The following is a 57671-nucleotide window of genomic DNA, read 5'->3' as shown; positions in this document are numbered from 1 at the left end:
ATAGCATATGAATCATTTACTTTTGGTGTTCCGCTAGCATCTGAATACGAATTGGTCTGGTCAACTGATTGGACTACATATGGTGGAGATTCCATTAAAGAACAGTATCAGAGTATTTCAGTAGAAAATGATTCGTTTCATGGCCAGGAAGGCAGTGTCACCATTAAATTACCTGCGTTTTCTGCCATAATAATAAAACCAAAATTCAAAGGGGGACTTAATGATGATTAATGGAAAGTGTATAGCAATGTTATTAGCAGGAGGAAAAGGAAGTAGACTTAGTGCACTTACAGCTCAACTGGCAAAACCAGCCGTCCCTTTCGGAGGAAAGTACCGTATTATTGATTTTCCATTAAGTAATTGCATTAACTCAGGTATTACAACCGTAGGAGTATTAACCCAATATCAACCCCTATTATTAAATTCCTACATTGGTATCGGAAGTGCTTGGGATTTAGATAGAAGAAATGGCGGTGTTTCTGTACTACCACCTTATGCAGAAATGTCAGAAGTTAAGTGGTATACAGGTACAGCTAGTGCTATCTATCAAAATATGAATTATATGAAACAACATGACCCTGATTATGTTTTGATTCTATCTGGAGATCACATATATAAGATGGACTATGAAAAGATGTTAGAGTATCACATTGAAAAACAATCAGACGTAACTATTTCTGTAATTGAAGTTCCTTGGGATGAAGCTAGTCGTTTTGGCATTATGAATACGACAGATGACTATGCAATTAGTGAATTTGAGGAAAAACCAGCTGCACCTAAAAATAACCTAGCATCTATGGGGATTTATATCTTTAATTGGTCTACTTTAAAACATTTCTTAGAGATGGATGAAAGAAATCCAGATTCTTCTCACGATTTTGGAAAAGACATTATACCTCTTCTATTAGATGAAAAGAAACGAGTATATGCATATCCTTTTAAAGGATATTGGAAAGATGTTGGAACAGTTAAAAGTCTTTGGGAAGCAAATATGGATTTGTTGAACAGTGAAAACGAATTAGATTTATTTGATCATGATTGGAGAATCTATTCAGTTAACCCTAATCAACCTCCACAGTTACTATCAGAAGATGCTTCGGTACAGAACTCTTTTATCAATGAAGGGTGTATGGTAGAAGGAGATATCCAAAATTCAGTTCTATTCCATAGGGTGCAAGTGAAAAAGGGAGCTTCTCTTCAACAGGTAGTGGCCATGCCAAATGCTGTGGTAGGAGAAGGGTGTACAATTGAGAGAGCAATATTAGCTGAAGGCGTAGTCATTCCGCCTATGATGACGATTATTCCATCAGTTACAGATGATGATGTGCTGCTTATTACACAAGAGTGGATTGAAGAAAAAGATAAAAGTTTACAAGAAGCGGGGGATGTACAATGAAGGGTGAACTATTAGGAGTTATAGATGCAACAACTGGAGAAAATTCGTTAGAAGAGCTTTTAACTCATCGCTCATTGGCAGCTTTACCGTTTGGAGGCCGTTATCGTCTTATCGATTTTATTTTATCTAGTATGACCAACTCAGGTATTGGAAGTGTTGCGATCTTTCCTAAATATCAATATCGTTCTCTAATGGACCATTTAGGGTCAGGAAAGAATTGGGATTTAGATAGAAAGAGAGACGGCTTATTTTTCTTTCCTTCTCCCAGTTTAGAATTAGATGATAACAAGATTGGTGCATTTGATCATTTTGCTCTTCATTTAGATTATTTTAAACGAAGCAAACAGCCATACGCTTTTATTAGTAACTGTTTTACCGTTTGCAATTTATCCATTCAACCAATTTTAAGACAACATCAAAAGTCAGCTTGCGATGTGACGGAAATTCGTAAAGATGGTCGGTCATTAGATATGTATATCGTAAAGACTTCTCTATTAATAGACTTGGTAGAGAACCGTCAAGAAACAGGTTATACATGTATGAGAGATGTAGTATTAGATTTACGTCATGACTATCATATATGTCCATATGAAACAACTAATTATGCGAAGCGAATTGATTCCATTCAAACATACTATGAAGCAAATAAGGAGTTATTAACTTCTACTCTTTATCCTCAATTATTTTCTGATAAACAACCAATTTTTACAAAAGTAAAAGATGAACCACCTACACAATATGGAGTAAATGCAGTTGTGAAGAATTCCTTAATTGCAAATGGTTGTGTAATTGAAGGTACTGTTGAGAATTCCATTATCTTTAGAGCTGTCAAGATTGGTAAAGGCGTAGTAGTAAAAGATTCTATAATCATGCAAAAAAGCCAATTACTAGAGGGTGCTAGAGTAGAGAATGCTATTTTGGACAAAGATGTAAAAATAGGAACTAACGAAAATCTATTGGGTCTTCCTGACGATCTAATTATAATTCCTAAAGGAGCTACACAAGGAGTGGTACCAGCGAGATGAACATATTATTTATCGTAGGGGAATGTGCACCGTTTATTAAGTCTGGAGGACTAGCTGATGTTGCTGGTTCTCTACCTAAGTCTTTAAACGAAATTGGTCACGATGTACGCGTTGTAATGCCAAAGTACGCGGACATTCATGAAAAATATACAAAAGAGATGAAACTTCTTACCAACTTCAAAGTATCATTAGGATGGCGTAATGCTTATTGCGGAGTAGAAATGTTAGTGCACGATGGTGTAACATACTACTTTATTGATAATGAACAGTACTTTAATAGGGAAGGTTTATACGGCTACGATGATGATGGAGAAAGGTTTTCTTTCTTTAATCGAGCGGTATTAGATATGTTGTCAAAGATATCATATAAACCAGAAGTGTTGCACTGTCATGATTGGCATACGGGGATGATTCCTTTCTTATATCGAACAGAGTATCAGTATTACGCTGGTATGGGCCAAATGAAGACGGTTTACACTATTCATAATTTAAAATATCAAGGGATTTTTCCTCAAAGTGTGATGAGTGATTTGCTGGGAATACCAGATGTATTTTATCATCCAGATTATTTAGAATTTCATGGAAACATTAGTTTTATGAAAGCAGCTTTAGTAGCTTCAGATAAAATTACAACGGTAAGCCCGACATATCGTGATGAAATTATGCATGAATATGCTGGAGAGAAATTAGAAGGACTGTTACGATTTAGAGCAAACGATGTAATAGGCATCGTGAATGGCATCGATGACAAGGAATATAATCCTGCTGACGACCCATCGATTCCCCTTTCCTATCATGCAGATAATTGGTCTGGGAAAGTAGCTGCAAAGACACTTGTTCAAGAAACATTTGGATTACCTGTTAACCCGTCTATTCCCTTAGTTGTGATGATAAGTAGGTTAACTGAACAAAAAGGGATTGATTTAATACAACATGTGTTTTCCGAGTTAGTGAATGAAAAAGCACAATGGATCTTTTTAGGTAGTGGAGAATGGCACTATGAACAATGGTGTAGGGACATGACTACTGCGTATCCAAATAAGGTCCGTTCTTGGATCGGCTTCCATGAGGAAATGGCTCATAGATTATACGCTGCATCTGATTTTTTCCTTATGCCTAGCAGGTTCGAGCCATGTGGACTAGGGCAATTAATAGCGATGCGATATGGTTCGGTGCCAATTGTAAGAGAAACAGGTGGATTAAACGATACAGTTCAGTCATACAATGAGAAGACGAAACAGGGCAATGGCTTTAGTTTTAGTAATTATAACGCTCATGACATGTTGCATACCATTCGACGTGCATTTTCTTTTTATGAGGATGAAGAGCGTTTCTCCCCAATTATTCGTCAAGCTATGGAGACAGATGTTAGTTGGACACATTCAGCGAAACAATACCGTGACCTATATCATGAGCTAATAACAGGGAGTGAAAGTCATGTTTTCTAATAAAGATGAGTTTAAACTAGCATTTTTAGAAAGACTTGAACGTATGCACGGAAAAAGTTTCGATCAAACTTCCAAACAAGATCAATTCCAGACTCTCGGCACCATGGTCCGAGAGTCTATTAGTGGTCAGTGGATTCAAACAAATGAGCAATACCGTATGAATCAAGAAAAGCAAGTTTATTACCTTTCCATTGAATTTTTATTAGGAAGGTTGTTAAAGCAGAATTTAATGAACCTAGGTTGTTTGGATATCGTAGAAGATGGATTAAAAGACTTAGGTATCCACATAGAAGATATTGATGATATGGAAGATGATGCTGGGCTTGGTAATGGTGGGTTAGGAAGATTAGCAGCTTGCTTCTTAGATTCTTTAGCATCTTTAGCGTATCCAGGACACGGTATGGGAATTAGGTATAGACACGGTTTATTTGAACAACGAATTGTAGATGGCTTTCAAGTCGAATTACCCGAACAATGGTTGAAAACGGGCTATGTTTGGGAAGTGAGAAAGTCAGATTTAGCGTGTAACGTCCCATTTTGGGGAACTGTTGAAGTAAAGTTGGAGATGGGAAAAGAAACTTATCGCCATGTGGATGCTGAGTACGTAAGTGCAGTTCCTCACGATATGCCAGTTGTAGGAGCTGGAAACGAAACAATTAATACATTAAGATTATGGAATGCTGAACCTACTACCCTTCGAATTCCAGGGAACGTTTTAAAATACAAAAGAGAAACAGAGCAAATTACCGAATTTTTATACCCCGACGATACGCATGATGAAGGAAAGATCTTACGATTAAAGCAACAATACTTTCTAGTCTCTGCTAGTCTACAAACCATCATTAAGCAATTTTTAACACAACATAAAGATATAAAATTACTACCTCGTTATGTTCATATCCAGATAAATGATACACACCCGTCACTTGCTGTTCCTGAGTTAATGAGATTGTTATTAGATGAGCACTCTTTATCTTGGGAAGAAGCTTATCAAATAACTCAGACAACGCTATCCTATACGAACCATACAACTCTATCTGAAGCCCTAGAAAAATGGCCTGAAGATTTATTTCAGAGGCTATTGCCGAGAATCTATATGATTGTGAAGGAATGCAATGAACGTTTTTGTCAAGAACTTTGGGAGAAGTATCCAGGAGATTGGTCTAGAATTGAAAGAATGGCAATTATTGCGCATAATCAAATTAAAATGGCACACTTAGCTATTTATGGAAGTTATCGAGTGAACGGAGTAGCACGACTCCACACAGAGATTCTTAAACATCGAGAAATGCGAGAGTTCTACGAATGGAGACCAGAAAAGTTTTGTAATCAAACAAATGGCATTACACACCGTAGATGGTTACTAAAAGCGAATCCTTCCTTAACCAAGTTACTGACAGAAAAAATTGGGAAAGACTTCATTAAAGAACCATCTGCCTTAGAAAAATTACATCATTTTAGAAATGATTCTGGGGTATTACAGTCACTATATGACATAAAAAAGAACAACAAAATTTCCCTTTCTAATTTCTATTTCAAAACAACAGGTCAATTGATCAATCCTGATTCCATTTATGACGTGCAAATTAAAAGATTACATGCTTATAAAAGACAATTGTTAAATGTCTTCCATATTTTTTATTTGTATCAACAGTTGGAAGAAAATAAAAGTTTAACGATTACTCCAAGGACATTTATCTTTGGTGCAAAAGCTTCTCCAGGTTATTATTTTGCGAAGAAAGTAATTAAACTTATTCACTCATTACAAAGGAAAATACAAGCGAATCCAAGAATTCGAGAGATGATCTCCATTGTGTTTATGGAGAATTACCGTGTTAGTTTAGCAGAAAGAATTATACCTGCTGCTGATGTTAGTGAACAGATCTCCACTGCTAGTAAAGAAGCTTCTGGTACTGGTAACATGAAGTTGATGATGAATGGTGCCTTAACCATTGGTACGCTAGATGGGGCTAATGTGGAGATTGCTGAAAGAGTGGGACCGGAGAATATTTATCTTTTTGGTTTAACGTCAGAAGAGGTTATGCGTTACGATCAGGAAGGTGGGTATGTATCTACTGATTATTATCATCATGACAGTCGAATCAAAAATGTGATGGAAGCACTCCAATCTGACTTTTTTGGTCACGAGAGAGAGCAATTTGATATGATTGTTGATGCTTTGATGTCGCATAATGATCAATATTTTGTTTTACGAGATTTTTCTTCCTATGTTGACACCCAAAAGCGATTAGCAGATGATTTTCAAAAAGACTCGCTTCAATGGCAGCAAAAATGCCTGGTAAATATTGCGGAGTCAGGATACTTTTCTTCTGATCGAACAATTGATTCTTATGCAAATGAAATCTGGGGATTAACAAGAGAGGTAAGGGTATAAAAAAGGCTGTCTAGAGGAGTTCTTTCCCTACTAGACAGCCTTTTTTTAGTTATTGTTATCTTCTCTTTTACCATCTAATCGATTAGTACCGTATTTGTCCACTTCTTCGACAAATCCTTCTTCTTCTCTATACAAGTCGCTATAGGACTCATTGTCTCCCATGCGGTCAGAAGGAGATTCGGAAGTGCCGAAACGTGCGACTTCTTGAAAGCTATCTTGCGTATCTCTTACTTCTGCTCTACTATGAGAAAATGAACCATTTCTCGGAGCTTCTAATATTTTTTCTTCTATTGGTCTGTAATCATTTACATCTTGTTCTGGAGAATGTTGTACACAATAAAGCGTTGTCGGAATAATCTCTAGACGTTCGTATGGAATTGGTTCGTTACATTTTTTACACACTCCATATGTGCCTTCTTCCATAGCTTTAAGTGCAAGTTCCACTTTTTCATAATCTTCTTCTGCATGTTCCTCTAAGGCAGCATCTTTTTCTCGCTCATAAAGTTCCGTTGCAACATCTCCAGGATGGTTGTCATACAATGATAGTTCCCCTGTAGTTTCTATAATTGAGGAATCGTGTTGGCCGTCATGGAAATTATGAAGAGATTGTTCAATTGTTTTCTTTTCTTCCAATAATTGATTCTTAAGATATGATTGTTGATCCTGTGTAAGCATGGTCATCTCCTCCTACGTATAGTATGTAAGAGGAGTAAATATTTAGTCATGGAAAAATAAAAGAGGCAGCTAAGAAGCTACCTCTTTTTGTCATTCACTCTTACAAAAAGGCTTGAAGTAAAAGTGCGATGGTTAGTAAAAGACCAAAAATCGTATTTGTTTGAGCTGTCGCCTTCATTGCTGGATACATTTCCAAGGGTACACTCTTACCAATAAACCCTTTTGTTGCCTTTACAGCAATAGGGATGCTCGCAAGTGGTAACAATACCCATAATGAGAAGGAATTAAATAAGATGAAAAAGATCAAACTCGCATAAGCTAAGCCAAAGAAAGCTGCTAACACACGGATGGCATTTGTTCGACCTACTAAAATCGCCAACGTTTTACGACCGTTTTCCTTGTCACCGTCTAAGTCTCTAATGTTATTAGCAAGTAGAATGTTTCCCACTAATATCGCTATTGGAATAGAGATAATAAAAGCCTCTGTTGAAACATTGCCAGTTTGGATAAAGAAAGATAAAACAATTATTACTGTTCCCATGAAAAATCCAGCTACAATTTCACCAAATGGAGTATAGGCTATAGGGATAGGTCCACCAGTATAGTAGTAACCCGCTAACATGCATATAACGCCAATTACAGCTACCCACCAACTTGATTGGATACAAATGTAGAGACCAAGTAAGGTTGCTATCCCAAAAAAGGAAAATGCAAGGTTTAATACAGTTTTTGGTTTTACGCCATTACGCACAATGGCACCACCTATGCCAACAGATCCTTCGTGATCAAGACCACGTTTAAAGTCAAAGTATTCATTAAACATATTTGTGGCAGCTTGAATAAGCATAGAAGCCACTAACATACTGATAAATACAAACCAATTTATGGATCCTTCCAAGTATGCTAACGCTGTTCCTAAACTTACAGGAACAAAAGCAGCAGTTAATGTGTGAGGTCTAGTTAATTGCCACCATATACGCCAGCCTTTATCGGCTTCAATTTTTGCTTGTACTACTGTCATACATCATTCTCCTATCAACTATGCTGTACCTTTATTATACCATTATTAAAAGAAAGGTAGATATAGGATTTCAAGGGTGAATTGTTGGAGAAATTTCGTTATAATAATAATTATTGTGTATTTAATATGTGAGACAATGCGCTTATACACTAATTTAGCGCTCCTGGAGGGATGAAGTTGATGGCTGTTCAACTTTCCAATTTAAAAGCAACGTTACTTGAAGCAGCACAAAAGGCAGCTAAACTAGAAGAAGGTGTTTTAGCTAGTCATACGGTTGCGATAGACTATATAAAACCTAGCCAATTCTTTCATAATGGGAAAGAATTGTTTCTAGGCAAAAGATTTTATTGGAAGAACGCAGATAATACAAAAGTAATGGTTGGACAAGGATTAGCACACACTTTCCAATCATCAGAGCCAAATGCGCTTTTCTCTATTGAAAAGGAGTGGAAGCGCTTAACTAAACAGGTAGTGATGAACGACAATCTTCCTGAATTTGGACCAACCTTATTCGGTGGTATTTCGTTTGATGAAAAGGTAGAGCCTGACAGCAATTGGTCTCCTTTTTCCAATGGACTTTTTTACGTTCCACAATTCATGTTAAGTATTATAGAAGATGAAAAAGTCTTTTTAACCATTAATTTATACGTTCAAGGTTTCGAAAATATTGATCAAATACTATCCAAGCTAACCGCTCAAGAAAATCAATTACTCTCCTGTGAAGAACATGTTAAAAACGAATCTTTTTCCACAACTTTTGAGGAAGTTAACCCAAGCAACTGGTACGCTCAGGTGGAGGAAGTAGTTGATCGTATTCAAAAAGGGGAAGCGGAGAAAGTGGTTCTTGCAAGACCAGTTAGAGCAGACTTCTCTAGTGCTATTGAGACTGCTACAGTCATCGAACGCTTAACAGAACAACAAACAAATAGTTATATCTTTGTCTTAGAAGCATTAGAACAATGTTTTATTGGTGCAACACCAGAAAGATTAATTGTAAAGAATAGGGAAGAAGTAAAATCAACTTGTTTAGCTGGAAGTATTTCTAGAGGGAAAACAGATAAAGAAGATGCACATCTTGGTAACCTTTTGTTGAATGATGAAAAAAATAGAAAAGAACATGAATATGTAGTGAAAAGAATTCAAAATGCATTTGTTTCGCTATGTGACGACGTTTATGTGCCAAACTATCCTACGCTTTTAAAGATGAAAGATATTCAGCACCTCTATACACCGGTTATTGGGAGGGTAGCTTTAAATCAATCTATTTTATCCTTTGTTCAACTTTTACATCCAACCCCTGCACTTGGTGGAGAACCTGTTGAAGAAGCTTTATCGATTATCCGACAAGTAGAGACATGGGACCGTGGATTTTACGGAGCTCCAATCGGCTTTGTCGATATGCATGGAGATGGAGAATTTGCAGTTGCAATCCGCTCAGCTCTTATTACAGATAGAGGAAAAAGGTCATACTTATTTGCAGGATGTGGGATTGTAGACTCCTCTAACCCACAAGCAGAGTGGGAAGAGACGGAACTTAAACTGAGACCAATGAAAAGAGCTTTTAGTGGAGATGACCTGTCATGAAAAATCCAATATTGACCACATATGTGGAATCTTTTACGAACGGACTTATACAAGCAGGACTAACCGATATAGTGGTTAGTCCTGGTTCTCGTTCTACTCCTTTAGCCTACTGGTTCGCTGAACATCCAAAGCTGAAGATACATATTCAAGTTGATGAGAGATCAGCTGGATTCTTCGCATTAGGATTAGCCAAAACAAAAGGAAGAGCAGTTGCGCTACTTTGTACTTCGGGAACTGCAGCAGCAAATTACTTTCCAGCTATTGTGGAAGCTAACATTAGTCGAGTTCCTCTGGTGGTCTTAACTGCTGATCGTCCTCATGAATTACGAGATGTAGGTGCACCTCAATCCATTCAACAAGTTAACTTGTTTGGTAATCATGTGAAATGGGCTACCGATTTACCTATAGCAGATGGGAGAGAAGAAACCAATAACATAGCATTGTTTACTGCATCTCGAGCGATGAACACGTCACAGGTTAGTCCGGCTGGTGCTGTTCATGTGAATATTCCATTTAGAGAACCCCTAATCCCTGATTTGGAGTATGTAACAAACAATATTCCTATAGTGAGAGATTTTGCAGATACTTCTATTCAATTGACTAGTTTAGACCAATCTTTACAAGAAGCATTGGAAGATAACAGCAAAGGTATTTTTGTGTGTGGAGAAAAAAATTACTCTGATGCAGAAATAGAATTACTTCTAGCATGTGCGGAAAAGTTTCATTTTGCAATTGTTGCAGATCCACTTTCTAACCTACGTTTTGTAAAGTGTCTAAAACCATATATAGTGGATCGCTATGACTGGTTTTTACGAGATGGTAGATCATTAGAACATTTACAAGTAGACTGCATTATTCGTTTTGGGGCTATGCCGGTTTCAAAGGTTTTAACACAATTTATCCAAAAAAGTACCGCTATGTACATCACGGTAGATGAAGGGCAAGAATACAGAGATCCAACTCTATCTACAAGTTTTGTACATGCATCTATGGAGAGTTTCCTTAAGGAGCTTTTAAAATTAGAAGGAAAAGCAAATGAGTCAAACCCTTGGTTAATATGGAACGAAGTAATTCATAGTGACATTCCTAATGAGGAATGGTCTGAAAGGAAGATCTATACTTTCTTAAATGAAACACTTCCTAACGCGTCGCATGTTTTTGTAGGTAACTCCATGCCAATTCGAGAAGTTGATTTGTTTTTCTCTAAAAATGGTAGTGAGAAACTCGTATTTGCTAATAGAGGAGCTAATGGAATAGATGGCGTTGTTTCTTCAGCAGTTGGTATGGCTACTTGCGTAAATCCAAGTTACCTTTTAATTGGAGATCTATCTTTCTACCATGATATGAATGGTTTATTATATGCCAAACAGCAACAAACACCTTTAACCATTATCGTTATCAACAACGATGGAGGTGGTATTTTCTCCTACTTACCTCAAGGAAAGATGGAGCAACATTATGAGACTCTGTTTGGAACTCCAACGGGTATTAAATTTAAACATACGGCTGCTATGTATGGGATTCCTTATGTGAAAGTGGAAAACTATCAAGAACTAGAAAAAGAAATTGTCCCAATAGATGGACCGAAAATTGTTGAAATTGTTGTGGATAGAGAAAATCATGTCGCACAACACCGAGAATTGTGGAAATATGTTTCCCGGGAAATTGATTATTTGTTGAGTGATGACGAATGTTGAAGTACGAAGTGTTTGGAGACGAAAATGCCGAACCATTAGTGGTTTGTCATGGGTTTACAGGAAGTTCTAGTAGCTTTGAAGAATTAGTTTTTCCAAACGTAACAACGTACGCAATTAATTGGCCTGGACATGATGGTAAGCACTATACATTATTTCCTACTTGGGAAGAACACATAGAGTTACTGCATTCTTTTATTTCAACTGTTATTAGTCAGGAAGTAACTTTACTTGGCTACTCAATGGGAGGGAGACTTGCAATTGGCTATGCAATGAAGTACCCACACATGGTTAAAAAGTTGGTGCTTGAGAGTACTTCTCCAGGACTTTTAGAAGGTAGGAATAATCGTAAGGAAGCGGATGAACAATTAGCTACGAAAATAGAAGAGAACGGTTTAGAATGGTTTCTATCATTTTGGGAAGACATACCTTTATTCTCATCCATAGAAGAGGTACATAGAGTGAAACTCCGTGCTGAACGGTCAAAACATACCGTAGATGGACTATCTCACAGTTTAAGAGCGGTGGGAACTGGAGTTCAGCCTTCTTACTGGGCCCGACTAAAAGATTTTCATCGCCCAGTTTTTATTATCGTTGGAGAGAAAGATAGTAAGTTTTTGGCGATTGGAGAAAAGATGAATACTTTTTTTCCACAAAGTAACTTAATAAAAGTTTCTTCCGCAGGTCATATTCCGCATGTGGAGGAATTCGAAAAATTTGGTACAATAGTAAAGAAGCTTATGAAGGAGGATTTTTAATGACGTATACTTGGGAAACATTACGTGAGTACGAAGATATTAAATATGAATTCTATAATGGTATTGCAAAAATTACTATTAATAGACCAGAAGTACGTAATGCATTTAGACCAAAGACAGTAATGGAGCTTATTGATGCGTTTTCTCGTGCAAGAGATGACTCTAACGTTGGGGTAATCGTTCTTACTGGGGAAGGCGAAAAAGCGTTCTGTTCTGGTGGAGATCAAAAAGTACGTGGACATGGTGGATACGTTGGAGAGGATGAAATTCCTCGTCTAAATGTATTGGATTTACAACGATTGATTCGTGTAATTCCTAAACCAGTTGTCGCAATGGTAGCAGGCTTTGCTATCGGTGGCGGTCACGTTCTTCATGTTGTTTGCGATTTAACTATCGCTGCTGATAACGCCATTTTTGGACAAACTGGTCCTAAAGTAGGGAGCTTTGATGCAGGGTATGGATCTGGCTACTTAGCACGTATTATTGGTCATAAGAAAGCAAGAGAAATTTGGTTCTTATGTCGCCAGTACAATGCACAAGAAGCACTAGATATGGGGCTAGTAAATACTGTTGTACCACTTGAACAGCTAGAAGAAGAAACAGTTAAATGGTGTGAGGAGATGTTAGAAAAATCTCCAACTGCTCTTCGTTTCTTAAAAGCAGCTTTCAATGCAGATACAGATGGTTTAGCAGGTATCCAGCAAATGGCTGGAGACGCAACACTTCTTTACTACACAACGGATGAAGCAAAAGAAGGTCGCGACGCATTTAAAGAGAAACGTAAACCAGACTTCGGTCAATTCCCTCGTTTCCCTTAATACTTAACGAATTGGGAGCTGTCCTGAAAGTAAAGCTATACTTTTGGGACGGCTTTTTTTGTTACGTGTATAGTAGTAACTCATCGACTACCAAAAGCAATGGTATGTCTTTAGTGAGAATCCTTGATTATATGTTGGGGTGAAGTTATGATTCCAAACTTGTTGAAAACTAGAGCGAGACTCTCTGGAGAAAAAGTAATGATGCATTTACCAAGGGGAGATTCTTTAAGCTTTAAAGAAGTAGATAAAAAAACGGAACAAGTAGCAAAAGTGTTAAATGGAGCAGGAATAAAGGAAGGGGACCGTGTTTCTGTTCACCTTTCTAATAAACCTGAGACAGTAATAATATTATTAGCCTTACAAGCAGTAAAAGCAATTGCTCATTGTGTAAACACTCGGCTATCACCAGAAGAAATTATTTATCAAGTAAAGGACTGCTCTGCTGCTCTATTTATTAGTGATTCCCTAGAATTAATGAACGAAGTACGATCTATAACAAAGACGTTAGAGGTAGGACATATTTTTAACAGTGAGAATCATATCTTCATGTCAGATAATGATCAAAGATCTTTCGAATGGGATGATACGTGTAGCATTATGTATACATCAGGTACTACTGGTAAACCAAAAGGAGTTATCCAAAGCTACGGAAATCACTACCACTCAGCTACTGCGTCTTCTATCCATCTATCTATAATTAATCAAGATTGTTGGTATTGTGCTGTCCCAATATTTCATGTGAGTGGGTTTTCCATAATAGTTAGAAGTCTTGTTACTGGTTGTTCCTTTTATTTAGCTGAGACGTATAATCAAGAAGAATTGTGTACATTGATTCAACAAGAACAGGTAACCATTGCTTCAGTAGTAACAGTTATGCTGTTACGTTTTCATGAACAATGGAACCTTACGACTATCCCAACTACGTTTAAGGGCTTCTTAGTTGGTGGAGGACCTGTTCCTAAGTGGTTGTTACAGGAGTTAACGGAAAAAGGCTTTAATCTTTTTCAGACTTACGGGATGACAGAGACTTGTTCGCAAGTGGTGACACTTTCTCCAGAAAAAGCAGCGACGAAAATAGGCTCTGTAGGTCTTCCGTTACTTCATACTGATATTAAAATTGATAAGTTAGATGGAAGTGGAGTAGGGGAAATTCTTGTCAAAGGCCCAACTGTTACAAAAGGATACTGGGGATTACCAGAAGTCACTTCCAATGCCTTCGTGAATGGGTGGTTTAAAACAGGAGATATAGGTTATTTAGATCAGGATGAATTTTTATATATAAAAGATAGACGATCAGATCTAATTATATCTGGGGGAGAAAACATATATCCTGCTGAAATTGAATCTGTTTTGTTAGCACATCCAAATGTTGAGCAAGTGGCAGTGATTGGTGTACAAAGTACAGAGTGGGGACAGTCACCATCTGCATGTATTGTATTAAGCGATCACGTTCTAGATATAAGGTCTGTCGAGTTAGATTTGATACATCTGTGTCATGAGAAATTGGCGAGCTATAAACACCCAGTGCACTTTCACTTCATGGAAAGCTTACCGATGACGAGTTCCATGAAGATAAAAAGACATGAACTAAAAGCACTTTTGGAGAGTGAACAGAGTTGATTGGGAAAATAATTAAAGCTACACTCAATGTGATAGAAATGCCTTTAAAGAGACCTTTTTCTACTCACTTACAATCTTTACATTCGCGAAAAGGTATATTACTAGAACTTCAAACGGAAGATGGAGTGATTGGCTTAGGGGAAGCTGTTGCATTTGAATCGCCCTGGTATACAGAAGAAACGGTGGAAACAGAAATCCACGCCCTCCAACAATGGCTATTACCAATTATTATTGATCAAACGTTTGATCAACCAATAGACGCTTATATAAAGATGTCTAATGTAAGACGAAATTATATGTCAAAAGCCGCTATAGATATGGCTTTGTGGGATATTTATGCGAAGGTCAAACAAATGAATTTAGCTGATCTAATTGGTAGTAAGAAGAAAGAGATGTATGTAGGTGCCGTTTTGGCAACGTCTTCCTTTGCCATGATGAAAAATAGGGCTGAAGAGCTTTATCGTGATGGGTATACTCGATTTAAGGTGAAAATAGACGGTAAAGAGACGTTTGAACAGATAAAGGAATTGAAAAGAAATTATCCTAATATTGCTTTTATGGTTGATGCAAATGGAGCTTTTACTCTAGATGATATGGACCTTCTAAAGGAAATAGATAAAGAAGGATTCTTATTAATTGAACAACCTTTTGCTGTAGATGACCTAGTGGAGCATTCCTTGTTACAAAGGACTATCTCTACACCAGTTTGTCTTGATGAGAGTATTACATCTATTCAAGAGTTAAAAACTGCTCATGCTTTAGGAGCGATAAAAGCTCTAAATGTAAAGGTTGGCAGAGTAGGTGGATTAACTCCTGCATTAGAAATGATAGAGTATTGTAGAGAGCACGGCATTGAAGTTTGGTGTGGTGGAATGATCGAATTTGGGGTGTCTAGGGCTGTTAATGTTGCTTTAGCATCAAGAGAAGAATTTGACATCCCAGGTGATATCGTTGCCTCTGATGTATATTGGGAGCATGATGTTGTGACTGATCCTGTAAAAGTAAAAGACGGCAAAGTTCATAGATATACTAAAGCAGGCATAGGCGTTGAATTAGATTATGACTTCGTAAAGACAGTGACAATCAAGACTATCACCATGTAAAAAGCTGTCGCAGGTGCGACAGCTTTTACTGATGTCTAGCTCTAGGTGCGCAACCGCTCGGGAAACTCCAAAAGTCCTGTGGTGGCTGAAGAGCTGCCTCCTCGGCCTTTCCAAGTTTCCTGCCGCGGCTGAACGCGCGCCTTTCGCTTTTCTTGATGTCTAGCTCCAGGTGCGCAACCGCTCGGGAAACTCCGCAAGTCCTGTGGTGGCTGAAGAACTGCCTCCTCGGCCTTCCGAAGTTTCCTGCCGCGGCTAAACGCGCGCCTTTCGCTTTTCTTGATGTCTAGCTCCAGGTGCGCAACCGCTCGGGAAACTCCGCAAGTCCTGTGGTGGCTGAAGAACTGCCTCCTCGGCCTTCCGAAGTTTCCTGCCGCGGCTAAACGCGCGCCTTTCGCTTTTCTTGATGTCTAGCTCCAGGTGCGCAACCGCTCGGGAAACTCCGCAAGTCCTGTGGTGGCTGAAGAGCTGCCTCCTCGGCCTTCCGAAGTTTCCTGCCGCGGCTGAACGCGCGCCTTATGCTTTTCTTAGTGTTTAGGTTTAAATGTATTACAGTCTGTTTCGTGCTGGTCGTCAGCGATTTTTCCACTGTGACTTACTACGTAGATTTGATCAGCCCCACAGTGGTTTCCGTTTTTCCAGTGGGTACAATTGCTAACTTCGCATAATACGTCTTGTGCCATCGTATCTCATCCCCTTTGTTCATAATAGATACAGCAGTAGTATTACCAGTTACCATGTGACTTATTCGGTTTGGGTATCTTCTCGAACGTGAGAATCTTTCATAAAAATTCTCCAAAAGTAGAAGAATCCAGGGAACAGAATTAAAAATCCTACAATGTACGTAATGAATACTGCTTGGAAGGAAGCAGAATCAGTAAATCCGTCCTCAATGGTGAAAGATGGATAAATAAAGTAAGGAAGATGTGCTCTTCCGTATACGTAACTTGCCAATAAATATTGAATGGTAACGGCAATAACAGCTATTCTAGGGACACCCTTCATGCCGTGACGATCTTTAAAGACAAAAATCGCTAAACCTCCAATAACGAAAAACGCCACTGATAATAATAATAGAGGCAGTTGTTCCATCATATTTGTGTACAACCAATTAGCTTCATTTCTCATGGTTAGCATAATTAGAACAGCCATGACTAAAGAAATAGGCCCTAGAATAATGGAATCTCTTCGATAAACTTTGTATGCATTAGGTTCACCAGCGGTTTTAGAATAATCAGCTAACAGTAATGATGATAAGAAAAGTGTTGAACTAATCGCAAAACCAATAAAAGAGTAAACATGTGGGCTTGTAAATAAAGCTTGTAAATCTAGGCTTGGTGCTGCTGACTCTAACTCGACAAATCCTCCGTGTGAAATTGGAAGAACTGCGATAAGAAATCCTGGAATTAATAGACCTGTAATTCCTGATATATACGTTAATGCAACACGATAATCATCTGCAACGTGACTGAATACCATAAAGCCACTTCGAATGGCTAATAAAAGTAGGATAATACTACCTGGGATAAGTAATATGGTTCCTAAGGTAAACGCCGCTCCAGGAAAAAAACTATAAATAGCAACAACAATCGCCACAATAAATGTGTTTGTCACTTCCCATGTAGGAGATAGATATCTATTGGCAATGTTAGTGGCTTTCGTTTGTTCTTTGTTCAAATAAATCATTGACCAAAATCCAGCTCCGAAATCCATCGTAGCCATAACTGCGTAGATAAACACAAATCCCCAAAGTATCGTGACGGCAATTAACTGCTCAGACATATGAACACTCCTTTCCTATCTTTTAATCGTTTAGTTATGCATTGAACTATTTCGTGGCTAGTACCAACTCATCGTTGGCCACAAAATGTGGCCTAAATGAAGATGAGTACTTTTTAATAAAGTGGCACTCCAGGTTCATCAGCACGATATAAATCTTCTTCGACTGGATGGCGTTTAAAGTAGTAAAGCATTACTAACACAACCGCAACCCCTAGTACCACATAAACTGCTGCAAACAAGACGAATAATGTTGTTAGGTTTGAAGCGGATGTTACGGAATCTGCAGTAGACAATACGCGATAAATCGTCCATGGTTGTCTACCTGTACAGGCAAATATCCAACCAAATTCAATGGCAAGAACTGCGAGCGGTCCAGCAGTAACAAATAATCCTAACATCCATTTAGGGAATTCGGGTTTCTTGAGGAACTTGTTCCAAAATAGTGCCATAAGTGCTAACAGAATTAGTAAGGATCCAATTCCAACCATCGCGTTGAACAGGGTATGAACAAATAAAGGTGGCCAATATTCTTCAGGAAAGTCATTCAATCCTTTTACGACCGTGTCGAAGCTATTTCCAGCTAAGAAACTCAATGCCCATGGGATTTCAATTCCATACTTTACTTCTCGTGTTTCTCGGTCAGTAAATCCTCCGATTGCAAGAGGAGCGTAGGCTTGTGTTTCGAATAAACCTTCTGCTGCTGCTAGTTTCTCTGGTTGGTATTCATGCAATTGCTGTGCTGTCTCGTGACCGTTTATTGATGAAAAGAACGAAAAGAATCCTCCAAGTAATAGCCCTAACATGAGAGCTTTACGGTGGAATTTATAAATACGACTGCCAAATTCAGCTCGTAACATCTTAAACGCAGCAACAGAAGCGATAACAAACGCACCTGTTGTATACGCAGTTAGAGCGACATGTCCAGCAGTTGCAAAAAACGATGGGTTAAAGAAAGCTGCCCAAGGGTCCACGTCCACAATTTCACCGTTAACGATCCGGAAACCAGTTGGAGTTCCTTCCCATGCATGCACATTGGTAATTAAAACAGCGGAAGCTAAACCGCCTAATGCTACAAGTGTTACGCTGACAATTCGCATCCATGGGCTTAGTCTGTGTGCAGCGTAAACGTAGATAGACATAAAAAGTGCTTCAACGAAGAAAGCATAAATTTCGATTTGAAAAGGTAGAGCCATCACTCGACCAACGAACTCCATGAATCCTGGCCAAAGTAGAGAAAGCTGAACACCAGCTATCGTTCCAGTAGGAATACCAACTCCTAGAAGGACGGCAAAAGCTTTGGTCCATCTTTTACCCATTACCGCATAGTCTTCATCTTTCGTTTTTTGATAAAGTAATTCTGCTGCCAAAATCATTAATGGAATTCCTACGCCAAGGGTAGCGAATATGATATGGAAACCCATGGTGGTACCAAATAATGACCGTGCAATGACTAAATCATCCATGTGTAAATCCTCCTCTACATGCTATCGCTTCCTTATTATCCACGGGCTTCCAGTAAATATGCATGATGGTGTGTAAGTGAAGTAGTTTATCGTTTGAATGGTGTGGAGAGAAGCGCTAAATTGTGTGCAAGTCGTAGAAGCCGCATGGAGAGGTGCGGCTAGAAGGCAACAAACGCCCAAAGCCGCCATGCGAGAAGAAGAAAGGAGGCGACAAACGCCCAAAGCCGCCATGCGAGAAGAAGAAAGAAGGCGACAAACGTCCAAAGTCGCCAGTCGTATCTTTAACAGGAAAAAACCTACCAAGTTAAAATCGAGGTAGGTTTCCAACAAACGTGTCATTAAGCTTTAACATCTACCGTCCCACCTTTAAATGGATGTGGAGCTGGCGTGGATGCTGTTAATTGTTCCATCATTACCGTTGCGTGAGCAGTTTGCGTGGCCATCTGACTTTTCATTAAGCTAAGCGAAACAGTCTGTTGTAATTCGGCTACTTGTTTACCCATTAATGCAGATACACTCAAAGCTTCAAACCTCCTTCCATTATCACCTTTTCTATCGGTTTCCATTTCTTTTTATAAAGTAAAAACCCAAAAAACTAATGTTTTTTGGGTGGGTAAAAATCATTTATTTAAGAAAGATTTTAGCATCCATACATGCTTTTCTAACTGTTGATGGATAGCTAGAAGCATATCACCAGTTGTCTCATCTCCAACTTCTGCAGCTAATTCCATGCCTTCTTTTAGCTCATTAATCATTGTGCCAAAGTCATTTGCTAATGAATCAACCATTTGTTCAGCAGTTTCCCCACCTTCTGCTTCTTGCACTGTTGCTAATTCCAATGATTCTTTCATGGTAGCAACAGGTTTTCCTTCTAATGCTAACAAACGCTCAGCAAGCTCGTCGATATGTGTAGCTGCCTCATTATAGAACTGTTCAAACTTTTCGTGTAGAACAAAGAAGTTTGATCCTTTTACAAACCAATGATAGTTATGTAACTTTGTAAATAATACTGTGAAGTTGGCAACTTGTTTGTTTACAGCGTTGTGTAATTTGACAGACATGCGTTTTTCCTCCTTAACATCTTTCTATCCTTTGTTTACCACTATTTATTTGTTTTAAACATACTACATTACGTTACCCGTATATGCTGTATTTATACATAGAGAAGGCGGAAGTGATACAATGAAAAAAAAGGAGTGATTGTATGCTAACGTTGGTGATGATTTTTTCTATTATTATTGTGTTTGTCATTATACTTGTAAGTGTACTTACTACTTCTAAGGCTTATTCTTATCGTCATACAGTTGATCCTGTCAAAACGCTAGATGAGGTAGAAGAAGAAAACAAAAAAGGGAACCACTAAGAGTGATTCCCTAACAGGTAATTATCCAAATACTTTTGATAAAGATTCTTTATCTTGTGATAACCAGAAGTTCATAAGTCGCTTAGCACCTTCTAGGTCATGTAGTTTTGCTTGACCACATTGCTTTTCGTTAGCTGCTGGAATCTCTTCGATTGTAACAGCATCTTTCATTGTATCTTCTAATACATCAATAATTTCTTCCACTGTTGGAGAACCGCTAACTACTAAGTAGAAACCAGTTTGACAACCCATTGGAGAAATATCGATAATATCAAAATGATCGTAACGCTCGGAATACTTTCGGATATTAAACGCTAATAGATGTTCAAGCGTGTGGATCGCATCTGGCTTCATCGCTTGTTTGTTTGGTTGAGAAAAACGGATATCAAATTTATTTACCACTCCGTCTGTTCCTACTTTGTGAACACCACAGTGGCGTACATAAGGTGCAACAACGGCATTATGATCTAGTTCAAAGCTTTCTACTGAAGGCATTTGATTCACTCCTTAAGTCATAGTGTTTATAGTATAACACGAATCTTATTTAATTCCTACTAAAATTGTATGGTTTAATTCTCGGTACGTTGCTTCGTATCACCATATGAAAAGGAGGCTTGACTGATGAAAAAAATAATTGTCTTTATTTTTCGTTTTTATCAAAAAGTACTATCTCCATTGAAGCCGCCCACTTGTCGCTTTTACCCAACATGTTCTCATTATGGAGTGGAAGCGGTACAAAGATTTGGCGCTTTGAAAGGTACATGGTTGACCATTAAGCGAATAGGAAAATGTCACCCTTTTCATCCTGGAGGCATTGATCCTGTTCCTGAAAAGAAAGAAAGTTAACCCCCTTTAAACTCACTAAAAAATAGCTAAATATACCTATAAGTAAGTACCTTTCCATCGAGTCCGAATACTATAGTTAGTAGGACAACATGTGGTAAGGAGTGATTCTGTTGAATCGATTAAATATGGGGGTAGGTTTCCTTTCTGTTGTTGGTGGTGTTGGCTATTCTCTTTTTGGTGAGTGGAGTATGTTACTAACTTTGCTTACTGTTTTAGTTGTTACAGATTATATTAGTGGTATTATCGCAGCCGCTCTTTCAGGAACTTTATCGAGCAAGGTAGGCTTAAGAGGGATTGCTAAGAAGATATTAATTTTTGCTTTTGTCGCTATAGCTTATTTATTAGATGGAATTATGGGTAATAACCAAATCATCCGGGATGTTACTATTGTGTTTTATATATGTAATGAGTTTATATCTTTAACAGAGAATGCAGGGAATATAGGTTTACCCGTTCCACCAATTGTAAAAGAGACCATTGCTTCCCTAAGGTCAAAAGAAAAGTCAGATAAGTAACATGTATAATTAAAGACAGATCCGTAAAGCTAGTAATAGAAAGGGGTCTGTGACATGACTAATGAAAAGCATACCTATTACGTTTGTTTAGCTAGAGGACAAATCATGCGAACAAAAGATGATTCTACTTGGGAGTATGAAATTCAAGCTACAGATGAAGAAATCGTTCGTTTAAGAGAAATATTTGATAGTAATTATTCATCTGATTGGCAAGGATTTTTTCGGGCGCATGTGCCGTATCTACAATATCATTATGATCGAGAGAATGATGCAAATGACGCCAACATGTACCGTATTTATGAAATACTGCATGAGCTTGGTACACCTGACGCGAAAAAGTTTATTGAGGAACAAGGGTTTCTCCAACATAAACCAGAGAGTTTGGAACACGATCCCAATCAAGAAGAAACCACTTAAAACGTGTCATCTTTTCCTCTGTTCGCTACAATAAACGTAGGAGGAGAGAACATGAAAACCTTTAAAGATGCTCACGGGCAACTAGTGGAATTTACAACAGGTGATTGCTTTGCTTCTGATAGTATAAAGCATGTCATTGTTATTCCCAAACTAACTCATGGTCTTTTGATGACTGATCATCCTAAGAGAGGCATTGAGTTTCCAGGTGGAAAAGTAGAAGAAGGAGAATCCCTAGAAGAGGCTGCAAAAAGAGAAGTGTTTGAGGAAACGGGAGCAAATATTCGTGATCTAGCTATACTTGGGCATTACCGAGTGTATGTAGATGATTCTCGATTTTTCACTAAAAGAATTTATGTTGCAAAAGTTTCTAACATTTGTTCCGATGTAGGTTATTTAGAGACAAGTGGACCTATATTTCATTCACTTTCCATCTCATTTGAGGATGATCGATACAGCTTTTTAATGCGCGATGGCGTGATGAAAGAAGCCATGAATTTCATAAAAATATCTAAAAAGTAGAACTCTTTTGTGGGAGTTCTACTTTTTCTTGCGTGACTGGCAATAACTTATCGATGACCGCATGAGGTGATCCATACTTAGATGAATCTCCTTCTTACTTACTTATTTTGCGTTCAAAATAAGCTACCAACTGGTACATGAACGTTGCCATGATGGCTATCATTAATAAGGCAAGCCATACTAGGGAAAAATTGAAGACTTGGAAACCGTAAATGATTAAATATCCCAAGCCTTGTTTGGATACTAAGAATTCTCCAACAATAACTCCTACCCAAGACAAACCTACATTTACTTTAATTGTTGAGATTAAAGTTGGTATTGTTGCAGGAAAGATGACATGACGATAAATGTGCTTCTTAGAGGCTCTAAATGTGTACATTACTTTTAAATAATTTTGATCGACATCTTTAAATGCAGTGAACATTACAATAGCAGTGATGATGATTGAAATAATGGCCCCCATGGCGATAATGGAGCTAAAAGAAGGACCGAGAATGACAATTAGTATAGGACCAAGAGCAACTTTGGGCATGGCATTTAAAACAACTAGGTAAGGGTCTGCCACTTTAGCAACGAGTGGACTCCACCACAAAGCCGTTGCGATAAATACTCCCAGTGCGGTACCTAGAATAAACCCTAAAATTGTTTCGAAAATCGTTGCTCCTGCATGTACTAGTAAACTGCCATCATTTACTTTATCCATCCCAAGTTTTATGACGGTAGATGGTGAACTAAAAATCAGGGGATCAATCCATAAATTTTTACTGGCAATCTCCCATATGGAGAAGAATAAAACAAATAATGCTAGTTGATAGCTTCGTACAATCCGATTCTCTTTTACGAGTTGCTTTTTATAGGCTGCGTACTTTTGGATTAATACCTTTTCTTCACTCAAGGTTCTCCAACTCCTTCCAAATCAGATGAAAGAATGCTGGATAACTAGAATGGTTTCTTGCTTCAAAAGGGGAGATAGCTACTAACTCTTTTGGGACTTCAAAGACACGATGTATTTTACCGGGATGTTTAGAGAATAGAATAATTCGGTCACTCATGGCGATTGCTTCTGAAATATCATGCGTGACTAATATGGCTGTTTTGTCATAAGACTTTAACGTGGAGAGGACAAGGTCTTCCATTTTTAGTTTTGTTTGAAAATCTAGTGCGGAAAACGGTTCATCTAAAAGGAGTAAGGTAGGATTCGTTACTAATGTCCTCACTAGAGATGCTCGTTGCCTCATTCCACCTGATAATTCATGAGGATAGGCATCAATGAATTTTGACAGTCCCATTTCTTCTAATAGCGCTAACACCATAATATCTGTTTCCTGCGAAGGTAGGTGGAGCAAGGAAGCACCTAATGAGGTGTTTTCTCTAATAGTTTTCCATGGGAAGAGGTAATCTTGTTGAAGCATATATCCAATAGTATTTTTTGTCTTCATTGGATTTTTGCCTTTTACTCTTACTTCTCCAAACGTAGGTTTTAGTAATCCTGCTATGATGGAAAGAAGGGTAGATTTCCCACAACCACTAGGTCCTAAAAAAGATACGAACTCACCTTGATTAATCTCTAACTGTACATCTTTTAGTGCTTCGACACGGGATTTTGGGGAAAAGTAAGAATGGCTGACATGATCTACTTTGACAAAAGACATAACATTCCCCACCTTTTTCATTTATTTTGCGGACTTCGCAAAATCTGTGTTTACTAAAGTTTCATGGTCGACTTGTTGTGGTAGCTCACCTGCTTGATCCATAATGGTTTGTAAGTTGTTCCACTCTGCTTCGTCTAAAATGGGATCTGTAGCAAATGAACCTTGCGCACGGTATCGATCAATAACAGTTTCCATTAAATCCAATTCGGTATCTTCAAAGTAAGGTTGAACTAGTACAGCTAGCTCTTCTAAACTTGCAGTATCTACAAACTTTTGTGCTTTTTGTAGAGCACGTGTGAATTTCTCCACGGTTTCTTTATTTTCTTTTAGATAGCTCTCTTTGGACATAAACGTTGTATATGGAAGTAAACCAGATTCTGTTCCGAAAGATGCAACAATATGACCAATGCCTTGCTCTTCAAATAAAGATGCTGTAGGTTCAAATAATTGTACATAATCCCCGGTTCCTGTAGAGAAGGCAGTAGCAATATTTGCAAAGTCAATATTTTGAATAAGCTCTAAATCAGCAAACGGATCTATCCCATTTTTACGAAGAACGAACTCTCCAGCCATCTGTGGCATCCCACCTTTACGTTGACCTAAAAATGTCGTTCCTTTTAAATCTTCCCATTTAAAATCATCGACTTTTTCTCTAGAAACTAAGAAGGTACCATCTGTTTGAGTTAGTTGTGCAAAGTTGATAACTGGATCTATTGGATTTTGTGCATACACGTAAATCGAAGTTTCAGAACCAACTAGTGCGATATCTGCTCCATCAGATAGAAGTGTGGTCATCGTTTTATCTCCACCCCAAGTGGTGGTTAGTTCGATATCTAGACCTTCTTCTTTAAAGAAACCTTTCTCAATAGCAACGTATTGAGGAGTATAGAAAAGGGAACGAGTAACTTCAGCAACACGGACTTTTTCGACTTTATCAGTCGTTTGACAACCTGCAATGAAAACGAGGGAAGTTAATAATAATCCCACTCTAGTGATAAGTTTACGCATACCATTTCGCTCCTTTAGTAGTAGGTTGATGTAACCTTCATTACCATCAAGATATGAAATTCATAAAAATGTGTGATAGCCTATGGAAAAGATACTATTTGACATGAGAAAGGAAGACGAGATGAAAGAGCTTATTTTACATAGAGAAAGATTTCCTTCCCCCAATCCGAATGTACAGTTAACAGAAATAACTTATCTCTCAGGTCCATTTAAGGTGAAAGGACTTTTAGCTGAACCAATTAAAGAAGGAAAATTCCCAGGGATTTTATACTTAAGAGGTGGAATAAAATCTGTTGGAATGGTACGACCGGCTCGAATTGCTCAGTTTGCTCATGAAGGTTGTGTGGTATTTGCTCCTTACTATCGTGGGAACAGGGGAGGACAGGGACAAGAGGACTTCTGTGGGGAAGATCGCATGGATGCATTTATGGGGTATAAGGTATTAGAGCTGCAGTCAAATGTTGATACAAATCAGCTGCATGTGTTTGGTTTTTCAAGAGGTGGGGTAATGGCATTATTCACAGCTTTAGAATTTTCGAATTGTCGTTCCCTTGTTACTTGGGGAGGTGTAAGTAATATGTATCAAACATATGAAGAGAGACTTGATTTAAGGAGAATGATGAAACGTGTAATGTCTGGTACGCCTCATCGGAATCCAAAACCATACGACTTTCGTACACCATTACATACAATTCATGGAATACATTGTCCAGTTTTAATTATTCACGGAGAAAAAGACAAGCACGTTGGATTTGAACATGCACAACAGTTAGAAACATCTTTGAAAGCAGCAGGAAAACACGTAGAGACGTGGTATTATTCTACCTATACGCACTATTTTCCTCCAGCAGTTAACCAACGAACGGTGACAGATATGATACAATGGATGAAAAAACAGTAGATGATTTGGGGGCGGAAATATGGGAATGCCTGTAGAGTTTCAAACAATGATTGTGACAAAAGGAAAAGAGGTTCGTCAAGAAGGAAATCTTTTTGAACTAACGAAAGATGGGTATCGTATTTACCCTCTAAATATCCCTATCGAAGTAAAACGTACGAAAGAGGGAGAAGTAGCTGGAGTAGGAGTTGTAGTCCGTCAAACATGGGAAGAGGATGCTACAACAATTCAATATGAGTTGAAAGCATTGAATTCTACTAATTGATTAAAAAAATCGCCAACAACTCCAAAAATAGGGTTGTTGGCGGTTTTTAGTTGTTACGTGACCAGTAACAATTCATCGTTAGCCAAGTGATATGGTTTGACCATACAAGAGTCCTTTATAGTTCGTCTACCGGTCCACCAAGTCTAGCTAAGTCTGGTAACTCATGAGAGAATTTCTTGAAATTTAGATGGAAAGACTTTGCTAATTGATGTGCTGCAATGTCATATTCCTCTCCATTTTCCCATGTTTTCTTTGGTTGAAGAACATGGTCTGGAACCCCTGGAACATGTGTAGGTACAGATACTTGGAAAATCGGATCCACCGTAGTTTCCACACCTTCTAATTCTCCTTCTATCACTGCACGAATCATCATTCGTGTATATTTTAGAGAGATACGATTTCCAACTCCATACGCTCCACCGGACCAACCAGTGTTAATTAAATATACTTTTACGTCGTGTTGGTCTAGTTTTTCTCCAAGTAATTTCGCATACTCTGTAGCTGGAAGCGGAAGGAATGGAGAACCGAAGCATGTAGAGAAAGTTGCTCTTGGCTGTGTTACTCCGCGTTCAGTGCCAGCTAATTTGGAAGTGTAGCCACTTAAGAAGTGGAACATTGCCTGCTCCTTTGTAAGACGACTGATTGGAGGTAACACACCAAAAGCATCTGCAGTTAAGAAAATAATTGTGTTTGGATGACCAGCATAGCTTGTTGGTACTCGGTTAGGAATTACGTCCAAACTGTACGCAGCACGAGTGTTTTCTGTATAAAAGTTACTACTGTAGTCAGGAACCTTTTGTTCATCCAAAGCAACATTTTCTAATACGGAACCAAAGCGGATTGCTTGGTAAATTTGTGGTTCTTTTTCTTCCGTTAAACCGATGCATTTAGCGTAGCATCCACCCTCCATATTAAACACACCGCTAGCTGACCAACCATGCTCATCATCACCAATTAACTTTCTAGTGGGGTCAGCAGATAAGGTGGTTTTTCCTGTACCGGAAAGTCCAAAGAATAAAGATACGTCGCCTTCTGCACCTACATTTGCCGAACAGTGCATAGGAAAGACATTCATAGAAGGATAAAAGAAATTTAGTGCAGAAAAAATGGATTTCTTGATTTCCCCTGCATATTCCGTTCCACCAATTAAGACAATTCTTTCTGATAAAGAAAGAATGATAAATGTTTCGGAATTTGTTCCGTGAACAGCAGGGTTTGCTTTAAAACCGCAAGCATTGATAACAGTTATTGGCTCTAATGCAGCATCTGGTGCTACTTCGTTGATAAATAGCTGATGAGAGAAAAGACTATGCCAAGCTTTTTCTGTTACAACGGAAATAGGACTTTGATAACTTACATGTGCGCCAGCAGCGCCATTAAAATGGTATAAATATGGTTTAGCATCTAAGTAAGTAAGAACATCGTTATAAAGTCGTTCAAATTTGTCTTCCGTTATGGGTTGATTTACCTTTCCCCAATCAACCGTTTTTTCGGAGAGTTTGTCTACAACGATAAACTTGTCTTCTGGTGAACGCCCAGTATACTCACCAGTTAAAGCTCTCACGGCACCTGTGCTTGTAAGAGTAGCTTCTCCGTTTTGTAAACAATGTTCTACTAAGTCTGCTACAGGCAATGAATGGTAGGTAGACTTCTTATTTAATAAGGAATTTAACGAAGCAAATGTAGATACCATATTTTATACTCAACCTTTCCGTTTTCAGTATTCTTAAATAGTATAACACAATTATATGATTAGTGTATACTATTTGTTCATGCTTTTTCTGATTTTAAAGTTCAAAACATTAAGCCTTTAATTGGTTCTAGTTCTTTCTTTAAAACTATTGACATCAAAAAGGTAAAAAGATATGATTTAGCATTGAACGGATACTCTTATCCTGAGTTGGTGGAGGGGCAGGCCCTATGAAACCCAGCAACCTGTTTCATACAACAGAATTATTTGTATAAAACAAAGGTGCTTAACCTGGCAAGGCTTGTGCAGAAGAACATCTTCGGCCCCTTGAACGATAAGAGTGAAAGGCTTCGGTAACCACCTTTCTCTCATGATAGAAGGGTTTTTTTTGTTACGGGATATAGCTCATGATTATCGAGTTTCCTTATATATGTAGCAAAGGTTTGCCAAAGTCCGGTAGTCGAATCAATTACAGATGCGTATATAGTTATTGCATCTTTCCCCATACTACTGAAGGACATGAGTACCGTGATTATTAACGTTTCCACACCTGGAAGCGAACTTTAGGAGGAAACCCCATGACAAAGAAACGTCACTTATTCACGTCTGAGTCAGTAACAGAAGGACATCCTGATAAAATCTGTGATCAAATCTCTGACTCAATTCTAGATGCTATCTTAGCGAAAGATGCTAACGCTCGTGTAGCATGTGAGACATCTGTAACAACTGGTTTAGTACTTGTATCTGGAGAGATTACAACTTCTACTTATGTTGATATTCCTAAAATTGTACGTGAAACAATTAAAGAAATTGGTTACACACGTGCGAAATATGGTTTCGATGCAGAAACTTGTGCAGTTTTAACTTCTATCGATGAGCAATCTGCTGACATCGCGATGGGTGTTGACCAAGCTTTAGAATCTCGTGAAGGACAAATGTCTGACGAAGAAATTGAAGCAATTGGAGCTGGAGACCAAGGGTTAATGTTTGGTTATGCTTGTAACGAAACAAAAGAGCTTATGCCTTTACCAATCTCTTTAGCGCACAAACTTGCTCGTCGCTTAACAGAAGTTCGTAAAGAGGATATTCTTCCTTACTTACGTCCAGATGGTAAAACACAAGTAACGGTTGAATATGATGAGAACAACAATCCTGTTCGTATTGATACAATCGTTATCTCAACTCAACATCATCCAGAAGTTACGCTTGATCAAATTCAACGTAACCTAAAGGAATTCGTTATTGAGCCAGTGGTACCTACTGAGCTAATTGATGAACAAACAAAATACTTCATTAACCCAACAGGTCGCTTCGTAATCGGTGGACCTCAAGGGGATGCTGGTCTAACAGGACGTAAAATCATCGTTGATACGTACGGTGGATATGCTCGTCACGGTGGTGGAGCATTCTCTGGTAAGGACGCAACGAAAGTTGACCGTTCTGCTGCATATGCTGCTCGTTATGTTGCGAAAAATATCGTTGCCGCTGGTCTTGCTGACAAATGTGAAGTTCAACTTGCATACGCAATTGGAGTAGCTCAACCAGTTTCTATCTCTATTGATACATTCGGTACTGGTACTGCTGATGAAGAGACACTAATTGATGCAGTTCGTGAGCACTTCGACCTTCGTCCAGCTGGAATCATCAAAATGTTAGACCTACGTCGTCCTATCTACAAGCAAACTGCTGCTTACGGACACTTTGGACGTAATGATCTGAACCTTCCTTGGGAGCGTACAGACAAAGCTGCATTAATTAAAGCATCTGTTGCAAACGCATAATGGAAAAGACACCCTTTGAGGTGTCTTTTTTTCATTGATTTGGTAAATAATACATACATCACAACTTTTATGTAACATTTCTGTAATATTTACGTCTTATTCAAAGAAGTAAGGATTACATTTATGTGTCGTTAAAAGAAGGATTTGGGGTGTATGGTATGTGTGGTTTCTTAGGATATATTCGAGACGACAAGTTTGATGATATGCATAAAGGATTTGCTGAATTTACTAAAAAAAACAAGTTGATAGAACATCGTGGACCAGACGATGAAGGGTACTTTCAAGATGAACACGTTCGATTTGGTTTTAGAAGACTAAGTATCATTGATGTGGAAGCAGGGCATCAACCTCTTTCATTTGAGGACCAGCGATACTGGATTATCTTTAATGGGGAGATTTACAACCACGTTGAACTTAGGGAACACTTACAAAGTGAAGGAACTTGCTTTGAGACTCAGTCTGATACAGAAGTAATTTTAGCATTATATCAAAAATATAGAAAAGATGTCGTTCACCACTTGCGTGGGATGTTTGCTTTTATCATATGGGATAAAGAAGAAAAAGTATTATTTGGCGCACGTGATCATTTTGGCATAAAGCCTATGTATTACGCTGAGCTAGAAGGTGAAACGTATTTTAGCAGTGAAAGAAAATCGTTGGATCAATTGTTCAAAGAGCCAGCGTTAGATGAAGTAGCACTTCAGCATTATTTGACTTTCCAGTATGTTCCTGAGCCATTTAGTAGCTTTAAGGAGATAAAGAGATTTCCGCCTGGACACTACTTTGAAAAGAAATTAGGTAAACGCTTAGAAGTTAATACTTATTGGAAACCGAGTTTTCAACCACTACAAGATTCATCTAAGGATTGGATAAATGAAATTCGATACGTTCTTCGTGATTCTGTTGAGAAACATATGAGAAGTGATGTACCAGTTGGTTCCTTTTTATCTGGGGGCATAGATTCCTCTTTTATCGTTTCTTTAGCAAAAGAAGTAAATCCGGAGATAAAAACCTTTTCTGTTGGTTTTTCTAGAGAAGGATTTAGCGAAATTGATGTGGCGAAAGAAACAGCTGAAGCCTTAGGTGTAGAGAATTATCATAAATATATATCAGCAGACGAATACATTGCTGCTCTACCACAAATTATGTGGTACCTAGATGAACCGTTAGCAGATCCTGCATGTGTACCGCTATATTTTGTTGCCAAGGAAGCTAGGAAACAAGTAACGGTAGTACTTTCAGGAGAAGGTGCAGATGAACTATTTGGGGGATATAATATTTATAGAGAACCTGTGTCTCTGAATATCTTTACTAAAATTCCAAAGATCGGACATAGCATTTTGCGTTCGTTAGCTAATGTCTTACCAGAAGGTATAAAAGGAAAGAGTTTCTTAGAGCGAGGTGTTACGCCACTTCAAGATCGATATATCGGAAACGCAAAAATGTTTTCGGAAAAAGAGAAGCAAGAGCTTTTATATACCTATCAAAGAAGCATACATTTTAAAGACATTACGAATCCAATCTATCAAGAAGCATCGGGGAATAGTCCGGTAGAAACAATGCAACTAATTGATCTTTATACTTGGATGCGAGGGGATATTTTACAAAAAGCAGATAAAATGACAATGGCGAATTCTCTGGAATTACGTGTTCCTTTCTTAGATAAGGAAGTAATGAAAGTGGCATCTACCATTCCAGCAGACTTGAAAATTGCAAATGGTACGACAAAACATATTCTTCGTTTAGCCGCTGAAGGAATTGTTCCCAATCATGTATTACATCGTAAAAAGTTAGGTTTTCCAGTGCCAATCAGACACTGGCTAAAGCACGAACTATATGACTGGGCAAATCAGTTAATAATTGATAGTCAAACAGAGCATTTAATAAATAAACAATTTGTAAGAAGATTATTAGAAGAGCATTGCAGGGGCCACGCAGATCATAGTAGAAAAATATGGACAGTGTTAGTGTTCATGACGTGGCACCAAGTTTATATAGAAGGGTCCCCTACATCAAAAGTTGCACTTCTAGGAGATTCTTTAGAGACTCTTCAATCTAAATAAGAAATCGCATGAGACCCCATTTGCACCCAGGAAGAGATAAAGTCTTTTATGGGTGCTTTTTCATGTTTTTTACCTGACAAAGGGTCATTAAAGTAGATAAATTTATCATCATAACCCGTTAATAGAACAGAGTGTTCCTTCATTGTAATCTTTGTGGAACTACCATCAGTATGATGCCAGGTGTGGAAATATCGATCACTTAATGGTGCAAAGGTTACATTCGATACAACCCAAACTGGCTTTCCAAGTGTTAAAGACAGTTGAAGCTCTTTAAAGGAACGATTGGACAGATTAACTATTTTCCCTGGCAAATATTTTTCTGCTAGGTCAGAAATCGGTTTACTATACACTCCGTATCCTGGTTTAGAGAAGGTGTACATATTTCCAACAAACCCTACTTGTGGGTTGCCAAAGTACGTTTTTCCATCTTTTACGAATTTAGGTGTTGGATCTTTCTGGATTTCCGCAGCAAGAGTTAGTTTGTTAACGGACACACCAGCGTGCTGAAGAAGCATAGCAAGGCTGGTTACCTCACAACCTCTAGGTAATTCAGGCATTTGTTTTATAAGTGGAGCATCTAACAATACATTTGGAGCTAATTTTATGACTTCATAATCTACATCTGAGAATGTTGGTTGGGGTAAGGGGGAAAAAGAGTTTTCTACAGTATAGTAGAATAAAAAGCTGCTAGTTGTGATTATACTTACTAGTAATAATGGCTTTTTCATTACTACACGCCCTTTCATACTATGTTGCGAAAAGGTATGGATTACTGCAACCAATGATAGAATCGATGCCAATGGAGAGCATTGGCATCGAAGGATACCTTTATGTACGACTTGCGTTTTTTTGGTGCAATTTATATACCTGTCCTTTTTCAGCATATTCACGGACAATGCGTTTCATATCTTTTTTATCATCTTCTGTAAGTTCACGAATGACTTTTGCAGGTCTTCCAAGGGCTAACGTATTCGGAGGGATGACTTTTCCAGGAGGAACCAAACTACCTGCTCCTATAAAAGCACCTTCCCCAATCTCTGCTCCATCAAGAATAATGGAGCCCATTCCTATTAAGGCACCTTCTTTAATGTGACAACTATGGAGCGTCACTTGATGTCCAACCGTTACTTCATCTTCAATGATTAATGGAAATTTTGGGCTTTGGTGTAAACAACACAAATCTTGAATATTTACTTTATTCCCTATAATGGTTGGAGAAACGTCTCCACGAATAACGGTTTGGAACCAAACAGTTGATTCTTCCCCGATTGTAACATCCCCTGAAATAGTAACGTAATCGGCGATAAAGGCGGATTCAGCGATTTGGGGATACTTATCTAGATAAGGATATAACATGAATTTCCCTCCTTTTTTATGTACTATAAGTATATCAGTTAAAGTTTGGCTATTTAAATTATTTACGTGTATGATAAGTTTTATTGTGGAAAGAGGAATGGTGATAAATATGTGGAAATGGGAAACGGAAGGAAATCCTAAAGGCGTTGTGGTGATTGTACACGGTGCAATGGAGCATCACGGTAGATATAGCTGGCTCATTGAAATGTGGCGTTCATCAGGTTATCACGTTGTCATGGGCGACTTGCCTGGTCAAGGTGCTAAGTCTAGGTCGGATCGTGGACACATTGACTCCTTTCAACAATATTTAGACGAAGTTGAACAGTGGTTGCAAGCAGCTTATCAGTTTGAAGTGCCAGTATTCTTGTTAGGTCATAGTATGGGGGGATTAGTTACTATTCGTTTGTTACAAACATCAAAGCTGAATGTAGCAGGTGTTATTTTATCATCTCCTTGCTTAGGCTTAATTCAACAACCACCAAACTTTCTAAAGCTTATGGCCAAAGGACTAAATGTTCTTTCTCCAACATTAAAGTTTAAAACAGGATTAACTTTAGACATGGCTACTAGAAATCAAATAGTAAAAGAACTCGAAGCAAATGATTCTTTATATATAACAAAAGTTTCCGTTAGATGGTATCAAGAATTAGTGAAGACAATAGGTATAGCTTTTGAACAGATTCAAGAAACACAGGATATCCCTATTTTTCTAATGCAGGCTGGGGATGATCAAGTTGTAAATAAAGATCTTGTGAAAGAGTGGTTTTACCAGCTAAGAGGTTCAGATCTTCATTTTAAAGAATGGCCGAACTTATATCATGAAATCTTTAATGAGCCAGAGCGGGAAGACGTATTTATGTATGCAGAACAATTTGTTCGTACACAGCTAAAATTATTAGGATACGTAGTAGATTAAGGAAAGGAGAACAAAGATGAAAACCCCTACACAGCCATTTACTTTAATGGCAAAGATTTATCGTCATGTATTGCCTTATGTACATCATGAGATTAGAACTTGGAAGAATAGAGCTCATCTAATTCCCGATAAAGAATTACGCTCCCAAGCATTAGCGAGTATTGAAGATAAAACATTTCACTGTGAAGGTGGGGGTATTTTAGCTTTAGTTTCCATACACGCAAAAGAACCAATAATATCGTTTATTGTTGCTTATCAAACAATCAGTGATTACTTAGATAATCTTTGTGATCGAAGTACCTCATTAGACCCAAAAGACTTTGCTGCGCTTCATCAATCGATGAAAGATGCATTGACACCGGGTGCTCCTATTCAACGGTATTATAGGTATCGTGCAGAGCAAGAAGATGGAGGATATTTAGCTGATTTGGTGAAAACTTGTCAAAATACGCTTGAACAACTTCCTAATTATCCAATAATAAAGGGTTACCTCCATACTTTGTGCAGTTATTATTGTGACTTACAAATACATAAACATGTTGCGCACGAGGAACGGGTGCCACGTTTGCAAAATTGGCATAACAAACATGTATCAGATCTTCCAGAAATGGGCTGGCATGAATTTTCGGCATGTAGTGGTTCCACGCTTGGTATTTTTTCATTGGTTGCACATGCTCATCAAACTGACTTTACGAGGGAAACAGCAAAGCGCATAATGAATGGGTATTTTCCGTACGTTCAAGGAGTCCACATTCTATTAGATTATGTTATTGATCAACAAGAGGACATCGAGGGCGGAGATTTAAATTTCTGTACGTATTACCCAGATCAAGAGACAATGTTTAAAAGAATAGTGCATTTTATGGAGGAAGCTGATATAGCGATTAATCAACTTCCAGAGGCGCGTTTCCATCAGATGATTCATAGAGGTATTGTCGGAATTTATCTATCAGATCAAAAAGTGGAACAACAGGCTCACGTCAAGAAATTGGCTAAGGCTGTGTTAAAAAAAGGTGGCTTTGAGAGTTACTTCTTCTATTGGAATGGTCTTGCTTACAGAAATGTATTTAAACGAATAATTAAGCCAATCATTCGCCCTTCCAAAGCAATTAGTTGATTGAGCAATTTACTAGACGTTACATACAAACACTTGTAGAGTAAAAGGCATGAATTGGAGGGGGAACGGATGAGTATAAAATTAAGTGTACTAGATCAGTCACCGATAGCCGAAGGAAAGTCTCCTGAAAAAGCATTGCAAGAAACAGTAGAATTAGCAAAACTAGTAGAAAAATTGGGGTATATGCGCTTCTGGGTTTCAGAACATCATGATACTTCCACTCTAGCTGGTTCTTCACCAGAAGTACTAATGAGTTTTCTAGCAGCTAACACTTCTAAGATTAGAGTAGGTTCTGGCGGAGTTATGCTACCTCACTATAGTTCTTATAAAGTAGCGGAAAATATGAATGTGTTAGCGACACTAGCGCATGGGAGAGTAGATGTTGGCGTTGGACGAGCACCAGGTGGAATGCCACGAGCAACACTTGCATTAAACAATGGCAATAGACCAATGACCCACCAGTTTAAAGATCAAGTAGAAGAATTGCGAGCATATTTACAGGATGATGTAGATATAAATCATCCTTATCATGGATTAAAGGCAACACCTATCCCTAAAAGTAAAGCGGATCTTTGGCTACTTGGATCCAGTCCATCAAGTGCGGAGTTGGCAGCGGAGCTTGGTTTGCCGTATACGTATGCTCAGTTTATCCAGGCAGAGTACACAGGTCATAACTTAACAACGTATAAACAGCAGTTTAAGCCATCTGCCAACCTTAAATATCCGTATAGCATGCTAGCTGTGTTTGTTTTATGTGGAGAGACAGAGGAAGAAGCAAACTATCTAGCTTCTAGCATTGATTTATCCTTGATACAGCTGGAACAAGGAATGCCTTCAAAGGGTACTCCTAATCCAGAGGTTGCGAGTACGTATCCATATTCGTTCTTTGAACAACAACGAGTAAGACAAAATAGAGAAAGAATGATTGTGGGAACAAAAGAGCAAGTAAGGGATAAATTACTTCATTTGCAAAAGCAGTATGACGTAGATGAGTTTATGTTAGTGACAATTATGTACGACTACGAAAAAAGAAAACGTTCCTATGAGCTTGTAGCAGAGGCTATGTTAAATCAATAATTTGTCAAAGAGGTACATTCAAAACGAATGTACCTCTTTGTTGATAATGTTTAAAGGTAATTTACTTTTTAAAACTGCAGAAATACTGCTTTCGTTAAATTAAACTTTGGGATTGGAGCGGAAGGGGGCGACTCCTACGGGAAAGGTGGGTTACTGAGACCCCACAGGAGTGAACTGCCCCCTGAAATTGGACACAGATTATTTAAGCAGCTTGCTCATAATTTCTTCTATAGGCAACTGGGCTTTTTCTATTTAGTTTCGATTTAATTCTTAAGTTATTGTAGTAAAAAATGTAATTTTCTAATTCATGTATGAAGTGCTCTACACTCTCAAATTGTTCTAACTGTATAAATTCTGATTTAAATATCCCAAAGAAGTTCTCTATAACTGCGTTATCGTAACAGTTTCCTTTTCTAGACATACTTTGGGTGATATTGTGATCTTTCAATAATCGACGATATTGGGGCATTCGATAATGCCACCCCTGATCTGAGTGAATTAATAAATCATCACTTGTTTTTTTACGAGTAAGGGCTTGGAGCATCATATCTTCTACTAGATCGTATGTCGGTCTTGTTTGAAGGGTATAGGAAATAATCTCACCATTAAATAAATCTAATATAGGTGAGAAATATAGTTTCTGTCCAAATAGTTTAAATTCCGTAATATCTGTCACCCATTTTTGATTGGGCTTTGAGGCATGGAAATTACGATTTAATATGTTTTCAGAAGCTTTTCCGAACCCACTGATGTACGATTGATATTTTTTCATTCTTACTATACAGCGTAACCCCAAATCACCCATGATACGATAGACTTTCTTTTTGTTTATACAGTGACCCTTTTCTTGGAGAATGTCTGTAATTCGTCTATATCCTAATCGACCTTTATGTTTTTTATAGATGAATTTAATGCGTCGTTTCCATTTTCGATCAGGATCTTTTCTTTGCCAACACTTCACAATGAAATAGTAAGTGCTTCTTGAAATTCTAGCTACTTTAACTAGGTCTTTAACGGGGAATTCATGCCTTAGTTCATATATTACCTTGGCTTTCATTTCTTTGGTGATTTTTCCTGAACTAAGGCTTTCAACTTTTTTAAATAAGCATTTTCCATTCTCAGATAATCCAGTTCTTTTTGAAGTTCTTCTATTGATGGATTTGATTGTTTATCTTGTTTGGTATTTTTTGATTTGGTCATGTCTACTAGCCTCACTTCTTCTTGAAAGGCTTGGGATCCTTGACTTTCCCACTTCCTAATCCATTTACGCACCATAGAAGGATCAGGAATTTGAAAAATAGCAGCTGCTTTCCTAATAGAATAGTCCAAGCCTTTAACGGATTTAATTACTTTTAGTTTAAAGGCTGAAGAATAGTTTGTATAGGGAAAGGAAAACGCAGTATCTCCATGATAGTGAACTAATGCCACCCAATGTCGAAGGACCGAAGGATCAATTCCTAGTTCTTTGGATAACGAGCGATAACTTACATTTTCAGTTTGATATCGATAAACAGCAAGTAACTTTTGTTCTTTAGAAAATTGGGACAAAAAAACACACCTCCAACTGTGGAATGTGTGTCCAACAATTGGGGTGCAGTTCAGAGCGCGATCTTACGCGACGAGGAGGCTCAGCAACCCGCCCCGTGGAACGCGTCCCCCTGGAGCGGAAATCCCTGTGCAGTCACTTTCGGTTTATTGTAATTTTTCTGAGTTTGAAAAGAGAGCAAAATAGTTTCTTCTATATGGATAAGAATATAAAAATCTTAGTATCTGCTAATAATGGCTAGTGATATGACATTTGTCATAAATATGATATGACAGTCATGACTGCACAAGGTTTTCTTTCCTAGATATACTTAAAAAAAAGATGTCACGGAAGGATGAACACTCAATGACACAAGTAGAACAACGACAACTTCGAAAACAAGTTGCTCCTTATGAAAAAGCAGAAATGATGAGAAGTGTACGACAATTGTGTAACACCTTACTTCCTTTTCTTGCAATTTGGGTAGTAGCCTATTGGAGTCTTTCTGTATCGTATTGGCTAACATTAGGATTAGCGGTTGTGAACGCAGGTTTATTAACTAGGATCTTTATCATTTTCCATGATTGCTGTCACTACTCGTTTTTTAAAAATCGTAAACTAAATAAATGGGTTGGCACTTTAACAGGAGTATTAACACTAGTACCTTATTCACAGTGGCAGCACGAACATGCTATGCACCATGCTACTAGTAGTAACTTAGACAAGCGTGGAGTCGGCGACATTTGGGTTCTAACGGTAAAAGAATATCAAGAAGCATCCATCTGGACGAAAATTGGTTATCGATTATACCGAAATCCTATAGTGATGTTTGGTTTAGGACCAACATATGTATTTCTTATCTCGTATCGTTTTAACCGTAAAGGTGCACGAAAAGAAGAAAGACTAAACACGTACCTAACAAATATATTAATTGTACTTATTGCGACTATTCTTAGCTTAACAATCGGTTGGCAAGCATTCTTATTGGTGCAAGCTCCAATCTTCCTAATCTCAGGAACCATCGGTGTTTGGTTGTTCTACGTTCAACATACGTTTGAAGACTCATACTTTGAGCCAGATGCGAACTGGCAATATGTTTCGGCAGCAGTGGAAGGTAGTTCGTATTACAAACTACCGAAAGTTCTTCAGTGGTTCACAGGTAACATTGGTTACCATCATGTGCATCACTTGAGTCCACGTGTACCAAACTATAAGCTAGAGGATGTGCACAACTCTTCAGAACCGTTACAAAACGTACCAACCATTACTCTTTGGTCATCCTTAAAGTCTTTAAAGTTTAGACTATATGATGAGAATCAGAAAAAGTTTGTCAGTTTTGGTGACCTACGAACATTGCAAAAATGATAGTATGAAGAGAAAGCAGGATATGCTTTCTTTTTTTATAGGAGTTGGACAATGGTCAGGAAAAAATTAAGTGACATTCAAGCGAAAACAGGAATATCTCCATACATTTGGATGATTTTATTTATCTTACCTTTTTATTTTATTTTTCAGTTGGAATCACCGGCTGCGATTGTAGCCGGTATCCTTTTAACCGTTTTATTCTTCCTTTTTTACCGCATTGCGTTGCGCGCAAAAAGATGGGGAATTTATGTTTGGGGAATTCTCTTGATGGGGATTTCTATTGCTTCAACAAGTTTATTTAGTTACATCTACTTTGCGTTTTTCTTGGCGCATTTTATTGGAAATATTAAAAATAGAGTTCCTTTTCTCACCTTATATTTTATTCATTTAGTCAGTACTTCCATTATCATAAATATCTCTATCGTTCAACAAGACGCTGTGTTTTTGCGTCAGTTTCCTTTTGTTGTCATCATCTGGATTGCTGTTATCCTTTTGCCGTTTAGTATTCATAACCGAAATGAGCGTGATGTGTTAACAGAGAAGCTAGAAGATGCGAATAAGCGTATTTCGGATTTAAGTAAGCTGGAAGAAAGACAACGGATTGCGAGAGATTTACATGATACGTTGGGGCAGAAACTTTCCTTAATTGGGATGAAAAGTGACTTAGCTCGCAAACTTGTGACGAAAAATCCAGAGCAAGCAAAACAAGAGTTAAAAGATGTTGGACAAACGGCCAGAACAGCTTTAAATGAAGTAAGGAAAATGGTTTCTTCTATGAGAGAAGTAAGGTTGCAAGATGAGTTGTTAAGGGTAGAACAATTGTTAACTGCAGCTAATATTACCCTAATTATTCACCAAACGGCAACGGAACATAAATTAAGTCCATTAACGGAAAACATTTTGAGTATGTGTTTGCGAGAAGCTGTAACGAATGTTGTAAAGCATAGCCTTGCTTCAAGATGTGAAGTTTCCATTGATCCAAGATTTAAAGATGTACAGTTAGTGATTCGTGATAACGGTATGTTTCAAAAACGAAAGCCAGATGAAGTGTTAGGAAGCGGGATTTTAGGAATGAAAGAACGCGTAGCATTCGTGAACGGATCTATTTCTATTGATACAGAAAATGGAACTGAGGTTACGATAGTCGTACCAAATGATGCAAAGCCGAAAAGTGAGGAGAAGTAAGATGATTAAAATAGTGATTGCAGAAGATCAACAATTGCTACTCGGAGCACTCGGATCATTGTTGAATTTAGAAGATGATATGGAAGTAGTTGGGAAAGCGACCAATGGAGAAGAAGCGTTAGAATTGGTGAGAACGTTACAACCGGATATTTGTTTGATGGATATTGAGATGCCAGGTGGAAGTGGATTAGACGCTGCAGAGCAATTAAAAGGTTCCGATTGTAAGGTCATCATTTTAACGACTTTCGCTCGATCCGGTTATTTTCAAAGAGCTTTAAAAGCAGGAGTGCAAGGATATTTGTTAAAGGATAGACCGTCAGAAGAGTTAGCGAATTCCATTAGAAATATCATGTCTGGGAGAAAAATTTATGCGCCAGAGTTAATGGAGGACGTCTATGCGCCGGAAAATCCATTAACGGAGAGAGAAATAGAAGTTTTAGAATTAGTTGCAAATGGGAAAAACACACAAGAAATTGCGGATAGTTTAAAGCTAAAGGCTGGGACAGTAAGGAATTATATCTCCACTATTCTAGACAAATTAGAAGTGAAAAATCGAATAGAGGCCATCACGCAGTCGAAGGAAAAAGGGTGGTTTAAATAACATAGAGGTTTGGACAAAACAAAAAAGGTACATTTCGAAAAAAACGAATGTACCTTTTTGACGTTGGATCTAAATTTATAATATTGCAGAATTATAAATTTACAGAATATAACTTTGGGATTGGAGCGGAAGGGGGCGACTCCTACGGGAAAGGTGGGTTACTGAGAGCCCGCAGGAGCGTTCTTCAGCGACGAGGAGGCTCAGCAACCCGCCCCGTGGAAAGCGTCCCCCTGCAGTGGAAATCCCATTGCAGTCACTTTCAGGATTTGTCCAAGACTCTATTTCATAATTATTTTTTAGAAATCAACAACAAAAACGGAGGATCATTTACTTGGTTGATGAATTCATACTTTGCTACGTCGAATTCTTTTTGATTTAGTTGCGATACATGAGACACTACTGCATCTCTCTCTATTTTGCCTTCTTCATGTCCATGATAAACAATAAGCGCTATAATGCCTTTTCTTTCTATTTTTTTACACAATACATTAATCGCAGTAATTGTAGTATCAGGCGTTGTAACAATTGATTTATCTCCGCCTGGCAAATAGCCTAGGTTAAACATTGCTGCACGTAGAGGTTTTTCTTCGTAAGCAGACAAATATGTTGCTACATTCTCATGTCCGTCTAAAATACAGTTGACTCGTTCTAGGAGACCTAATTCTTTCAAGCGAGTAGTGGTATTTTCCACTGCTTGATTCTGTACGTCAAACGCTAAAACTTTTCCATTATCTCCAACTAACCCTGCTAAGAACGCAGTGTCATGTCCGTTTCCCATCGTGCCATCAACTACACAATCTCCGGATATGACTCGTTCAGTCAATAGTTTTTTTGCAAATGTCATCACTCTATCTAACGTCATGTCTTTAACCTCGCACTTTCTTTCCTTGCCAACTATCACGATTGCGTAACTCTTGATTGATTCCATTTAATACACTCCATTTATCGGAGCTCCACATTGGGCCAACCATGAGAGAGAGCGGACCATCACCAGTAATACGATGTATGGTGACAGAAGAAGGTAATATTTCTAACTGATCACAGATTAATTCAATGTAGTCTTGTTGGGACATAAATTCGACTAATCCTTTTTCGTATTGCTTTACCATTGGTGTTCCTTTTAAAAGATGTAGCAAATGAAGTTTAACACCTTGAATATCTTGGTCGGCAACATATTGTGCTGTTTCCATCATCATATTGTAATTTTCGAGAGGTAATCCGTTAATTAAATGTGTGCAAACGCGAATGCCTCGTTTGCGTAGTGCTTGTACCCCTTTATCGTACGTCTTTAAATCATGAGCTCTATTTATTAAAAGTGCAGTTCTTTCATGAATGGTTTGAAGTCCTAATTCTACCCACAAATAAGTTCTGTGGTGAAGTTCCTCTAAATAATCTAACACATCATCTGGTAAACAATCAGGTCTTGTAGCAATAGAAATTCCTACAACACCATCTAATGTAAGTACAGATTCAAATCGTTCACGTAATACTCCTACAGGCGCATGCGTGTTAGTGAAAGCTTGGAAATAAGCAATATATTTACCAGATTTCCACTTAGAAGACATTTTTTCTACACCTTTTTGAAATTGCACGGGGGGTGGCTCTACTCGGTTGCCAGCAAAATCACCTGAACCTGCAGCTGAGCAAAACGTACAACCACCATGAGCCACAGTACCGTCTCTATTAGGACAGTCAAATCCGCCATCAAGGGAGACTTTAATAATTTTTTGACCGAAGTGTTCTTTTAATTGCGTGTTCCATGAGTAAAATCGTTGTTCTTTTATATCGAAGGGGAGGCTAATTTGGTTTGTCATGTTTAATGTCCTCTCTATAAGTGTTCCTAATGACCACCATTTTAGCATGGAAGGAAGAGTATTTCATGTACTTTCCAACATGAAAACTTGTCTTTTGGTTCAATCTAAAGGGGAGCAATTCCATTATTGGCTCAAGGGAGAGATGACGATGGCAACACGTAAATCAGTAGAAGAGTGTTTACAACATTGTGAAGATGCATTGAGATTAGCTCAAGAACAGTTTGTTGAAGCAAACAGACAAGAGCATTATCATGATTTGGAGTATGTAGAAGCTCAAGGTCTATTAGAGACTGCTGTCAATGAAGTGTTAAAGTTGACAGAAAGTGCAAACTGGCAACAAAAGGAACAACTTCATCGTATGCGTCTACAACTTCAAAGTCTTCAGAATGAAATGATCCTTTTAAATCATGATCGTCCAGAAAAGTTTACAGGAGGGTACTAAGATGGTAAAACCAAAATCAGATCAAGCTAATCCAGAGCAAAAGACAAGTAGTGGAAGAGAAGAATTTGCAAATCATCAATCTCCTGTGGATCAAGTGAAAAAAGCTAATCGTAAGAGAGCTCAGCAAGATTATTAAGTAACTAAGACCCAGCAATTATCATAATTGCTGGGTCTTTTGTCTAACTCTTTTTTCTGATATTTCTTTTATATATATTCCCACTTCAAGATGCGTTACAATGCTTAAGGGAAGTTATATAAAGGAGCGTATGTTCATGCCTAAATCACTTTGGCTTTTGGTAATTGGAATGATGATAAATGTCACGGGAGCTTCTTTTTTATGGCCATTAAATGCTATTTACATTCATCAAGAATTAGGTAAATCATTAACCGTTGCAGGATTGGTGTTAATGATTAATGCGGGAACAAGTGTAGTTGGTAACTTAGTGGGTGGTTGGCTATTTGATAAAATAGGCGGCTATCGATCCATTATTACTGGTGCAACCATTTCCGTCATTTCACTAGCTGGCTTATCACTTTGGCATGATTGGCCTTATTATGTCATCTTTTTAGCAACTGTTGGTTTTGGCTCAGGTATGGTTTTTCCATCAGTTTATGCAATGGCCGGCACTGTTTGGCCAGAAGGTGGTAGAAAACCATTTAATGCTATTTATGTAGCACAGAACGTAGGAGTTGCCTTAGGTGCAGCGTTAGGGGCTTTTGTTGCTAAATTCTCGTTTGACTGGATATTTATGGCCAACTTTGGGATGTATGTCATTTTCTTCTTCTTAGCCTTATTTGGATATAAAACGATTAAAGTAGAAGGAGCAATACAGACATCTGTTATTCAAGAAGCAAAGCCAATAAAAAATAAATCAAGAATTATAGCACTGGCGTTATTGTGTGCTGGATATATAATGTGTTGGATTGGATATGTCCAATGGCAATCCACGATTTCCACATACACACAAGAGCTAGGTATTTCTTTAAATCAGTACGGATTACTTTGGACTTTAAATGGTGGATTAATTGTACTTGGTCAACCTTTAATCAAGCCTATTATAAATAGAATGCAAAATCATATTAAGGCTCAAATGCTTGTTGGAATTGCCATATTCACTCTTTCTTTTTTCATTTTAATTTTTGCGCAAAACTTTACCATTTTTGCCGTTTCAATGATTATTTTGACAATAGGTGAAATGTTAGTTTGGCCAGCTGTCCCAACTATCGCGAGTTCCTTAGCTCCAGAAGGTAGAGAAGGGTTCTATCAAGGTATTGTGAATAGTACTGCTACAGGTGGAAGAATGATTGGACCGTTATTAGGTGGTATTATCGTGGATTCTTATGGAATGGCACCTTTATTTATGGTACTAATGGGTATTGGGTTTTTAGGTTTTGTCTTTACGGCTATATATGATAGAGGAATAAAGACAAAAGCCCAATCTTCCTCCATTGCTGCATAATACACTTGATTTTCCTTCAAACTAAGCATAGAATAATGTCATAATAGATTTGATCGGTGAAAAGGAGTAGTAGTACCTCTTCCTAATGCAGAGAGTTGACGGTTGGTGCAAGTCAACAGCGGAATGTATGAACTCGCCTTTGAGATGTTTACCTGAACTTACAGTAGGGTAGACCGTTTTCCGCGTTAAGGAGTAACGAAGCGAGTGCAGTTGTGCACTAATGTGGGTGGTACCGCGGGAGAAAACGCCTCTCGTCCCTATTTTATTTAGGGATGAGTGGCGTTTTTTGTTACGTGAAGTAACAACTCGGTGTTGGCCACGTGATGTGGCCTGTACTTAACCGAGTATCATTAATTTGAGGTAACTATGCAAACGAGCCAAGCAAATTCGGATGCACACAGTGATGTGGCCCGTACTTAACTGAGTCTCATTAATGAATGTTTACCTATAACAAATATCTCATCCCTAAACCTTACATCTTTATAACTAAATCACTAGGAGGAATAACAGTGAGTTTTCAACATTTAGAAGTAGAAAAAAAGTGGCAAAAACATTGGCTAGAAAACAAAACATTTAAAACAGCAGACGAAATCGGTAAACCGAAATTTTATGCATTAGACATGTTCCCATATCCTTCTGGAGCTGGACTTCATGTAGGACATCCAGAAGGGTATACTGCAACGGACATTCTTTCTCGTATGAAACGTATGCAAGGATACAATGTCTTACATCCAATGGGGTGGGATGCTTTTGGTCTTCCAGCAGAGCAGTATGCAATCGATACAGGAAATGATCCAGCAGAATTTACAGAAATCAACATCAATACGTTTAAAAGACAAATTCAAGCATTAGGTTTTTCTTATGATTGGGACAGAGAAGTAAATACAACCGATCCATCTTACTACAAGTGGACACAATGGATTTTCCTTAAGTTATATGAAAAAGGATTAGCGTATGTTGACGAGGTACCAGTAAACTGGTGTGAAGCACTTGGAACAGTTTTAGCAAATGAAGAAGTAATTGACGGTGTAAGTGAGCGTGGAGGACATCCAGTAGAGAGACGTCCAATGAAACAATGGATGTTAAAAATTACAGCATACGCAGACCGTTTACTTGAAGATTTAGAAGATCTAGACTGGCCAGAAAGCTTAAAAGATATGCAGCGTAACTGGATTGGTCGTTCGGAAGGTGCAGAAGTAACATTTAAGATTGATGGAACGGATGAAACATTTGACGTGTTTACCACTCGTCCGGACACGTTATTTGGTGCAACATATGCAGTACTAGCTCCGGAACATGCTCTTGTTGATGTAATTACAACAGATGAGCAAAAAGAAGCAGTTGATGCTTATGTAAATCAAGTAAAATTAAAAAGCGACTTAGAAAGAACGGATTTAGCAAAAACGAAAACTGGTGTCTTCACAGGTGCATTTGCTGTTAACCCAGTAAGTGGAAAGAGAATGCCGATTTGGATCGCAGATTACGTTTTAACGAGTTATGGAACTGGAGCGATTATGGCAGTCCCAGCGCATGATGAGCGTGATTATGAGTTTGCAAAAGTATTCGACTTACCAATTATCGAAGTGGTAGCTGGTGGAGATGTAGAAAGTGAAGCGTACACAGGTGACGGTGAACATGTTAACTCTGATTTCCTAAATGGACTTGGTAAAGAAGAAGCTATTACAAACATGATTACTTGGTTAGAAGAACAAGAAATCGGTAAAAAGAAAGTAACGTACCGCCTACGTGATTGGTTATTCTCCCGTCAACGTTATTGGGGAGAGCCAATTCCAGTCATTCATTGGGAAGATGGCACAATGAGTGCTGTGGAGGAAAGCGAACTTCCATTAATGCTTCCGAAAACAAAGAACATAAAACCATCCGGAACAGGAGAATCTCCACTTGCAAATATTGCAGATTGGGTAAACGTTGTCGATCCAGTTACAGGGAAAAAAGGTCGTCGCGAAACAAACACGATGCCACAATGGGCAGGGAGCTGCTGGTATTATCTACGTTATATCGACCCAACAAATGAAGAAGCATTAGCTTCACAAGAAAAGTTAAAACATTGGTTACCTGTAGATATTTACATCGGTGGAGCAGAACATGCTGTCCTTCACCTTCTATACGCTCGTTTCTGGCATAAATTCCTTTATGATATCGGAGTAGTACCGACAAAAGAACCGTTCCAAAAATTATTTAACCAAGGGATGATTCTTGGAGAGAATAATGAAAAGATGAGTAAATCTAAAGGGAATGTAGTAAATCCAGACTCTGTAGTAGAAAGTCACGGTGCAGATACGCTTCGTCTTTACGAAATGTTTATGGGACCACTAGAAGCTAGTGTGGCGTGGTCAACTAATGGATTGGATGGCGCAAGAAGATTCTTAGACCGCGTATGGCGTTTACTTGTTGATGAGGAAGGTAACCTTCAATCTAAAGTTCAATCTGGTGCTAATGATGGATTAGAGAAGTCCTATCATCAAACTGTGAAGAAAGTAACAGAAGATTATGAGGGATTACGTTTTAATACAGCTATTTCTCAAATGATGGTATTCATTAACGATGCATATAAAGCAGAGACAATTTCAAAAGAGCATGCAGAAGGTTTCGTGAAGTTACTATCACCTGTCGCTCCTCATCTTGCAGAAGAACTTTGGGAGAAGCTTGGTTATTCAGAAACGGTAACATATGAAGCTTGGCCAACGTTCGATGAGTCTAAATTAGTGGATAATGAAATAGAAATCGTAGTACAAGTAAATGGAAAAGTAAAAGCAAAACTTCTTATTCCTGCGACAGCTACTCGTGAAGAAATGCAAGAAATTGCATTAAATGATGCACGTGTAGTAGAATCCATGGAAGGTAAGACTGTTCGTAAAGTAATTGCTGTTCCACAAAAATTAGTAAACATTGTTGTTGGCTAAAGGAGGATTTCCATGATAAAAACTATTACGACAAAAGAACTTCAAGAAAAATTAGAGAACGGTGAAGAATTAACGTTAATCGATGTTCGTGAAGACGATGAGGTAGCGGAAGGGATTATTCCTGGAGCAAAACATATTCGTATGGGAGATATTCCTGCCTCACTAGAACAGCTAGATGCAGACAAAGAGACGATTTACATTTGTCGATCTGGAAGAAGAAGTGAGAATGTGTGTCTTTACCTTCAAGAACAAGGTCATGATGTTGTAAACATGGTTGGTGGCATGCTTGAATGGGAAGGCAAAACGACAACGAAGGAATAAATAGATAAAAAAGCGATGCCGCATTATATGTGGCCTCGCTTTTTTTGTATTTTTACCTAAAAGAGGTACAGACTATAAATAGTAACGCCCAGAAAGGAGGAGGTATATGTCCGAGAAGAAGATTCTAAGAGGGTTAGTTGGACTTGGTGTCATTCTATTAGTTGTTATTGCTAACATTCAAAAGAAATATTTTAAGAATTGGATCATCGTCTACTTCTTTGTGGCATTTACTTCTTCTGCTGTAGACGCACTCGCTGTTTCTAACAAAAGATTACGATATCCCGTACGACTTTTAGGGCGTGTATTTAAGATTAGTGTATTATTTGATGGACTTCTTTTTCCGATAACGTGTGTGTTATATAATCAGTGGACATTTAAAGATACATGGACACAGGCTTTCTATAAAGTATTTGCCTTTACAATTCCAATGACTATTGTCGAACATATAATAGAAAGAAAAACAAGGTTGATTGATTATAGAGGCTGGAATACCCCGATTACTTTCATTTCATTAACATGTTATTTCTGGTTTTCCCGAGCATTCTTAAATTTTGTAACAAGGTATCAAGAAAATTCTGAATAATTGACTAAATAGTGCACCTCCTGTCTATTCTGATAAGGAGGTGATTTGCATGATTCAGGTTAAATTATTCGATGAAGAAACAGAGCTAGAGCTAGAAGAAAAGATGAATGCATTTTTGAAGAAAGTACGAGCGGATAATGTAGTAGATATAAAATATCATGTGGCTGCATTTCCGGATGACCAAGATCGTGATCAAGTATATTGCTTTAGTTCAATGGTTTTGTATAAGAAATGATAGAAAATGGTAATGTAATTGAACTGTCAAAGTAACTGCACAGGGATTTTAGCATATGCATTCATTCTGCAGTGTCATAGTATCAGTTAAAATATTTAGCATATTAAAAAAGGGGTACATTCGTTTTTGAAATGTACCCCTTTAGCTCTGTATTAAGCTTTTTCTTATTAACTATACTCCAACTCATTATATCCAAGTGTGGCAAGTTGTCCCGCATTCATGCCGGCTAGTTTTCCTGTAATTAGTGCAGAAGTTATATTATAACCACCTGTGTATCCATGCAGGTCTAATACTTCTCCACAGAAATATAATCCTCTAACAAATTTGGAACCCATCGTTTTCGGGAATACTTCCTTCACTGACACACCCCCACCTGTCACGAAAGCTTTTTCAATAGATAAAGTACCGTCAACAAGGACAATCCATCCTTTGATAAAGCCGGCTAACGCCCGCATTCGTTCTTGACTTATCGTATTCATCGGTGCCTCAGCATCTACTTCTGCATGTTCTAATAAGAAGAGTAAATACCGTTCTGGAACTAATCCTTTTAACGCATTTTTGGCTGCTTTCTTTTCGTTATTAGACTGAATGGAGCGTATTTCTTGGAAAACTTGCTCTTCATTTTGAGAAGGCATGCTGTCTATTTTTATTGAGATTTCCTTTTCTTCTCGTTTCCATTGTTCTTTTACCACATATTGACTACAACGGAGAATAGCAGGGCCGGATAATCCAAAATGTGTAAATAACATGTCCATTTGGTGTGTTACGATAGGACGTCCTTTTTTATTCAATACACTAACCGCAACATCTCTTAGTGCTAGTCCTTGAAGAGATTTGTTGCGAATGTATGGTTCACTAGAGGTTAAAGGAACTTCGGTTGGGAAAAGTGTGGTAATCGTGTGTCCAGCGCGTTCTGCCCAAGGATACCCATCTCCAGTAGAACCTGTTTGAGGAACAGATTTACCCCCAACTGCAATCACAACGGAAGTAGCATGTAGTTCCTTTCCGTCTTGTAGAAGAATCCCAGAGATTTCTTTTTCTTCGTTAAATAACAAGTCTGCAACTTTTGTATTTACTCGTCGATCCACATTTAACTCGTCTAAGCGTCTTAGCATCGCGTCGACCACAGACTGAGCCTGGTTATTTACAGGAAACATTCTTCCGTGATCTTCTTCCTTTAAAGCAATGCCTAGTCCTTCGAAGAATTCAATAATATTTTCGTTGTTATATACCGAAAAAGCACTGTATAGAAAACGTCCGTTTCCTGGAATGTGCTGAATGATTTCATCAACTGGCTTTCTATTGGTTACGTTACATCTACCGCCACCTGAAATAGCCAATTTTCTTCCTAATTTAGACCCTTTATCAACAAGTAATACGCGAGCACCTTCTTCACCAGCAGCAATTGCCGCCATTAAACCAGAAGGACCTCCGCCTATAACGATTACATCATATGCCAAAATCTTCACCTAACTTTCTTAAATAAGAAAACATTTCTAGTTTCTCTTTTACTTTTCTTTTCATTAAACCATGGTATGATAAAATTTGTTTTAAATCTATAGAAACGATAGACTAAACTTATGAATTTAAAGATAGAGGATATTTTTCCTCCTTGGAAGGGATCACTATGTCATCAAAATTGTTACGTGGAACGTTCATTTTGACGTTAGGAACGTTCGTTTCAAAGTTTTTAGGTCTTTTTTATATCATTCCTTTTGTTATGATTATTGGTGCGGATTCTGAAGATTTCCTTCAATTATATAATTATGGATATGTCCCTTATACCATCTTTATCTCCATTGCTACTGGCGGATTACCACTTGCCGTTTCTAAATACATAGCAAAATATAATGCTGTAGAAGAGTATGCTATAGGTAGAAAGCTATTCAGGTCAAGCGTTAAGTTGATGCTGTTATCGGGTACTTTAGCTTTCCTCTTTCTATTTTTACTCGCACCATTATATGTTAAACTCGCGATTGGAGATTTAAATGGAGGGCCATTTACAGAGAAAGATGTAATCAATGTCATTCGTACAGTTAGCTTTGCTTTGATTTTGGTTCCATTTCTGAGTATTATTAGAGGTTTTTTTCAAGGGCATCAATCAATGGGTCCTTCATCAGTAAGCCAAGTTGTTGAGCAAATAGTTCGAATTGCATTCTTACTTACAGGAGCATTTTTAGTGGTAAAAGTTTTTGGGGTAGCAGAGTATTAGCTATCCAAGCAGCTACCTTTGCAGCATTTGTAGGTGCAATAGGCGGTTTATGTGTTTTATTTTGGTATTGGAAAAAAAGAAAACCCCATTTGGACAAACTTCTGGAACAAGATAAAGGAGAGCTTACAGTATCCTTACCTGAAATGTATAAAGAGATTGTTAAGTCAGCTTTTCCTTTTGTGATTGTTGGGATTGCTATTCCTCTATATCAAATGATAGATACATTATTGTTTACAAGAGCAATGGAGTTAGCTGGAGAAGCTAAAACGAGTGCGTTATCACTACTTGGGGCGATGAGTTTCTCTTCCCATAAACTTGTGATGATCCCAGTTTCGTTAGCTACAGCATTTTCGTTAACCCTTGTCCCACTTATTACAGCTTCATTTGTAAGAGAAGAACCGAAACAATTAAAGAAGCAAATTGATACAATTTTTCAGATTTTGTTGTTCTTAACGATCCCTGCTGCGCTAGGTATGAGCTTACTAGCGGAACCTTTATACACAGCATTTTTTGGGTACAGTGAAATCGGTGGCGATATTTTACGACAATACGCTCCGGTAGCAATCGGCTTTGCACTTTTTTCTGTATCTGCAGCGATCCTACAAGGAATAAACAAGCAAAAATTTACAGTGTTCAGTTTCTTGATAGGATTTGTGTGTAAACTAGCTTTAACGGTTCCGTTAGTGTATATGGTAGAAGAGACTGGATTAATTCTATCCTATATAGTTGGGTTTACAGTTTCAATCGTAATGAATGCTATCGTAATCAGAAGAAGTATCGATTATCAATTTACTTTAGTCTTTAGACGGGTGTTGTTAATGATTTTGATGAATCTCGTCATGTTAGGAGCAACGGCGATATTATATTTAGGCTTAAAAAATGTATTAGATGTGAGTGTGAGAATGGAAGCGATAGCCATTACAGCAGTGTGTGGATTAGTGGGGATGGTTTTATATTTTCTACTAGCACTTCGATTAAGACTGGCTGATAAGCTATTTGGGAGTCAGATGAAAAAAGTAAGGCGTAAACTTCGCTTAGAAGAAGCGTAAGAGAAATGAGGAGTTTTGAATGAGAGCAGATAAATTATTAGCTCATTTAGGCTATGGTAGTAGAAAGGAAGTAAAGCACCTGTTAAAAGCGGGTGCTCTTGTAGTAGATGGTGTTGCAATTAAAGATGCAAAAAAGCATGTAGACACGAAGAATGCCTCTATTGAAGTTCACGGTGAAAAAGTGGAATACAGGGAGTTCGTTTATTTAATGATGAATAAGCCACCTGGGGTAATTTCTGCGACAGAAGATCATCGTGATGAAACAGTAGTAGATTTATTGGAATTCGAAGATCGCATTATGGATCCACATCCTGTTGGTAGACTAGACAAAGACACAGTTGGTCTATTGCTTCTAACAAATGATGGGCAATTGACACACCAATTACTATCTCCAAAGAAGCATGTACCGAAGACATACTTTGCTAAAATTGACGGAAAAGTAACAGATTCAGATGTGGCAGCTTTTGCAGAAGGTGTTACGTTAGATGATGGCTACGTTACAAAGCCTGGAAAGTTAACTATTCTTCAAACAGGAGAGACATCAGAGATTGAACTGACCATAATGGAGGGAAAGTTCCATCAGGTAAAAAGGATGTTTGAATCTGTTGGGAAGAAAGTGACCTATCTAAAGAGGATTTCTATGGGGCCTCTAGCTTTAGATGAAGATTTACAAGAGGGAGAATATCGTGAGTTAGACGAAGAAGAAGTGCAATTACTGCGAGATGGATCTTCACTTTCTTGAGATAGATGCTTAAAATGAGAAAAGCGCACCTAATCAGATGCGCTTTTTTCATTTTACACGGTAATGTAGTATAAAATTATGGAATACCGCGTTTGGCGGATTTACTTTACTAGGAAGTCAGTTTCACTTTTTTTTCGGTTGCTGTCCATTTGCCACGGCAAGGACTCTCTACTAAGTTGTTGTAAGCTAAGACATTCAAGTCACGTTGAATTGTACGTGGTGTAATACCAAATTCATCAACAAGATCTTGTGTCGTGACAACCCCATGATCCTTGATAAACATATAAACAGATTTAATACGGGTTAACATGCGATTAGTTGAAGGTTTCAAAAAACCACTCCCTCATCTTTTTTTGATAGTCAAAGACTGCGGACGGCATTTTACATACTGCAACGCTCATGTGTGAACCAATTATATGTAGAATCTAGGATGGGCGGACAACTCCTTTTAGTAAAAAATTTACCTTGAATCGTCTGACAATTATATTGTACCCATTATTATTAAAGTTTTCTAGTTTTTTCGGAGAAATTTACAAAACTTTAAAATAATCGTTACGAAATTGTGAGGAATGTTAAATGGGTGAAATTTCATATTTCCTCTATTGTATTTTTCTGTATAATTAACCCAGTGATAAAAAGGAGTTGGAAAAATGAACAATACATTTTCGGATCGTCCAGTCGATCTCATCCATCCATCAGAATCTAGATGGTTTGGTATCGCATTAGTCTTCAGTATTCTATCGTATGTAATCTTTGCTTTAACAATTGTAGGAATACCCATTATTATAGGAATCATTCTATTTTTCTTATTTATTCATGGATTAAATATGGCAATGATTCGCCAAAATGCTGTGAAGCTATCTTCGGAACAATTTCCAGAGTTATATGAGAAATTAGAAACCCTTTCCAGTAACATGGGGTTAAAGTCTGTTCCAGATTGTTATGTGATGGAATCTCAAGGGATGTTAAATGCTTTCGCTACAAGATTTGTTCGTAGAAACATGGTAGTCGTCTATTCTACTATTTTCGAACTAATGGAAGAAGGTGCAGAAGAGGAAGTGTTATTTGTGTTTGCACATGAATTTGCTCATCTTAAGCGTAGACACATTGTATCTCAAGGATTAATTATTCCATTTATGCTAGTACCGTTCGTTGGAACAGCGTATTCAAGAGCTTGTGAGTTTACTTGTGATCGTATGGCTGCTTACTACACTACTCCTTCCGCTGGGGAAAATGGATTAGCTGTATTATCCATTGGTAAGCAACTTTATCGAAGAGTAAACATGAGCGCTTTTATTCAGCAACAAGAAGCAGAGCGAGGCTTCTTTGCTACATTAAGTGAGTGGCTATCTACTCACCCACCTTTACCAAAGCGTGTTCATGAACTAAAACGTCACTTTGATACTAGTTATGAAGGAAAACTAAAAGGGCCAAATGCTACTGTGTATATCTCTATCGCTTTGGTTGTCCTTTTCTACATCGGATCAATTGTATGGGTTACGTATGCAGTTATTTCTTCTCCATGGGAATTCAGTGAAGAAGAGTTCTCAACAGTAGATCTATCCCCAATGTTCTTGGCCGTAGAAAATAGTGATATAGAGGAAGTTGAGACTCTAGTTAACCAGGGGTCTAATCTAGAAGAAACAAATGAAATGGGGCAAACATTACTTCACCATGCAGTAGCTTACTCTGATGAAAAGACAATACTATATTTAATTGATCAAGGATTAGATATAAATGCAACAGATGATTATGGATATACCCCGCTAATGGATGCAATCTCCTTTAGCACAAAAGAAGTAGTAGAGTTATTATTAGAGAACGGTGCAGACCCGCTAGCTCCTGATATGTCTTATAATGCATATAATGTTGCAGAAGAAATGGGTAATGAAGAGTACTTAGAGACTTTTGAATAAATGATAACCATAAAAAAGGAGAATTCTTAAAAATTCTCCTTTTTTATTTGTGTCTATAAGTAAAGAAGGAACTTAATAAAAATCACCGCCTAGCAGACTTCTAGCTTAGAAAATACACATATTTGGGGTTGGAGCGGAAGGGGGCGACTCCTACGGGAAAGGTGGGTTACTGAGACCCCACAGGAGCGTCAACTTAGAGATGCCATGTCTAGCTGCAGGTGCGCAACCGCTCGGGAAACTCCGAAAGCCCTGTTGTGGCTGAAAAGCTGCCTCCTCGGTCTTCCAAAGTTTCCTGCCGCGGCTATACGCGTGCCTTCCGCTTTTCGAAGCCCCCTGCCGCGGAAATCCCTGTGCAGTCATTTTCGGGTTTTGGCCCGGCCTCTTTTGTTTGGCTATTTTACACAGTGAGTAACGCTTTCCTTCTTCCAAAAAAATCAGTACAATGTGTCTAACAAGATAAAGGGGTGTTTACATGGATTGGCAAAAAGAAGTAGAAAAACGAAAAGATCAGTTGATTGAAGATTTACGAGGATTGTTAGCAATCCGTAGTGTGCTAGACGAATCAACAGCCACAGAAGATGCACCATTCGGACCAGAAGTGAAAAAAGCTCTTACATATATGCTTGATTTAGGAAAACGAGATGGCTATGAAACAGAAGAAGTAGAAAATGTTGCTGGACACTTAGAGATGGGACAAGGAGAAGAAAGTGTTGGAATCCTCTGTCACGTAGATATTGTTCCAGAAGGAGAAGGTTGGTCTTATCCTCCGTTTGAAGGTGTCATAGACAATGAACGCATTTATGCTCGTGGTGCAATTGATGATAAAGGTCCAACGATGGCAGCATATTACGCAATGAACATTATCAAAGAACTAGGATTCACATTGAATAAACGAGTTCGAATGATTATTGGTACTGATGAGGAAAGTGAATGGCGTTGCGTGAATACATATTTTAAAGAAGAGGAAATGCCAACTATTGGTTTTGCTCCAGACGCTGACTTTCCAATCATACATGCGGAAAAAGGATTAGTTGACATGGTGGTAAATATTCCAGGTAGTGAAGTAAACAACGGTGAACTTGCTTTACTTTCCTTCCAATCAGGTCAACGATTTAATATGGTACCTGATCGTGCGAAGGCTATCCTAAGTGGAGAAGAGAGAACTACACATTGGTTACAAATGTTCCGTGATTATTTAGAAGAAAATAAATTAACGGGTGGTGTAGAAGTAGAAAATGGTCATATTGTTTTAACCGTAGAAGGAGTTTCTGCCCATGCAATGGAGCCAGAAAATGGGGTGAATGCAGGATTACATTTAGCGAACATTTTAGCTAAACTTCCATTAGATGAAGGTGGACAAAAATTTGTAGGGTTCCTATCATCTTCATTTTTCGGTCAAAGTAGAGGACAGGGAATAGGTTTCCGTTACTCAGATGATATTACTGGTGATCTAACTGTAAACATTGGTACGATGAGTTACAATAAAGAATCAGGTGGCAAGGTAGGAGTAAATATGCGCTACCCTGTTACATTTGAGTTTTTACCTCAGTTTGACCAATGGAAGAAGGAAGTAGAAGCGCTATCTTACACGTTGTCTTTAAAGACGCACATGACACCTCACCACGTAGCAAAGGACGATCCATTTATTCAAACGCTGTCTAAGGTGTATGAAGAGCAAACAGGTGAAAAAGCAGAGTTACTAACAATTGGTGGGGGAACATATGCACGTTCTCTGGAAACAGGAGTTGCTTTTGGTGCCATGTTCCCTGGTCGTCCAGATGTTGCTCATCAGAAAGATGAATATATGGAATTAGAAGATTTATGGAAAGCGACAGCCATTTATGCGCAAGCAATTTATGAATTAGCAGTAGAAAAATAAAGATTGTGAGGGGCTCACGATGACATTATATCTTTGGAATGACCAATTGGTAGATAAGAACCAAATTAAGATTGATATAGAGGACCGCGGGTATCAGTTTGGAGATGGGGTTTACGAAGTAGTAAAGGTGTATAATGGTGCCCTTTTTACCGCGAAAGAACATCTTACGAGACTTGGTCAAAGTATGCAAAAGATAGGGATGGAGACGCCCTTTGATTTAAGTAATTTACATCGCCTTTTAGAAGAACTAGTCGAGAAGAATGGTTTGCAGGATGGGATGATTTACTTGCAGGTAACTCGTGGAACACATGCGAGACAACACTGGTTCCCACCTGCTGATACGCCTGTTGTTGTAACGGGATATACGAAAGAGATGCCTAGACCGGCATCTTTAATGGAGAAAGGTGTAAAGGCACATATAACAGATGATATTCGATGGTTACGTTGTGATATTAAAAGCTTAAACCTTTTAGGGAATGTCCTTGCTAAGCAAGAAGCTACGAAGCATGACGCTTTCGAAGCGGTATTACATCGTGATGGTACTGTTACAGAAGGCTCGTCTTCTAATCTTTACATGGTGAAAAATGATGTAATTTATACGCATCCTGCTACAAATTTAATTTTAAACGGGATTACCAGACAAGTGTTGTTGGCAGTATGTAGGAAAGCTGGTCTAACAGTTGTGGAGAAGCCTTTCACTTTAGATGAGTTACGTTTAGCAGACGAGTGTTTCTTAACGAGTACGACATCTGAAGTAATGCCGATTGTACAAATTGATAACGACTTAGTTTCAAGTGGGGAAGTTGGTCCAATTACAAGAAAGTGCCAATCGTTATTCACTTCATTAATTGAGCAATCTTGTTTAGTTTAAAAACAAATTAGAGTTGTAGAGAAACACCATAGTGACTACAAGGGGATTTGCGCTACAGGGGGGACGCGTTCCGCGGGGCGGTGCCGAGCCTCCTCGTCGCTAAAGGGCGCGCTCCTGTGGGGTCTCGACTTACCGCTTCAATCCCGCTGGAGTCGCCCCCCTTCCGCTCCAATCCCAAAAGATTGACAGAGGAAAAGCATTAGAACTGCAATCTAATGTTTTATAAGAACTTAGATATATTATATTATCCAAAAACAGGTAGGTCCTCTAAAAGGCCCACCTGTT

Annotated in this window: 58 protein-coding genes, 1 riboswitch and 1 other annotated feature (1 of these 60 cut by a window edge); of the genes, 39 read left to right on the top strand and 19 right to left on the bottom strand. The window is 38.2% G+C overall.

Translation table 11 applies throughout. The features are described 5' to 3' along the window. The 5 genes in view from glgB to G8O30_RS10265 are tightly spaced (each overlapping or abutting the next) and all read left to right on the top strand, a layout consistent with a single transcriptional unit that may run on beyond the window. Positions 1-231, top strand: the final stretch of a protein-coding gene (gene glgB / locus G8O30_RS10285; protein WP_239671997.1) for a 1,4-alpha-glucan branching protein GlgB. The gene continues 1635 nt to the left of window position 1, outside the view; only the last 231 of its 1866 coding nucleotides appear in the window; the start codon falls outside the window, past its left edge; its stop codon occupies positions 229-231. After that, positions 224-1396 carry a glucose-1-phosphate adenylyltransferase gene (locus G8O30_RS10280; RefSeq protein ID WP_239674539.1) on the top strand — a complete coding sequence of 391 codons (1173 nt, stop codon included), beginning with the start codon at positions 224-226 and terminating at the stop codon, positions 1394-1396. The genes glgB and G8O30_RS10280 overlap by 8 nt, the downstream gene beginning before the upstream one ends. Next, the gene (locus G8O30_RS10275) at positions 1393-2421 is read left to right on the top strand and encodes a GlgC family sugar phosphate nucleotidyltransferase (protein WP_239671996.1); all 1029 of its coding nucleotides are present in this window, start codon (positions 1393-1395) and stop codon (positions 2419-2421) included. The genes G8O30_RS10280 and G8O30_RS10275 overlap by 4 nt, the downstream gene beginning before the upstream one ends. Continuing rightward, positions 2418-3869, top strand: coding sequence for a glycogen synthase GlgA (glgA, locus tag G8O30_RS10270; protein ID WP_239671995.1), 1452 nt, complete (start codon positions 2418-2420; stop codon positions 3867-3869). Before G8O30_RS10275 ends, glgA begins: the two co-directional genes overlap by 4 nt. Further along, positions 3859-6264 carry a glycogen/starch/alpha-glucan phosphorylase gene (locus G8O30_RS10265; RefSeq protein ID WP_239671994.1) on the top strand — a complete coding sequence of 802 codons (2406 nt, stop codon included), beginning with the start codon at positions 3859-3861 and terminating at the stop codon, positions 6262-6264. Before glgA ends, G8O30_RS10265 begins: the two co-directional genes overlap by 11 nt. 45 nt (positions 6265-6309) lie before the next feature. On the opposite strand, the gene G8O30_RS10260 is transcribed toward G8O30_RS10265, so the two are convergent. After that, a complete protein-coding gene (locus G8O30_RS10260; RefSeq protein ID WP_239671993.1) occupies positions 6310-6939 on the bottom strand; it encodes a TraR/DksA C4-type zinc finger protein in 630 nt (209 codons plus the stop codon). 100 nt (positions 6940-7039) lie between these two features. Continuing rightward, complete coding sequence (locus tag G8O30_RS10255; protein WP_239671992.1) at positions 7040-7960, bottom strand: 1,4-dihydroxy-2-naphthoate polyprenyltransferase; 921 nt, start codon at positions 7958-7960, stop codon at positions 7040-7042. A gap of 180 nt (positions 7961-8140) precedes the next feature. On the opposite strand from G8O30_RS10255, the gene G8O30_RS10250 reads away from it, so the two are divergent. The 6 genes from G8O30_RS10250 (at position 8141) to menC (ending at position 15537) form a co-directional block, all read left to right on the top strand. Beyond that, the gene (locus tag G8O30_RS10250) at positions 8141-9544 is read left to right on the top strand and encodes an isochorismate synthase (RefSeq protein WP_239671991.1); all 1404 of its coding nucleotides are present in this window, start codon (positions 8141-8143) and stop codon (positions 9542-9544) included. Then, positions 9541-11241 (top strand): 2-succinyl-5-enolpyruvyl-6-hydroxy-3-cyclohexene-1-carboxylic-acid synthase, encoded by a 1701-nt coding sequence (menD, locus tag G8O30_RS10245; protein ID WP_239671990.1) that lies wholly within the window; start codon positions 9541-9543, stop codon positions 11239-11241. Before G8O30_RS10250 ends, menD begins: the two co-directional genes overlap by 4 nt. Then, complete coding sequence (gene menH, locus G8O30_RS10240; RefSeq protein WP_239671989.1) at positions 11235-11996, top strand: 2-succinyl-6-hydroxy-2,4-cyclohexadiene-1-carboxylate synthase; 762 nt, start codon at positions 11235-11237, stop codon at positions 11994-11996. The genes menD and menH overlap by 7 nt, the downstream gene beginning before the upstream one ends. Next, positions 11996-12814: a 1,4-dihydroxy-2-naphthoyl-CoA synthase gene (gene menB / locus G8O30_RS10235; protein ID WP_239671988.1), complete on the top strand. Its 819-nt coding sequence runs from the start codon at positions 11996-11998 to the stop codon at positions 12812-12814. The genes menH and menB overlap by 1 nt, the downstream gene beginning before the upstream one ends. A gap of 147 nt (positions 12815-12961) precedes the next feature. After that, positions 12962-14434 carry an o-succinylbenzoate--CoA ligase gene (gene menE / locus G8O30_RS10230; RefSeq protein ID WP_275576481.1) on the top strand — a complete coding sequence of 491 codons (1473 nt, stop codon included), beginning with the start codon at positions 12962-12964 and terminating at the stop codon, positions 14432-14434. Beyond that, positions 14431-15537, top strand: a complete 1107-nt coding sequence (gene menC / locus G8O30_RS10225) for an o-succinylbenzoate synthase (protein ID WP_239671986.1) — start codon at positions 14431-14433, stop codon at positions 15535-15537. The genes menE and menC overlap by 4 nt, the downstream gene beginning before the upstream one ends. A 524-nt stretch (positions 15538-16061) precedes the next feature. Here menC and G8O30_RS10220 read toward each other — a convergent pair. From G8O30_RS10220 to G8O30_RS10200, 5 genes are all read right to left on the bottom strand, one after another. Beyond that, positions 16062-16217, bottom strand: coding sequence for a DUF1540 domain-containing protein (locus G8O30_RS10220; RefSeq protein ID WP_239671985.1), 156 nt, complete (start codon positions 16215-16217; stop codon positions 16062-16064). Positions 16218-16278: 61 nt separating this feature from the next. Beyond that, a complete protein-coding gene (locus tag G8O30_RS10215) occupies positions 16279-17316 on the bottom strand; it encodes a cytochrome d ubiquinol oxidase subunit II (RefSeq protein WP_239671984.1) in 1038 nt (345 codons plus the stop codon). A 113-nt stretch (positions 17317-17429) separates the two neighbouring features. Then, positions 17430-18779, bottom strand: coding sequence for a cytochrome ubiquinol oxidase subunit I (locus G8O30_RS10210; RefSeq protein ID WP_239671983.1), 1350 nt, complete (start codon positions 18777-18779; stop codon positions 17430-17432). Between the two features lie 338 nt (positions 18780-19117). After that, a complete protein-coding gene (locus tag G8O30_RS10205) occupies positions 19118-19300 on the bottom strand; it encodes a putative motility protein (RefSeq protein ID WP_239671982.1) in 183 nt (60 codons plus the stop codon). 99 nt (positions 19301-19399) lie between these two features. After that, on the bottom strand, positions 19400-19840 hold the full coding sequence (locus G8O30_RS10200) for a Dps family protein (RefSeq protein ID WP_239671981.1): 441 nt from the start codon (positions 19838-19840) through the stop codon (positions 19400-19402). Positions 19841-19983: 143 nt separating this feature from the next. On the opposite strand from G8O30_RS10200, the gene ytzI reads away from it, so the two are divergent. Continuing rightward, the gene (ytzI, locus tag G8O30_RS10195; RefSeq protein WP_239671980.1) at positions 19984-20142 is read left to right on the top strand and encodes a YtzI protein; all 159 of its coding nucleotides are present in this window, start codon (positions 19984-19986) and stop codon (positions 20140-20142) included. A gap of 21 nt (positions 20143-20163) precedes the next feature. Here ytzI and G8O30_RS10190 read toward each other — a convergent pair whose 3' ends face one another. Then, positions 20164-20637, bottom strand: a complete 474-nt coding sequence (locus G8O30_RS10190; protein WP_239671979.1) for an S-ribosylhomocysteine lyase — start codon at positions 20635-20637, stop codon at positions 20164-20166. A gap of 126 nt (positions 20638-20763) precedes the next feature. Between G8O30_RS10190 and yidD the strand changes: the two genes are divergently transcribed. The 4 genes from yidD (at position 20764) to G8O30_RS10170 (ending at position 22439) form a co-directional block, all read left to right on the top strand. Then, positions 20764-20988, top strand: coding sequence for a membrane protein insertion efficiency factor YidD (gene yidD, locus G8O30_RS10185; RefSeq protein ID WP_239671978.1), 225 nt, complete (start codon positions 20764-20766; stop codon positions 20986-20988). Between the two features lie 110 nt (positions 20989-21098). After that, on the top strand, positions 21099-21503 hold the full coding sequence (locus G8O30_RS10180) for a phage holin family protein (protein ID WP_239671977.1): 405 nt from the start codon (positions 21099-21101) through the stop codon (positions 21501-21503). A 54-nt stretch (positions 21504-21557) separates the two neighbouring features. Continuing rightward, positions 21558-21920, top strand: a complete 363-nt coding sequence (locus G8O30_RS10175) for a hydrolase (protein ID WP_239671976.1) — start codon at positions 21558-21560, stop codon at positions 21918-21920. A 51-nt stretch (positions 21921-21971) separates the two neighbouring features. After that, a complete protein-coding gene (locus G8O30_RS10170) occupies positions 21972-22439 on the top strand; it encodes an NUDIX domain-containing protein (protein WP_239671975.1) in 468 nt (155 codons plus the stop codon). A gap of 94 nt (positions 22440-22533) precedes the next feature. On the opposite strand, the gene G8O30_RS10165 is transcribed toward G8O30_RS10170, so the two are convergent. From G8O30_RS10165 to G8O30_RS10155, 3 genes are read right to left on the bottom strand one after another with little or no spacing between them, the layout of a single operon-like run. Beyond that, positions 22534-23334, bottom strand: coding sequence for an ABC transporter permease (locus G8O30_RS10165; RefSeq protein ID WP_239671974.1), 801 nt, complete (start codon positions 23332-23334; stop codon positions 22534-22536). Continuing rightward, positions 23327-24091 (bottom strand): ABC transporter ATP-binding protein, encoded by a 765-nt coding sequence (locus G8O30_RS10160; protein ID WP_239671973.1) that lies wholly within the window; start codon positions 24089-24091, stop codon positions 23327-23329. Before G8O30_RS10160 ends, G8O30_RS10165 begins: the two co-directional genes overlap by 8 nt. Before the next feature lie 21 nt (positions 24092-24112). Continuing rightward, the gene (locus G8O30_RS10155; RefSeq protein WP_239671972.1) at positions 24113-25099 is read right to left on the bottom strand and encodes an ABC transporter substrate-binding protein; all 987 of its coding nucleotides are present in this window, start codon (positions 25097-25099) and stop codon (positions 24113-24115) included. 82 nt (positions 25100-25181) lie between these two features. Between G8O30_RS10155 and G8O30_RS10150 the strand changes: the two genes are divergently transcribed. Next, positions 25182-26000, top strand: coding sequence for an alpha/beta hydrolase family protein (locus G8O30_RS10150; RefSeq protein WP_239671971.1), 819 nt, complete (start codon positions 25182-25184; stop codon positions 25998-26000). 19 nt (positions 26001-26019) lie between these two features. After that, positions 26020-26262, top strand: a complete 243-nt coding sequence (locus G8O30_RS10145) for a DUF2584 family protein (RefSeq protein ID WP_239671970.1) — start codon at positions 26020-26022, stop codon at positions 26260-26262. A 115-nt stretch (positions 26263-26377) separates the two neighbouring features. Here G8O30_RS10145 and pckA read toward each other — a convergent pair whose 3' ends face one another. After that, on the bottom strand, positions 26378-27955 hold the full coding sequence (pckA, locus tag G8O30_RS10140) for a phosphoenolpyruvate carboxykinase (ATP) (RefSeq protein ID WP_239671969.1): 1578 nt from the start codon (positions 27953-27955) through the stop codon (positions 26378-26380). Positions 27956-28149: 194 nt separating this feature from the next. Further along, positions 28150-28293, top strand: a riboswitch (SAM riboswitch). Between the two features lie 237 nt (positions 28294-28530). Between pckA and metK the strand changes: the two genes are divergently transcribed. Together metK and asnB are read left to right on the top strand one after the other, a co-directional pair. Beyond that, on the top strand, positions 28531-29733 hold the full coding sequence (metK, locus tag G8O30_RS10135; RefSeq protein ID WP_239671968.1) for a methionine adenosyltransferase: 1203 nt from the start codon (positions 28531-28533) through the stop codon (positions 29731-29733). A 158-nt stretch (positions 29734-29891) separates the two neighbouring features. Further along, the gene (gene asnB / locus G8O30_RS10130; protein ID WP_239674538.1) at positions 29892-31796 is read left to right on the top strand and encodes an asparagine synthase (glutamine-hydrolyzing); all 1905 of its coding nucleotides are present in this window, start codon (positions 29892-29894) and stop codon (positions 31794-31796) included. Here the strand turns inward: asnB and G8O30_RS10125 are convergent. After that, the gene (locus G8O30_RS10125; RefSeq protein WP_239671967.1) at positions 31784-32524 is read right to left on the bottom strand and encodes a C39 family peptidase; all 741 of its coding nucleotides are present in this window, start codon (positions 32522-32524) and stop codon (positions 31784-31786) included. The two genes, asnB and G8O30_RS10125, sit on opposite strands and share 13 nt — an antisense overlap. A 100-nt stretch (positions 32525-32624) precedes the next feature. Further along, the gene (locus G8O30_RS10120; protein ID WP_239671966.1) at positions 32625-33152 is read right to left on the bottom strand and encodes a gamma carbonic anhydrase; all 528 of its coding nucleotides are present in this window, start codon (positions 33150-33152) and stop codon (positions 32625-32627) included. A 109-nt stretch (positions 33153-33261) separates the two neighbouring features. Here G8O30_RS10120 and G8O30_RS10115 point away from each other — a divergent pair, with 109 nt between their 5' ends. The 3 genes from G8O30_RS10115 (at position 33262) to G8O30_RS10105 (ending at position 36262) form a co-directional block, all read left to right on the top strand. Then, positions 33262-34068 (top strand): alpha/beta hydrolase, encoded by an 807-nt coding sequence (locus G8O30_RS10115; RefSeq protein WP_239671965.1) that lies wholly within the window; start codon positions 33262-33264, stop codon positions 34066-34068. A gap of 16 nt (positions 34069-34084) precedes the next feature. Continuing rightward, a complete protein-coding gene (locus G8O30_RS10110; protein WP_239671964.1) occupies positions 34085-35185 on the top strand; it encodes a tetraprenyl-beta-curcumene synthase family protein in 1101 nt (366 codons plus the stop codon). Positions 35186-35254: 69 nt separating this feature from the next. After that, positions 35255-36262 (top strand): LLM class flavin-dependent oxidoreductase, encoded by a 1008-nt coding sequence (locus G8O30_RS10105; protein ID WP_239671963.1) that lies wholly within the window; start codon positions 35255-35257, stop codon positions 36260-36262. A 202-nt stretch (positions 36263-36464) separates the two neighbouring features. Here G8O30_RS10105 and G8O30_RS10100 read toward each other — a convergent pair. After that, positions 36465-37810 (bottom strand): IS3 family transposase gene (locus G8O30_RS10100; protein ID WP_239671609.1). Its coding sequence is split into 2 segments (ribosomal slippage): positions 36465-37348 and positions 37348-37810, totalling 1347 coding nucleotides; the frame shifts between segments, so codons are not numbered across the junction. 343 nt (positions 37811-38153) lie between these two features. Between G8O30_RS10100 and desA the strand changes: the two genes are divergently transcribed. Genes desA through G8O30_RS10085 form a run of 3 tightly spaced genes read left to right on the top strand, consistent with a single transcriptional unit; the run spans position 38154 to position 40938 of the window. Next, positions 38154-39152, top strand: coding sequence for a Delta(5) desaturase DesA (desA, locus tag G8O30_RS10095; RefSeq protein WP_239671962.1), 999 nt, complete (start codon positions 38154-38156; stop codon positions 39150-39152). A gap of 51 nt (positions 39153-39203) precedes the next feature. Next, complete coding sequence (locus G8O30_RS10090; protein WP_239671961.1) at positions 39204-40337, top strand: sensor histidine kinase; 1134 nt, start codon at positions 39204-39206, stop codon at positions 40335-40337. 1 nt (position 40338) lies between these two features. After that, positions 40339-40938, top strand: a complete 600-nt coding sequence (locus tag G8O30_RS10085; protein ID WP_239671960.1) for a response regulator transcription factor — start codon at positions 40339-40341, stop codon at positions 40936-40938. A gap of 289 nt (positions 40939-41227) precedes the next feature. On the opposite strand, the gene mnmM is transcribed toward G8O30_RS10085, so the two are convergent. After that, on the bottom strand, positions 41228-41800 hold the full coding sequence (gene mnmM / locus G8O30_RS10080) for a tRNA 5-(aminomethyl)-2-thiouridylate-methyltransferase MnmM (RefSeq protein ID WP_239671959.1): 573 nt from the start codon (positions 41798-41800) through the stop codon (positions 41228-41230). Positions 41801-41804: 4 nt separating this feature from the next. Further along, positions 41805-42752, bottom strand: a complete 948-nt coding sequence (gene mnmL / locus G8O30_RS10075; protein WP_239671958.1) for a tRNA modification radical SAM protein MnmL/YtqA — start codon at positions 42750-42752, stop codon at positions 41805-41807. Between the two features lie 148 nt (positions 42753-42900). Between mnmL and G8O30_RS10070 the strand changes: the two genes are divergently transcribed. From G8O30_RS10070 to G8O30_RS10040, 7 genes are all read left to right on the top strand, one after another. Then, entirely contained in the window at positions 42901-43194 is a 294-nt protein-coding gene (locus G8O30_RS10070) for a YtzC family protein (RefSeq protein WP_239671957.1), read from the top strand. A 1-nt stretch (position 43195) separates the two neighbouring features. Further along, complete coding sequence (locus G8O30_RS10065) at positions 43196-43330, top strand: glycogen biosynthesis protein GlgD (RefSeq protein WP_239671956.1); 135 nt, start codon at positions 43196-43198, stop codon at positions 43328-43330. A 136-nt stretch (positions 43331-43466) separates the two neighbouring features. Further along, on the top strand, positions 43467-44654 hold the full coding sequence (locus G8O30_RS10060; protein WP_239671955.1) for an MDR family MFS transporter: 1188 nt from the start codon (positions 43467-43469) through the stop codon (positions 44652-44654). A 47-nt stretch (positions 44655-44701) separates the two neighbouring features. Further along, positions 44702-44916: a binding site (T-box leader), on the top strand. A gap of 247 nt (positions 44917-45163) precedes the next feature. After that, positions 45164-47578 carry a leucine--tRNA ligase gene (gene leuS, locus G8O30_RS10055; RefSeq protein WP_239671954.1) on the top strand — a complete coding sequence of 805 codons (2415 nt, stop codon included), beginning with the start codon at positions 45164-45166 and terminating at the stop codon, positions 47576-47578. 6 nt (positions 47579-47584) lie between these two features. After that, complete coding sequence (locus G8O30_RS10050) at positions 47585-47899, top strand: rhodanese-like domain-containing protein (RefSeq protein WP_239674537.1); 315 nt, start codon at positions 47585-47587, stop codon at positions 47897-47899. Positions 47900-48005: 106 nt separating this feature from the next. Beyond that, complete coding sequence (locus G8O30_RS10045; RefSeq protein ID WP_239671953.1) at positions 48006-48482, top strand: CBO0543 family protein; 477 nt, start codon at positions 48006-48008, stop codon at positions 48480-48482. 49 nt (positions 48483-48531) lie between these two features. Continuing rightward, positions 48532-48717, top strand: coding sequence for a sporulation protein Cse60 (locus G8O30_RS10040; protein ID WP_239671952.1), 186 nt, complete (start codon positions 48532-48534; stop codon positions 48715-48717). A gap of 167 nt (positions 48718-48884) precedes the next feature. On the opposite strand, the gene G8O30_RS10035 is transcribed toward G8O30_RS10040, so the two are convergent. Next, positions 48885-50177, bottom strand: coding sequence for a BaiN/RdsA family NAD(P)/FAD-dependent oxidoreductase (locus tag G8O30_RS10035; protein ID WP_239671951.1), 1293 nt, complete (start codon positions 50175-50177; stop codon positions 48885-48887). Positions 50178-50344: 167 nt separating this feature from the next. Here G8O30_RS10035 and G8O30_RS16215 point away from each other — a divergent pair, with 167 nt between their 5' ends. The 3 genes from G8O30_RS16215 to G8O30_RS10025 are packed head-to-tail and all read left to right on the top strand — an operon-like array spanning position 50345 to position 52720. Continuing rightward, entirely contained in the window at positions 50345-50929 is a 585-nt protein-coding gene (locus tag G8O30_RS16215) for an oligosaccharide flippase family protein (protein ID WP_338040616.1), read from the top strand. After that, entirely contained in the window at positions 50872-51978 is a 1107-nt protein-coding gene (locus tag G8O30_RS10030; RefSeq protein ID WP_338040680.1) for a lipid II flippase MurJ, read from the top strand. Before G8O30_RS16215 ends, G8O30_RS10030 begins: the two co-directional genes overlap by 58 nt. Positions 51979-51997: 19 nt before the next feature. Next, positions 51998-52720, top strand: a complete 723-nt coding sequence (locus G8O30_RS10025; protein ID WP_239671950.1) for a pseudouridine synthase — start codon at positions 51998-52000, stop codon at positions 52718-52720. 109 nt (positions 52721-52829) lie between these two features. Here G8O30_RS10025 and G8O30_RS10020 read toward each other — a convergent pair whose 3' ends face one another. After that, entirely contained in the window at positions 52830-53051 is a 222-nt protein-coding gene (locus tag G8O30_RS10020; protein ID WP_239671949.1) for a DeoR family transcriptional regulator, read from the bottom strand. A 319-nt stretch (positions 53052-53370) separates the two neighbouring features. On the opposite strand from G8O30_RS10020, the gene G8O30_RS10015 reads away from it, so the two are divergent. The 3 genes from G8O30_RS10015 (at position 53371) to dat (ending at position 57386) form a co-directional block, all read left to right on the top strand. After that, positions 53371-54636, top strand: coding sequence for a M48 family metallopeptidase (locus G8O30_RS10015; RefSeq protein WP_239671948.1), 1266 nt, complete (start codon positions 53371-53373; stop codon positions 54634-54636). A gap of 472 nt (positions 54637-55108) precedes the next feature. Continuing rightward, on the top strand, positions 55109-56515 hold the full coding sequence (gene pepV / locus G8O30_RS10010) for a dipeptidase PepV (RefSeq protein ID WP_239671947.1): 1407 nt from the start codon (positions 55109-55111) through the stop codon (positions 56513-56515). A 19-nt stretch (positions 56516-56534) separates the two neighbouring features. After that, positions 56535-57386: a D-amino-acid transaminase gene (gene dat, locus G8O30_RS10005; RefSeq protein ID WP_239671946.1), complete on the top strand. Its 852-nt coding sequence runs from the start codon at positions 56535-56537 to the stop codon at positions 57384-57386. Positions 57387-57671 lie beyond the last annotated feature (285 nt).

The sequence above is a fragment of the Mangrovibacillus cuniculi genome, assembly GCF_015482585.1.
Classification (GTDB): domain Bacteria; phylum Bacillota; class Bacilli; order Bacillales; family R1DC41; genus Mangrovibacillus; species Mangrovibacillus cuniculi.
This window is presented reverse-complemented; position numbering and strand designations above follow the sequence as displayed.

Bases quoted from the DNA above. Each gene is read 5' to 3' on its own strand.
- G8O30_RS10280 (WP_239674539.1), top strand. From the start codon at position 224: ATGATTAATGGAAAGTGTATAGCAATGTTATTAGCAGGAGGAAAAGGA.
- G8O30_RS10275 (WP_239671996.1), top strand. From the start codon at position 1,393: ATGAAGGGTGAACTATTAGGAGTTATAGATGCAACAACTGGAGAAAAT.
- glgA (WP_239671995.1), top strand. From the start codon at position 2,418: ATGAACATATTATTTATCGTAGGGGAATGTGCACCGTTTATTAAGTCT.
- G8O30_RS10265 (WP_239671994.1), top strand. From the start codon at position 3,859: ATGTTTTCTAATAAAGATGAGTTTAAACTAGCATTTTTAGAAAGACTT.
- G8O30_RS10260 (WP_239671993.1), bottom strand. From the start codon at position 6,939: ATGCTTACACAGGATCAACAATCATATCTTAAGAATCAATTATTGGAA.
- G8O30_RS10255 (WP_239671992.1), bottom strand. From the start codon at position 7,960: ATGACAGTAGTACAAGCAAAAATTGAAGCCGATAAAGGCTGGCGTATA.
- G8O30_RS10250 (WP_239671991.1), top strand. From the start codon at position 8,141: ATGGCTGTTCAACTTTCCAATTTAAAAGCAACGTTACTTGAAGCAGCA.
- menD (WP_239671990.1), top strand. From the start codon at position 9,541: ATGAAAAATCCAATATTGACCACATATGTGGAATCTTTTACGAACGGA.
- menH (WP_239671989.1), top strand. From the start codon at position 11,235: ATGTTGAAGTACGAAGTGTTTGGAGACGAAAATGCCGAACCATTAGTG.
- menB (WP_239671988.1), top strand. From the start codon at position 11,996: ATGACGTATACTTGGGAAACATTACGTGAGTACGAAGATATTAAATAT.
- menE (WP_275576481.1), top strand. From the start codon at position 12,962: ATGATTCCAAACTTGTTGAAAACTAGAGCGAGACTCTCTGGAGAAAAA.
- G8O30_RS10220 (WP_239671985.1), bottom strand. From the start codon at position 16,217: ATGGCACAAGACGTATTATGCGAAGTTAGCAATTGTACCCACTGGAAA.
- G8O30_RS10215 (WP_239671984.1), bottom strand. From the start codon at position 17,316: ATGTCTGAGCAGTTAATTGCCGTCACGATACTTTGGGGATTTGTGTTT.
- G8O30_RS10210 (WP_239671983.1), bottom strand. From the start codon at position 18,779: ATGGATGATTTAGTCATTGCACGGTCATTATTTGGTACCACCATGGGT.
- G8O30_RS10200 (WP_239671981.1), bottom strand. From the start codon at position 19,840: ATGTCTGTCAAATTACACAACGCTGTAAACAAACAAGTTGCCAACTTC.
- ytzI (WP_239671980.1), top strand. From the start codon at position 19,984: ATGCTAACGTTGGTGATGATTTTTTCTATTATTATTGTGTTTGTCATT.
- G8O30_RS10190 (WP_239671979.1), bottom strand. From the start codon at position 20,637: ATGCCTTCAGTAGAAAGCTTTGAACTAGATCATAATGCCGTTGTTGCA.
- yidD (WP_239671978.1), top strand. From the start codon at position 20,764: ATGAAAAAAATAATTGTCTTTATTTTTCGTTTTTATCAAAAAGTACTA.
- G8O30_RS10175 (WP_239671976.1), top strand. From the start codon at position 21,558: ATGACTAATGAAAAGCATACCTATTACGTTTGTTTAGCTAGAGGACAA.
- G8O30_RS10170 (WP_239671975.1), top strand. From the start codon at position 21,972: ATGAAAACCTTTAAAGATGCTCACGGGCAACTAGTGGAATTTACAACA.
- G8O30_RS10160 (WP_239671973.1), bottom strand. From the start codon at position 24,091: ATGTCTTTTGTCAAAGTAGATCATGTCAGCCATTCTTACTTTTCCCCA.
- G8O30_RS10155 (WP_239671972.1), bottom strand. From the start codon at position 25,099: ATGCGTAAACTTATCACTAGAGTGGGATTATTATTAACTTCCCTCGTT.
- G8O30_RS10150 (WP_239671971.1), top strand. From the start codon at position 25,182: ATGGAAAAGATACTATTTGACATGAGAAAGGAAGACGAGATGAAAGAG.
- G8O30_RS10145 (WP_239671970.1), top strand. From the start codon at position 26,020: ATGGGAATGCCTGTAGAGTTTCAAACAATGATTGTGACAAAAGGAAAA.
- pckA (WP_239671969.1), bottom strand. From the start codon at position 27,955: ATGGTATCTACATTTGCTTCGTTAAATTCCTTATTAAATAAGAAGTCT.
- metK (WP_239671968.1), top strand. From the start codon at position 28,531: ATGACAAAGAAACGTCACTTATTCACGTCTGAGTCAGTAACAGAAGGA.
- asnB (WP_239674538.1), top strand. From the start codon at position 29,892: ATGTGTGGTTTCTTAGGATATATTCGAGACGACAAGTTTGATGATATG.
- G8O30_RS10125 (WP_239671967.1), bottom strand. From the start codon at position 32,524: ATGAAAAAGCCATTATTACTAGTAAGTATAATCACAACTAGCAGCTTT.
- G8O30_RS10120 (WP_239671966.1), bottom strand. From the start codon at position 33,152: ATGTTATATCCTTATCTAGATAAGTATCCCCAAATCGCTGAATCCGCC.
- G8O30_RS10115 (WP_239671965.1), top strand. From the start codon at position 33,262: ATGTGGAAATGGGAAACGGAAGGAAATCCTAAAGGCGTTGTGGTGATT.
- G8O30_RS10110 (WP_239671964.1), top strand. From the start codon at position 34,085: ATGAAAACCCCTACACAGCCATTTACTTTAATGGCAAAGATTTATCGT.
- G8O30_RS10105 (WP_239671963.1), top strand. From the start codon at position 35,255: ATGAGTATAAAATTAAGTGTACTAGATCAGTCACCGATAGCCGAAGGA.
- desA (WP_239671962.1), top strand. From the start codon at position 38,154: ATGACACAAGTAGAACAACGACAACTTCGAAAACAAGTTGCTCCTTAT.
- G8O30_RS10090 (WP_239671961.1), top strand. From the start codon at position 39,204: ATGGTCAGGAAAAAATTAAGTGACATTCAAGCGAAAACAGGAATATCT.
- G8O30_RS10085 (WP_239671960.1), top strand. From the start codon at position 40,339: ATGATTAAAATAGTGATTGCAGAAGATCAACAATTGCTACTCGGAGCA.
- mnmM (WP_239671959.1), bottom strand. From the start codon at position 41,800: ATGACGTTAGATAGAGTGATGACATTTGCAAAAAAACTATTGACTGAA.
- mnmL (WP_239671958.1), bottom strand. From the start codon at position 42,752: ATGACAAACCAAATTAGCCTCCCCTTCGATATAAAAGAACAACGATTT.
- G8O30_RS10070 (WP_239671957.1), top strand. From the start codon at position 42,901: ATGGCAACACGTAAATCAGTAGAAGAGTGTTTACAACATTGTGAAGAT.
- G8O30_RS10065 (WP_239671956.1), top strand. From the start codon at position 43,196: ATGGTAAAACCAAAATCAGATCAAGCTAATCCAGAGCAAAAGACAAGT.
- G8O30_RS10060 (WP_239671955.1), top strand. From the start codon at position 43,467: ATGCCTAAATCACTTTGGCTTTTGGTAATTGGAATGATGATAAATGTC.
- G8O30_RS10045 (WP_239671953.1), top strand. From the start codon at position 48,006: ATGTCCGAGAAGAAGATTCTAAGAGGGTTAGTTGGACTTGGTGTCATT.
- G8O30_RS10040 (WP_239671952.1), top strand. From the start codon at position 48,532: ATGATTCAGGTTAAATTATTCGATGAAGAAACAGAGCTAGAGCTAGAA.
- G8O30_RS16215 (WP_338040616.1), top strand. From the start codon at position 50,345: ATGTCATCAAAATTGTTACGTGGAACGTTCATTTTGACGTTAGGAACG.
- G8O30_RS10025 (WP_239671950.1), top strand. From the start codon at position 51,998: ATGAGAGCAGATAAATTATTAGCTCATTTAGGCTATGGTAGTAGAAAG.
- G8O30_RS10015 (WP_239671948.1), top strand. From the start codon at position 53,371: ATGAACAATACATTTTCGGATCGTCCAGTCGATCTCATCCATCCATCA.
- pepV (WP_239671947.1), top strand. From the start codon at position 55,109: ATGGATTGGCAAAAAGAAGTAGAAAAACGAAAAGATCAGTTGATTGAA.
- dat (WP_239671946.1), top strand. From the start codon at position 56,535: ATGACATTATATCTTTGGAATGACCAATTGGTAGATAAGAACCAAATT.